This window comes from Pseudomonas sp. GW821-FHT09E12 (assembly GCF_059416085.1).
This window is the reverse complement of the sequence record NZ_JBWKOM010000008.1, coordinates 226,534-280,500: the sequence shown is the minus strand read 5'-3', so window position 1 is coordinate 280,500 and position 53,967 is coordinate 226,534. Positions and strand designations below refer to the sequence as shown.

The 53,967-nt window shown below is 62.1% G+C and carries 57 protein-coding genes, 1 tRNA gene and 1 pseudogene (2 of these 59 cut by a window edge); 41 read left to right on the top strand and 18 right to left on the bottom strand.

The features are described from left to right. The 4 genes from mltG to AC07PQ_RS23760 form a co-directional block, all read left to right on the top strand. A protein-coding gene (mltG, locus tag AC07PQ_RS23775) for an endolytic transglycosylase MltG (RefSeq protein WP_493185299.1) crosses the window boundary here: on the top strand, positions 1 to 908 show its 3' portion. It extends 313 nt beyond the left edge of the window; 908 of the gene's 1,221 nt are visible here — the last part of the coding sequence; its start codon lies beyond the left edge, outside the window; the stop codon is at positions 906 to 908. Positions 909 to 927: 19 nt separating this feature from the next. Then, positions 928 to 1,560, top strand: a complete 633-nt coding sequence (tmk, locus tag AC07PQ_RS23770) for a dTMP kinase (RefSeq protein WP_007928062.1) — start codon at positions 928 to 930, stop codon at positions 1,558 to 1,560. After that, entirely contained in the window at positions 1,553 to 2,539 is a 987-nt protein-coding gene (locus tag AC07PQ_RS23765) for a DNA polymerase III subunit delta' (RefSeq protein WP_493185298.1), read from the top strand. The genes tmk and AC07PQ_RS23765 overlap by 8 nt, the downstream gene beginning before the upstream one ends. An 82-nt stretch (positions 2,540 to 2,621) precedes the next feature. Next, a complete protein-coding gene (locus AC07PQ_RS23760; protein ID WP_493185297.1) occupies positions 2,622 to 3,407 on the top strand; it encodes a TatD family hydrolase in 786 nt (261 codons plus the stop codon). A 217-nt stretch (positions 3,408 to 3,624) separates the two neighbouring features. Here the strand turns inward: AC07PQ_RS23760 and AC07PQ_RS23755 are convergent, their stop codons facing one another. Beyond that, the gene (locus AC07PQ_RS23755; RefSeq protein WP_007928066.1) at positions 3,625 to 4,758 is read right to left on the bottom strand and encodes an aminotransferase class V-fold PLP-dependent enzyme; all 1,134 of its coding nucleotides are present in this window, start codon (positions 4,756 to 4,758) and stop codon (positions 3,625 to 3,627) included. 78 nt (positions 4,759 to 4,836) lie between these two features. Here AC07PQ_RS23755 and AC07PQ_RS23750 point away from each other — a divergent pair, with 78 nt between their 5' ends. The 8 genes from AC07PQ_RS23750 (at position 4,837) to AC07PQ_RS23715 (ending at position 12,332) form a co-directional block, all read left to right on the top strand. Next, positions 4,837 to 5,475, top strand: coding sequence for a TetR/AcrR family transcriptional regulator (locus AC07PQ_RS23750; protein WP_007928069.1), 639 nt, complete (start codon positions 4,837 to 4,839; stop codon positions 5,473 to 5,475). Positions 5,476 to 5,614: 139 nt separating this feature from the next. Next, positions 5,615 to 6,583, top strand: coding sequence for a GTP 3',8-cyclase MoaA (locus tag AC07PQ_RS23745; RefSeq protein ID WP_493185296.1), 969 nt, complete (start codon positions 5,615 to 5,617; stop codon positions 6,581 to 6,583). A 235-nt stretch (positions 6,584 to 6,818) separates the two neighbouring features. Beyond that, positions 6,819 to 7,421, top strand: coding sequence for a DUF4823 domain-containing protein (locus AC07PQ_RS23740; protein WP_007928079.1), 603 nt, complete (start codon positions 6,819 to 6,821; stop codon positions 7,419 to 7,421). Between the two features lie 21 nt (positions 7,422 to 7,442). Continuing rightward, complete coding sequence (locus tag AC07PQ_RS23735) at positions 7,443 to 8,006, top strand: DUF1285 domain-containing protein (RefSeq protein WP_493185295.1); 564 nt, start codon at positions 7,443 to 7,445, stop codon at positions 8,004 to 8,006. Between the two features lie 70 nt (positions 8,007 to 8,076). Next, entirely contained in the window at positions 8,077 to 8,790 is a 714-nt protein-coding gene (locus AC07PQ_RS23730) for a GntR family transcriptional regulator (protein ID WP_007928081.1), read from the top strand. Then, positions 8,787 to 9,785, top strand: coding sequence for an ADP-ribosylglycohydrolase family protein (locus tag AC07PQ_RS23725; protein WP_493185294.1), 999 nt, complete (start codon positions 8,787 to 8,789; stop codon positions 9,783 to 9,785). Before AC07PQ_RS23730 ends, AC07PQ_RS23725 begins: the two co-directional genes overlap by 4 nt. Positions 9,786 to 9,940: 155 nt before the next feature. Beyond that, positions 9,941 to 11,407, top strand: coding sequence for a purine-cytosine permease family protein (locus AC07PQ_RS23720; protein WP_101337235.1), 1,467 nt, complete (start codon positions 9,941 to 9,943; stop codon positions 11,405 to 11,407). Continuing rightward, the gene (locus AC07PQ_RS23715; protein ID WP_493185293.1) at positions 11,400 to 12,332 is read left to right on the top strand and encodes a PfkB family carbohydrate kinase; all 933 of its coding nucleotides are present in this window, start codon (positions 11,400 to 11,402) and stop codon (positions 12,330 to 12,332) included. The genes AC07PQ_RS23720 and AC07PQ_RS23715 overlap by 8 nt, the downstream gene beginning before the upstream one ends. A 76-nt stretch (positions 12,333 to 12,408) precedes the next feature. Here AC07PQ_RS23715 and AC07PQ_RS23710 read toward each other — a convergent pair whose 3' ends face one another. Next, entirely contained in the window at positions 12,409 to 12,789 is a 381-nt protein-coding gene (locus tag AC07PQ_RS23710; RefSeq protein WP_493185292.1) for a termination factor Rho, read from the bottom strand. A gap of 398 nt (positions 12,790 to 13,187) precedes the next feature. Between AC07PQ_RS23710 and AC07PQ_RS23705 the strand changes: the two genes are divergently transcribed. Continuing rightward, positions 13,188 to 14,168 carry a DUF3829 domain-containing protein gene (locus AC07PQ_RS23705; RefSeq protein ID WP_493185291.1) on the top strand — a complete coding sequence of 327 codons (981 nt, stop codon included), beginning with the start codon at positions 13,188 to 13,190 and terminating at the stop codon, positions 14,166 to 14,168. A gap of 47 nt (positions 14,169 to 14,215) precedes the next feature. Here the strand turns inward: AC07PQ_RS23705 and AC07PQ_RS23700 are convergent, their stop codons facing one another. Next, positions 14,216 to 14,866 carry an HD domain-containing protein gene (locus AC07PQ_RS23700; RefSeq protein ID WP_493185290.1) on the bottom strand — a complete coding sequence of 217 codons (651 nt, stop codon included), beginning with the start codon at positions 14,864 to 14,866 and terminating at the stop codon, positions 14,216 to 14,218. A 263-nt stretch (positions 14,867 to 15,129) separates the two neighbouring features. Here AC07PQ_RS23700 and AC07PQ_RS23695 point away from each other — a divergent pair, with 263 nt between their 5' ends. After that, a complete protein-coding gene (locus tag AC07PQ_RS23695; RefSeq protein WP_007928100.1) occupies positions 15,130 to 15,609 on the top strand; it encodes a GNAT family N-acetyltransferase in 480 nt (159 codons plus the stop codon). A gap of 115 nt (positions 15,610 to 15,724) precedes the next feature. On the opposite strand, the pseudogene AC07PQ_RS23690 reads toward AC07PQ_RS23695, so the two are convergent. Further along, a pseudogene (locus AC07PQ_RS23690) lies at positions 15,725 to 15,930 on the bottom strand (short-chain dehydrogenase). 123 nt (positions 15,931 to 16,053) lie between these two features. After that, complete coding sequence (locus AC07PQ_RS23685) at positions 16,054 to 17,106, bottom strand: NAD(P)-dependent alcohol dehydrogenase (protein WP_493185289.1); 1,053 nt, start codon at positions 17,104 to 17,106, stop codon at positions 16,054 to 16,056. A gap of 180 nt (positions 17,107 to 17,286) precedes the next feature. On the opposite strand from AC07PQ_RS23685, the gene AC07PQ_RS23680 reads away from it, so the two are divergent. Next, positions 17,287 to 18,177, top strand: coding sequence for an AraC family transcriptional regulator (locus AC07PQ_RS23680; RefSeq protein ID WP_007928122.1), 891 nt, complete (start codon positions 17,287 to 17,289; stop codon positions 18,175 to 18,177). Between the two features lie 177 nt (positions 18,178 to 18,354). Here the strand turns inward: AC07PQ_RS23680 and AC07PQ_RS23675 are convergent, their stop codons facing one another. Continuing rightward, the gene (locus AC07PQ_RS23675) at positions 18,355 to 20,019 is read right to left on the bottom strand and encodes an electron transfer flavoprotein-ubiquinone oxidoreductase (protein WP_037035167.1); all 1,665 of its coding nucleotides are present in this window, start codon (positions 20,017 to 20,019) and stop codon (positions 18,355 to 18,357) included. Positions 20,020 to 20,565: 546 nt separating this feature from the next. On the opposite strand from AC07PQ_RS23675, the gene AC07PQ_RS23670 reads away from it, so the two are divergent. The 11 genes from AC07PQ_RS23670 (at position 20,566) to AC07PQ_RS23620 (ending at position 28,572) form a co-directional block, all read left to right on the top strand. Further along, on the top strand, positions 20,566 to 21,315 hold the full coding sequence (locus AC07PQ_RS23670) for an electron transfer flavoprotein subunit beta/FixA family protein (protein WP_007928126.1): 750 nt from the start codon (positions 20,566 to 20,568) through the stop codon (positions 21,313 to 21,315). Between the two features lies 1 nt (position 21,316). Continuing rightward, positions 21,317 to 22,246, top strand: coding sequence for an electron transfer flavoprotein subunit alpha/FixB family protein (locus AC07PQ_RS23665; protein WP_493185288.1), 930 nt, complete (start codon positions 21,317 to 21,319; stop codon positions 22,244 to 22,246). Positions 22,247 to 22,328: 82 nt separating this feature from the next. Next, on the top strand, positions 22,329 to 23,153 hold the full coding sequence (locus AC07PQ_RS23660) for a substrate-binding periplasmic protein (protein WP_493185287.1): 825 nt from the start codon (positions 22,329 to 22,331) through the stop codon (positions 23,151 to 23,153). Positions 23,154 to 23,162: 9 nt separating this feature from the next. Beyond that, on the top strand, positions 23,163 to 23,519 hold the full coding sequence (locus AC07PQ_RS23655; protein WP_009042881.1) for a DUF4398 domain-containing protein: 357 nt from the start codon (positions 23,163 to 23,165) through the stop codon (positions 23,517 to 23,519). Further along, on the top strand, positions 23,516 to 24,328 hold the full coding sequence (locus tag AC07PQ_RS23650) for an OmpA family protein (protein WP_053260229.1): 813 nt from the start codon (positions 23,516 to 23,518) through the stop codon (positions 24,326 to 24,328). The genes AC07PQ_RS23655 and AC07PQ_RS23650 overlap by 4 nt, the downstream gene beginning before the upstream one ends. Positions 24,329 to 24,530: 202 nt before the next feature. Continuing rightward, positions 24,531 to 25,970, top strand: a complete 1,440-nt coding sequence (locus tag AC07PQ_RS23645) for an aminotransferase-like domain-containing protein (protein WP_007928140.1) — start codon at positions 24,531 to 24,533, stop codon at positions 25,968 to 25,970. A 79-nt stretch (positions 25,971 to 26,049) separates the two neighbouring features. After that, positions 26,050 to 26,562: a translation initiation factor 2 gene (locus tag AC07PQ_RS23640; protein ID WP_493185332.1), complete on the top strand. Its 513-nt coding sequence runs from the start codon at positions 26,050 to 26,052 to the stop codon at positions 26,560 to 26,562. Positions 26,563 to 26,730: 168 nt separating this feature from the next. Further along, positions 26,731 to 26,985: a YkgJ family cysteine cluster protein gene (locus AC07PQ_RS23635; protein ID WP_007928142.1), complete on the top strand. Its 255-nt coding sequence runs from the start codon at positions 26,731 to 26,733 to the stop codon at positions 26,983 to 26,985. 43 nt (positions 26,986 to 27,028) lie between these two features. Next, on the top strand, positions 27,029 to 27,637 hold the full coding sequence (locus AC07PQ_RS23630) for an START domain-containing protein (protein ID WP_007928143.1): 609 nt from the start codon (positions 27,029 to 27,031) through the stop codon (positions 27,635 to 27,637). A gap of 113 nt (positions 27,638 to 27,750) precedes the next feature. Beyond that, a complete protein-coding gene (locus AC07PQ_RS23625; protein WP_007928144.1) occupies positions 27,751 to 28,008 on the top strand; it encodes a hypothetical protein in 258 nt (85 codons plus the stop codon). A gap of 222 nt (positions 28,009 to 28,230) precedes the next feature. Then, positions 28,231 to 28,572 (top strand): ribonuclease E inhibitor RraB, encoded by a 342-nt coding sequence (locus tag AC07PQ_RS23620; RefSeq protein ID WP_007928145.1) that lies wholly within the window; start codon positions 28,231 to 28,233, stop codon positions 28,570 to 28,572. A 406-nt stretch (positions 28,573 to 28,978) separates the two neighbouring features. On the opposite strand, the gene AC07PQ_RS23615 is transcribed toward AC07PQ_RS23620, so the two are convergent. Beyond that, entirely contained in the window at positions 28,979 to 29,791 is an 813-nt protein-coding gene (locus tag AC07PQ_RS23615) for a c-type cytochrome (protein WP_493185286.1), read from the bottom strand. A gap of 687 nt (positions 29,792 to 30,478) precedes the next feature. Here AC07PQ_RS23615 and AC07PQ_RS23610 point away from each other — a divergent pair. The 3 genes from AC07PQ_RS23610 to AC07PQ_RS23600 all read left to right on the top strand — a co-directional run bounded on the left by AC07PQ_RS23610 (position 30,479) and on the right by AC07PQ_RS23600 (position 34,687). Beyond that, positions 30,479 to 31,684 (top strand): acetyl-CoA C-acetyltransferase, encoded by a 1,206-nt coding sequence (locus AC07PQ_RS23610; RefSeq protein ID WP_007928156.1) that lies wholly within the window; start codon positions 30,479 to 30,481, stop codon positions 31,682 to 31,684. 25 nt (positions 31,685 to 31,709) lie between these two features. Continuing rightward, the gene (locus AC07PQ_RS23605; RefSeq protein ID WP_493185285.1) at positions 31,710 to 33,854 is read left to right on the top strand and encodes a 3-hydroxyacyl-CoA dehydrogenase NAD-binding domain-containing protein; all 2,145 of its coding nucleotides are present in this window, start codon (positions 31,710 to 31,712) and stop codon (positions 33,852 to 33,854) included. A 104-nt stretch (positions 33,855 to 33,958) separates the two neighbouring features. Beyond that, positions 33,959 to 34,687 carry an amidotransferase gene (locus AC07PQ_RS23600; protein ID WP_007928158.1) on the top strand — a complete coding sequence of 243 codons (729 nt, stop codon included), beginning with the start codon at positions 33,959 to 33,961 and terminating at the stop codon, positions 34,685 to 34,687. Between the two features lie 79 nt (positions 34,688 to 34,766). Here the strand turns inward: AC07PQ_RS23600 and AC07PQ_RS23595 are convergent, their stop codons facing one another. From AC07PQ_RS23595 to AC07PQ_RS23585, 3 genes are all read right to left on the bottom strand, one after another. Further along, a complete protein-coding gene (locus AC07PQ_RS23595) occupies positions 34,767 to 35,738 on the bottom strand; it encodes a magnesium and cobalt transport protein CorA (RefSeq protein WP_007928159.1) in 972 nt (323 codons plus the stop codon). 131 nt (positions 35,739 to 35,869) lie between these two features. Next, on the bottom strand, positions 35,870 to 36,592 hold the full coding sequence (locus AC07PQ_RS23590; RefSeq protein ID WP_007928160.1) for a lysophospholipid acyltransferase family protein: 723 nt from the start codon (positions 36,590 to 36,592) through the stop codon (positions 35,870 to 35,872). Positions 36,593 to 36,820: 228 nt separating this feature from the next. Next, a complete protein-coding gene (locus tag AC07PQ_RS23585) occupies positions 36,821 to 37,510 on the bottom strand; it encodes a crotonase/enoyl-CoA hydratase family protein (protein ID WP_007928161.1) in 690 nt (229 codons plus the stop codon). A 318-nt stretch (positions 37,511 to 37,828) separates the two neighbouring features. On the opposite strand from AC07PQ_RS23585, the gene AC07PQ_RS23580 reads away from it, so the two are divergent. The 9 genes from AC07PQ_RS23580 (at position 37,829) to AC07PQ_RS23540 (ending at position 41,963) form a co-directional block, all read left to right on the top strand. Then, positions 37,829 to 37,918: transfer RNA gene (locus AC07PQ_RS23580), tRNA-Ser, on the top strand. A 323-nt stretch (positions 37,919 to 38,241) separates the two neighbouring features. Continuing rightward, positions 38,242 to 38,526 (top strand): hypothetical protein, encoded by a 285-nt coding sequence (locus tag AC07PQ_RS23575; RefSeq protein WP_007922992.1) that lies wholly within the window; start codon positions 38,242 to 38,244, stop codon positions 38,524 to 38,526. A gap of 42 nt (positions 38,527 to 38,568) precedes the next feature. Next, positions 38,569 to 39,036, top strand: coding sequence for a cupin domain-containing protein (locus tag AC07PQ_RS23570; RefSeq protein ID WP_238543407.1), 468 nt, complete (start codon positions 38,569 to 38,571; stop codon positions 39,034 to 39,036). A gap of 227 nt (positions 39,037 to 39,263) precedes the next feature. Further along, positions 39,264 to 39,452, top strand: a complete 189-nt coding sequence (locus tag AC07PQ_RS23565) for a hypothetical protein (protein WP_007922997.1) — start codon at positions 39,264 to 39,266, stop codon at positions 39,450 to 39,452. Between the two features lie 351 nt (positions 39,453 to 39,803). Then, positions 39,804 to 40,214, top strand: a complete 411-nt coding sequence (locus tag AC07PQ_RS23560) for a hypothetical protein (RefSeq protein ID WP_007922998.1) — start codon at positions 39,804 to 39,806, stop codon at positions 40,212 to 40,214. A gap of 114 nt (positions 40,215 to 40,328) precedes the next feature. Further along, positions 40,329 to 40,487, top strand: a complete 159-nt coding sequence (locus tag AC07PQ_RS23555; protein WP_493185284.1) for a hypothetical protein — start codon at positions 40,329 to 40,331, stop codon at positions 40,485 to 40,487. Between the two features lie 42 nt (positions 40,488 to 40,529). After that, positions 40,530 to 40,718 carry a hypothetical protein gene (locus AC07PQ_RS23550; RefSeq protein ID WP_493185331.1) on the top strand — a complete coding sequence of 63 codons (189 nt, stop codon included), beginning with the start codon at positions 40,530 to 40,532 and terminating at the stop codon, positions 40,716 to 40,718. Then, the gene (locus tag AC07PQ_RS23545) at positions 40,715 to 41,077 is read left to right on the top strand and encodes a hypothetical protein (protein ID WP_493185283.1); all 363 of its coding nucleotides are present in this window, start codon (positions 40,715 to 40,717) and stop codon (positions 41,075 to 41,077) included. The genes AC07PQ_RS23550 and AC07PQ_RS23545 overlap by 4 nt, the downstream gene beginning before the upstream one ends. Before the next feature lie 190 nt (positions 41,078 to 41,267). Further along, a complete protein-coding gene (locus tag AC07PQ_RS23540) occupies positions 41,268 to 41,963 on the top strand; it encodes an HAD-IA family hydrolase (RefSeq protein WP_007923013.1) in 696 nt (231 codons plus the stop codon). Between the two features lie 158 nt (positions 41,964 to 42,121). On the opposite strand, the gene AC07PQ_RS23535 is transcribed toward AC07PQ_RS23540, so the two are convergent. Continuing rightward, the gene (locus AC07PQ_RS23535) at positions 42,122 to 42,868 is read right to left on the bottom strand and encodes a 3-oxoacyl-ACP reductase family protein (RefSeq protein ID WP_492571647.1); all 747 of its coding nucleotides are present in this window, start codon (positions 42,866 to 42,868) and stop codon (positions 42,122 to 42,124) included. A 127-nt stretch (positions 42,869 to 42,995) separates the two neighbouring features. Between AC07PQ_RS23535 and AC07PQ_RS23530 the strand changes: the two genes are divergently transcribed. After that, positions 42,996 to 43,919, top strand: coding sequence for a LysR family transcriptional regulator (locus AC07PQ_RS23530; protein ID WP_493185282.1), 924 nt, complete (start codon positions 42,996 to 42,998; stop codon positions 43,917 to 43,919). A gap of 58 nt (positions 43,920 to 43,977) precedes the next feature. Here AC07PQ_RS23530 and AC07PQ_RS23525 read toward each other — a convergent pair whose 3' ends face one another. The 3 genes from AC07PQ_RS23525 to AC07PQ_RS23515 form a co-directional block, all read right to left on the bottom strand. After that, a complete protein-coding gene (locus tag AC07PQ_RS23525) occupies positions 43,978 to 44,706 on the bottom strand; it encodes an aspartate/glutamate racemase family protein (RefSeq protein WP_007930633.1) in 729 nt (242 codons plus the stop codon). A 55-nt stretch (positions 44,707 to 44,761) separates the two neighbouring features. After that, complete coding sequence (locus tag AC07PQ_RS23520; RefSeq protein ID WP_493185281.1) at positions 44,762 to 46,309, bottom strand: NCS1 family nucleobase:cation symporter-1; 1,548 nt, start codon at positions 46,307 to 46,309, stop codon at positions 44,762 to 44,764. 531 nt (positions 46,310 to 46,840) lie between these two features. Continuing rightward, positions 46,841 to 47,575, bottom strand: coding sequence for a phosphoadenylyl-sulfate reductase (locus tag AC07PQ_RS23515; RefSeq protein ID WP_007930635.1), 735 nt, complete (start codon positions 47,573 to 47,575; stop codon positions 46,841 to 46,843). Between the two features lie 169 nt (positions 47,576 to 47,744). Between AC07PQ_RS23515 and thrH the strand changes: the two genes are divergently transcribed. Next, on the top strand, positions 47,745 to 48,362 hold the full coding sequence (gene thrH / locus AC07PQ_RS23510; protein ID WP_493185280.1) for a bifunctional phosphoserine phosphatase/homoserine phosphotransferase ThrH: 618 nt from the start codon (positions 47,745 to 47,747) through the stop codon (positions 48,360 to 48,362). Between the two features lie 110 nt (positions 48,363 to 48,472). Here the strand turns inward: thrH and pabB are convergent, their stop codons facing one another. The 4 genes from pabB to rloA form a co-directional block, all read right to left on the bottom strand. Further along, on the bottom strand, positions 48,473 to 49,816 hold the full coding sequence (gene pabB, locus AC07PQ_RS23505) for an aminodeoxychorismate synthase component I (RefSeq protein WP_493185279.1): 1,344 nt from the start codon (positions 49,814 to 49,816) through the stop codon (positions 48,473 to 48,475). 243 nt (positions 49,817 to 50,059) lie between these two features. Beyond that, positions 50,060 to 51,046, bottom strand: a complete 987-nt coding sequence (locus tag AC07PQ_RS23500) for an alpha-L-glutamate ligase-like protein (RefSeq protein WP_007930638.1) — start codon at positions 51,044 to 51,046, stop codon at positions 50,060 to 50,062. Further along, positions 51,046 to 52,578, bottom strand: coding sequence for an osmotic stress tolerance membrane protein RloB (gene rloB / locus AC07PQ_RS23495; RefSeq protein WP_493185278.1), 1,533 nt, complete (start codon positions 52,576 to 52,578; stop codon positions 51,046 to 51,048). The genes AC07PQ_RS23500 and rloB overlap by 1 nt, the downstream gene beginning before the upstream one ends. Positions 52,579 to 52,583: 5 nt before the next feature. Continuing rightward, complete coding sequence (rloA, locus tag AC07PQ_RS23490; RefSeq protein ID WP_007930640.1) at positions 52,584 to 53,126, bottom strand: retropepsin-like aspartic peptidase RloA; 543 nt, start codon at positions 53,124 to 53,126, stop codon at positions 52,584 to 52,586. 269 nt (positions 53,127 to 53,395) lie between these two features. Here rloA and AC07PQ_RS23485 point away from each other — a divergent pair, with 269 nt between their 5' ends. Further along, positions 53,396 to 53,967 carry the 5' portion of a GntR family transcriptional regulator gene (locus AC07PQ_RS23485; protein ID WP_101337259.1) on the top strand. The gene runs 151 nt beyond the window's last position, so 572 of the gene's 723 nt are visible here — the first part of the coding sequence; the start codon lies at positions 53,396 to 53,398; the stop codon falls past the right edge of the window.

Here is a 53,967-nt window from a genome sequence, read left to right as displayed (position 1 = left end):
GTGGTGAAGTAGTGCAGTACAGCCTGACCCTGGTGGAAGGCTGGACCTTCCGTCAAGTGCGCGCGGCGTTGGCCAAGCATGACAAGCTCGAGCAGACCCTGAATGGGTTGAGTGACAGTGAAGTCATGGAAAAACTCGGTCATGGTGGCGTTTTCCCCGAAGGCCGGTTCTTTCCCGATACCTACCGTTTCGTACGTGGGATGACCGATGCCGAGCTACTGGAAAAAGCCTACAGCCGCCTGGACGAGGTGCTGGCCAAGGAATGGAACAAGCGCTCGGCCGATGTGCCTTATACCGAGCCCTATCAGGCGCTGATCATGGCCTCGCTGGTGGAGAAGGAAACCGGCGTGCCCCAGGAGCGCGGGCAGATTGCCGGGGTATTCGTGCGCCGCATGCAGGTGGGTATGTTGCTGCAAACCGATCCGACGGTGATCTATGGTCTGGGCGAGCGTTACAACGGTAAGTTGACCCGCGCCCTGCTGAAGGAAGCGACCCCCTACAACACCTACGTGATCAGTGGCTTGCCGCCGACGCCGATCGCCATGGTCGGTCGCGAGGCGATCCATGCCGCGCTCAACCCGGTGCCGGGCAGCAGTCTGTATTTCGTGGCGCGTGGCGATGGCAGCCATGTGTTCTCCGACGATCTGGATGCGCATAACAATGCCGTGCGCGAGTTCCAGCTCAAGCGTCGCGCCGATTATCGTTCCAGCCCGGCACCGGCGGGCAGCCCGGCGGCTTCCGAAACTCCGGAGTCGACTCCGGCGGCGTCACCCGATACGGCGCCCGAGGCGGTTCCGCAGGCGTCCCCTGAAGAGCCTTCTCAGGAGGATCCCCAAGTGAGCCCGGAAGTACCGCCGCAAGCACCGCTCGAAACTCCCGTCGAGCCCGAGCCGAAAAGCCCGCAATGACTTTGATTAAGGACTGCCTGTGACTGGCTTGTTTATTACTCTGGAAGGCCCGGAAGGCGCGGGTAAGAGCACCAACCGCGAATACCTGGCCGAGCGCCTGCGCGCCGCTGGCATCGAGGTGTTGCTGACTCGCGAGCCGGGCGGTACGCCCTTGGCCGAGCGGATCCGCGAGGTGCTGCTGACCCCCGGCGACGAGGTCATGAATCCCGATACCGAGCTGTTGCTGGTGTTCGCCGCGCGCGCCCAGCATCTGGCCGAGGTGATTCGTCCGGCGCTGGCCCGTGGCGCGGTGGTGTTGTGCGACCGTTTTACCGATTCCACCTACGCCTATCAGGGCGGTGGTCGTGGTTTGTCCGTGGAGCGCATCGCGACCCTGGAGCAGTTCGTTCAGGGTGAGCTGCGACCCGACCTGACCCTGGTGTTCGACCTGCCGGTCGAAGTGGGTCTGGCCCGCGCCAGTGCCCGTGGCCGTCTGGACCGTTTCGAGCTGGAAGGCCGGGTATTCTTCGATGCGGTACGCCAGGCATACCTGAAGCGCGCGGCAGCCGATCCGGCGCGTTACCTGTTGGTGGATGCGGCGCAGCCGCTGTCCCAGGTCCAGCAAGCACTGGACGCCCTGTTGCCGAAATTGCTGGAGCTGCACCGTGGCTGAGGCCTTTCCCTGGCAGGACGAACTCTGGCAGCAGTTGGCGGGCCGAGCGCAGCATGCCCACGCCTATCTGCTCCATGGCCCGGCGGGCATCGGCAAGCGTGCACTGGCCGAGCGCCTGATGGCGCGCCTGCTGTGCCAGCGTCCGGCCGGACTGGATGCCTGCGGGCAATGCAAGTCGTGCTTGCTGCTGCAGGCCGGCAGCCATCCGGACAACTACGTGCTGGAGCCGGAGGAGGCGGACAAGGCGATCAAGGTCGACCAGGTGCGCGAGCTGGTCAGCTTCGTGGTGCAGACCGCGCAACTGGGCGGGCGCAAGGTGGTGCTGATCGAGCCGGTGGAGTCGATGAACATCAACGCTTCCAACGCGCTGCTGAAAAGCCTCGAAGAGCCGTCCGGCGATACGGTGTTGCTGCTGGTCAGCCACCAGCCGAGCCGTTTGTTGCCGACCATCAAGAGTCGCTGCGTGCAGCAGGCCTGTCCTCTGCCCAGTGAGGCCATGAGCCTGCAATGGCTGAGCAAAGCCCTGCCGGACTGCTCGGAAGAGGAGCGGGTCGAGCTGTTGACCCTGGCGGCCGGTTCGCCCCTGGCGGCTGTCAGCCTGCAAGCCCAGGGCGCGCGCGCGCAGCGGGCGCAGGTGGTCGACGGGGTGAAGAAGTTGCTCAAGCAGCAGCAATCGCCGACCCAGCTGGCTGAAGGCTGGAATGCAATACCCTTATTGCTGCTGTTCGACTGGTTTTGCGACTGGTCGAGCCTGATCCTGCGCTATCAGCTGACGCAGGACGAGGAGGGGCTGGGATTGGCCGATATGCGCAAAGTGGTGCAGTACCTCGCGCAGAAGTCCTCCCAGGCCAAGGTTCTGGAGATCCAGGACTGGATCCTTGCGCAGCGCCAGAAGGTGTTGAACAAGGCCAACCTCAATCGGGTGCTGTTGCTCGAAGCCTTGCTGGTGCAGTGGGCCGCACTGCCCGCGCGCAACTGACGGCGGCGCCTGGAAACAAACCGAATCGCCGGCTGCTGCTCGGGCCGGCCTGTTCATTGACCGAATGTGGTTGTCGCTTCTTATGCTTGTAGATTCCCATTGTCACCTTGATCGCCTCGATCTCGCCGCCCATGACGGCTCCCTGGATGCCGCCCTGGACACGGCCCGTCAGCGCGGTGTCGGGCATTTCCTGTGCATTGGCGTCAGTGCCGACAATGCGGCCGACGTCAAGGCGTTGGCTGAGCGTTATGACGACGTCGATTGCTCGGTGGGTGTCCATCCCCTGGATGTCCAGCCTGGTGCGGCGCCAGCCCTCGACTGGCTGCTGCAGGAACTGAACCATCCGCGGGTGGTGGCCATTGGCGAGACTGGTCTGGATTACCACTACGAGCCGGAAGCCGCGCAGTTGCAGCAGGAATCCTTCCGCCTGCACCTGCAAGCCGCCCAGCAGACCGGCAAGCCGGTGATCGTCCACACCCGTGGCGCGCGCGCCGATACCCTGACTCTGCTGCGCGAAGCGGCGTTGCCGCAAGCCGGGGTCCTGCACTGCTTCACCGAAGACTGGGATATGGCCAAGGCCGCGCTGGACCTGGGTTTCTACATTTCCCTGTCCGGGATTGTCACTTTCCGCAATGCCGATGCACTGCGGGACGTGGCGCGCCAGGTGCCGGCCGACCGTTTGCTGGTGGAAACCGATTCGCCGTACCTGGCGCCGATTCCTTATCGCGGCAAGCCCAACCTGCCGCAGTACGTGCGTGAAGTCGCCGAGTTCCTGGCCATGCTGCGTGGGGAGCCCTACGAGCGTTTTGCCGAACAGACCACCGAGAACTTCAAGCGTCTGTTCCCGCTGGCGCACGTCAAGGGCTGAATCGCAGGCAAAAAAAACCCGGGTTCTGGGGGGTGAATCCGGGTTAAGACCATTAGGAGTAAAACAAAGGCACGCCATCCCTTGGTACCTTCATCGGCGCTTCACTTGGGGGAGATGTCACGCCGACATTTCAAGTATTGATCACTATTGAATTCAGTCCAGTTGGCCTTGCTCGTTTTTTAAACAAATTTGGAATACGAGCGCTTCGCTTGAGTTCTCATTGCCGGGCGATATCAGCCACGATGGCAAGAGTTTCGTCGATTACGCGCTTTTCAGTATAGAAATGCGGTGAAAATCTAACCCCTGGGCCACGGGGAATACACACCACCTGCTGCTGTTGCAGCGCCTCATGAACTGCCTGATTATCGATGCCATCGATACTGAACGAGAAAATTCCGCCGCGTCGGGCAGGGTTGAGCGGGGTGTGCAGGCGTACGCCGGGGATAGCATTCAGGCCATCCTGGAGCCACTGGACCCGTTCGGCGATCAAGGTCGCCACGTGCTCCATGCCCACTTCTTCCAATAACGACAGGCTTGCTTCCAGGGCCATGGCGCCGAGCATGTTCGGGCTGCCGCACTCGAAGCGCCGCGCGCTCTTGGCCGGTTCCCATTCGCTGCGGCTGTAATCGCCCATGTGTTCCAGCATGTGCCAGCCGAACTCATGGAGCTTGAGCTGCGCGCGCAGCTCGCTGCGGCAATAGAACACGCCGAGGCCTTCAGGCCCGAGCATCCATTTGTGGCCGTCGGCCATGGCGAAGTCGCATTGATAGGCCTGGACATCGAAGGGTTGGGCGCCCAGTTGCTGGATGGCGTCGATGCAGAACAGCACGTTCTGTTGTTTGCAGCCTGCGCCCAGGCGCTGCAGGTCCAGGCGCAGGCCGCTGGCGAACTGCACCGCGCTGATCGCCATCAGCCGGGTGCGCGGCCCGCAGGCGGCCAGCAGAGCGCCTTCCGGATCGTCGCCCTTGAGGCCGACCTGCAGCACTTCCACACCCTGGCTGGCCAGGGCTTCCCAGACGACGCGGTTGGAGGGGAATTCCTCGTCGCTGATGACGATCTGGTCACCTTGTTCCCAAGGCAGACCAAAGGCGACGAATGACAGCGCCTCCGAAGTATTTTTGACCAGCGCGATGTCATCCGTTGACGGTGCATTTAGCAGGCGCATCAGGCGTTCGCGCAGGCGTTGCTCAAGGGCCATCCAGTCCGGATAATCCCGGGCGCCCAGCAAAACGTTCTCTTTGGCGAAGCGCGCCACGGCTTCGGCGGCCCGATTCGGCCAGGGGGCGACAGCTGCGTGATTCAAATAACGCAGGCCCGGGGCCTGTACAAATTCATCAAGAAACATAGTCATGGTCGGATGATCCGTGCATTTTGGCGCAATTTAGGCATAATACGCGGCTTCGATTTTGACCCCGACAGACCTTTTCTTATGCAGAAAGAACCTCGTAAGGTCCGTGAGTTTCGTCGCCGTGAGCAAGAAATTCTCGATACCGCGCTCAAGCTGTTCCTCGATCAAGGTGAAGACAGCGTCACCGTCGAGATGATCGCTGATGCCGTTGGTATCGGCAAAGGGACCATCTACAAGCACTTCAAGTCCAAGGCGGAGATTTATCTGCGCCTGATGCTCGATTATGAGCGCGACCTGAACGAGCTGCTGCACTCTGCCGATGTCGACAAGGATAAGGAAGCCCTGTCCCGGGCCTACTTCGAATTCCGCATGCGTGATCCACAGCGTTACCGGCTGTTCGATCGCCTGGAAGAGAAGGTGGTCAAGGGCAACCAGGTGCCGGAAATGGTCGAGGAACTGCACAAGATCCGTGCTTCCAACTTCGAACGCCTGACCTTGTTGATCAAGGGCCGCATCAGCGAAGGCAAGCTCGAAGACGTGCCGCCTTACTTCCACTACTGCGCAGCCTGGGCGCTGGTGCACGGCGCGGTGGCGCTGTATCACTCGCCGTTCTGGAGCAACGTGCTGGAAGACCAGGAAGGCTTCTTCCAGTTCCTGATGGACATCGGCGTGCGCATGGGCAACAAGCGCAAGCGCGACCCCGATAGCTCCGGCAGCTGATTCATTCAATGGCCTTATGGCGCCATGATTTCTCTATATGGCGCAGTGTCCCAGGAATATACTCAGGCATGGGACTTGCCAAAACCTGATTTTTGAGTCAGGTTTTGGTCGGTTCACTCTTCCTTCGCCGGAGTCATCCATGATCGTTGATCGTCAAGGCAGGCGTTTTCGCAATCTGCGTATCAGCCTGACTTCTGCCTGCAACTACGCCTGTACCTACTGCGTGCCCAACGGCAAGCGGCTGGTGGCTGCCCAGGACGAGTTGTCGGCCGAGGCCATGGCGCGCGGCGTGGCCTATCTGATCGAGGCCGCAGGCATCGAACGCCTGCGGATCACTGGCGGCGAGCCCCTGGTCAGTTCGAAACTCGAAGCCTTCATGGCGGCGGTGGGGCAAATGGGGCTGGAAGACATCAGCCTGACCACCAATGGCCAATTGCTCGCACGCAAGCTGCCGTTGCTGGTGGATGCCGGTATCCGGCGCATCAACGTTTCCCTCGATACCCTGGATGCCTCGGCTTTCCGCGGCATTGCGCGTGGCGGCGATCTGGCGACCGTGCTCGACGGCATGGACCAGGCTCGTGCGGCGGGCATGAAAATCAAGGTCAATATGGTGCCGCTGCGCGGGCAGAACCTGGACCAGGTAATGCCGCTGCTCGACTACTGCCTGGAGCGTGGCTATGAACTGCGCTTTATCGAGCTGATGCGCATGGGCCACCTGGCCAGCGATTCCAACGCTTTCCTGCAGCAGTTCGTCAGTCTGCAGCAGCTGCTGAGCCTGATCGGCGAGCGCTACGAATACCTGCAGGCCGATGCGCCGGTGGACGCCACCGCAGTACGCTATGAAATTCCGGGTCAGGGCCATTTCGGCGTGATCGCCAACGAAAGCGTACCGTTCTGCCGGACCTGCTCGCGCCTGCGGCTGTCGTCCACCGGCTGGCTGCACGGTTGCCTGTCGTCGAGTAACCGGCATTACGTCGGCGATCTGCTGGACAAGCCGCGCCACCAAGCCTTGCCGGCCTTGCAGCGCTTGCTGGTCAAAGCCTTGGGCGACAAGCAGGACGTGGCATTCTCCGGTGGTGCGACGGTGATGAAAATCATCGGCGGCTAAACCCCATCTCCCTGATCCCCGTCCTCTGTAGCCGCTGCCGCAGGCTGCGATCGAGGGTGTAGCCCTCGCCAATCCAGGCGACCTATTTCTCTCCAGCCAATAGCCTTCACCAGGTTTGTGGCTGCTGCGCAGCCATTCGCAGCCTGCGGCAGCGGCTACAGGCGCCCGAGCTGGCGCGGAAGCTGCATCTCGTGGCCATTCGCCGGTTTTCCGTCACCGGCTTCTGGAGGGAAGGATGCGTAGCCTGGTTTTGCTGCTGGCTTTTTTGGGGCTCGGCGGCTGCATGAATGTCAGCGATATGGGCGAGGGCGTTCGCTATCACATGAGTGATGCGGGTTTTCTCGATCACAGTAATACCCAGCGCTCCAACTCGTTCCGCGTTCAACCGGACTCGTTCATTTTCATCGCCCAGGGCGCCTTTGCGCCGCCGGGTAGCGCTTACCCGCGCCCCAACGTGGTGGCCGAGGAAGCCTTCAAGGGCTTTATCGAATACTTCCCCATGGTCCGCCGCGCCCGGGCGCCGGAAGGCCTGGACCAGGCCATGGCCGAGGCCCGTGAGGTGGGTGCGCATTACCTGCTGTACACCCGTTTCGCCAAGGCCGACGACCGCATTGGCAACTCCGATGAATGGTTCGACCAGGAAGCCGTGGATCGCCTGGGGATCGACAACGGTGTGATTCAGATCATGCTGATCGAGACCAGTACCCAGTATCTGATCGACACCGCGCGGATTCGCAGTCGTGGCGGTTTACTGACGTTCCACGACAAAAAGCCCGAAGACCTGCTTGGCCCGCCGCTCGAACAATACGCCCGCAGCCTGTTAGGCTTGAGCGATTAAGCCAAGCACGAGGAGAGCAGCATGAGTGGTCCGGGCAAAGCCAACGATCTGTTGGCGCAGATTCCCAAGGCGCAGAAGGGCTTGCCGCCGGTCCACCTGTGGAACCCCGACTTCTGTGGCGATATTGACATGCGTATCGCCCGCGACGGCACCTGGTACTACCTGGGCACCCCCATTGGCCGCAAACCGATGGTCAAGCTGTTCTCCACCATCATTCGCCGCGACGGCGACGACTACTTCCTGATCACCCCGGTGGAAAAGGTCGGCATCAAGGTCGATGACGCGCCTTTTGTCGCCGTCACCCTGGAGGTCGAAGGGGAAGGCGAGGCCCAGGTCCTGCGCTTTACCACCAACGTCGACGAGCAGGTCAGCGCCGGCAGCGAGCATCCGCTGCGAGTGGTGATCGACCTGCAGACCCAGGAGCCGGCGCCTTACGTTCATGTACGCAGCAATCTGGAGGCGCTGGTGCACCGCAATGTGTTCTATCAACTGGTGGAGCTGGCGGTGAGCCGTCCGATCGACGGTCAGAACTGGCTGGGCGTCTGGAGCGGCGGGGTGTTCTTCCCGATCGGCCTGGAGCCCTGAGCTGCGAAACCTCTTGTTGATCGAATAAATATCTTGCGACGAAGATCCCCTTTCGGGTATCAATTTGTACATGATTAGACATGTTCGATTTGACAAGAAAAAACGCGTGGTCGATGAACTGATCCGACGCATCGAAAGCGGCCTCATGGAGGACGGTTTCCTGCTGCCGGGCGAGCATCAGTTGGCCCAGGAATTCTCGGTGAGTCGTGGCACCTTGCGTGAGGCCCTGGCCGAACTCAAACGCCGCAACTACATCGCCACCCAGAGCGGGGTCGGCTCCATCGTCACCTTTGACGGTGTGGTGCTGGACCAGCAAAACGGCTGGGCCCAGGCCCTGGCGGACAGCGGGGCGCTGATCAACACCGAGCTGCTGCGCCTGGAAGCGGTGCAGCGTCCCGACCTGCTCAGTCGCTTCGGCACTGACCAGTTCATCGCTCTGGACCGGCGCCGACGCTCTACCGACGGCACCGTGGTTTCCCTTGAACGTTCCCTGATGCCTGCCACCGGAGGCCTGGAAAGCCTGCCGCGAGTAGGGCTGATCGATGATTCCCTGACCATTACCCTGGCCGCTTACGGCTATATCGGCGAGCGCGGCGATCAATGGATTGGCGCCGAGCCACTGGGTGAAGAAGAGGCACGACTGCTGGGACGTCCAGCCGGCAGTGTGTTTCTCAAGGCCCTGCGGACCACCTATGACCGCCGCGGGCGTTTCATGGAACAGGTGGAGAGTTTTCTCGACCCGCTGCACTTTCGCCTGCACCTGGAATTCGGAGCGCAGAAATGATCCCGCTGAATCGCGCTCTGGGCGCTTTTTACGGGCTGGCCCTGGGCGATGCCCTGGGCATGCCGACCCAATCCTTGAGCCGGCAGCAGATCAAGCAGCGCTACGGTGCCATTCGCAGCCTGGAAGACGCCGGTCCCGATCAACCGATCGCCGCCAACATGCCCAAGGGCTCGATCACCGACGACACCGAGCAGGCGATCCTGGTCGGCGATCTGCTGGTCGCGGGCAAGGGCCGGATCGAACCGGCGGCGTTGGCTCACAGCCTGATCGAGTGGGAAGCGGCGATGCAGGCCAAGGGCTCCCAGGACCTTTTGGGCCCCTCGACCAAGCGCGCTATCGAGATGATCCTCGCCGGCCATACCGCGGAAGAAGCCGGGCGCTACGGCACCACCAACGGTGCGGCGATGCGCATCACCCCGGTGGGCATCGCGGCGAACGTCGACGATGTCCAGGGCTTCATCCGCGCGGTGGTGGAAGCTTGCCAGGTCACCCATAACACTACGCTGGGTATCTCCAGCGCGGCGGCGGTGGCGGCGGTAGTGTCCGCCGGGATCAATGGCGTGCCGCTGGGCGACGCCTTGCAGGTCGGCGTGCAGATCGCCCTGGAAGCGGAGCGGCATGGTCACTGGGTGGCTGGCGGCCGTATTGCCACGCGCATCAGTTGGGCGCGCACCCTCAGCGTCGAAAGCGACAAGGCGCTGCTGGCCGATCTGCTGTACGACGTGATCGGCACCTCCGTCGCGTCCCAGGAATCGGTGGTGGTGTCCTTCGCCCTGGCGCATCAGGTGGCCATCGGCGAGCTGCAGGCGTTCGAGGCGCTGTGCATGGCCGCGAGCCTTGGGGGCGACACCGATACCATTGCCGCCATCCTCGGCGCGATGCTCGGTGCCTGCCAGGGGATGGAGTGCTGGCCGGCCGCCTTGATCGAGCAGATCAAGCTGGTCAACGACCTGGACCTCGAACCGCTGGTGCAGGGGCTGCTGGCCCTGCGTTAAAGACTGGCTGCATGGCCAAGGTTCCCACCACCTGTGCGCGAGCCGTCGCTGAAGCATTTTTGCCATGGATAGCAGGAAACGGCGAGGAGTGCCGGGATGTCTGATCGACTTCCGAAATTGCCGACAATCACAACAAGGGCAACAGGAGCTTTTTCATGAGTGCATCGAACCCCGGGCAAAGCGCCGGGCAACTGGAAACCCGCGGCATCGAGCCGGTGCCGGAAGGCGAGTGCAACGGCCATCCGCTGCAACTGTTCTGGGTCTGGTTCGCCGCCAATATCAGCATCCTCGGCTTGCCGCTGGGGGCGACCCTGGTGGCCTTTCGTGGCCTGTCGATCTGGCAGGCGATCATCGTTGCCATCCTCGGCGCCGCCGGTTCGTTCGCGGTGGTGGGGATCATCTCCATCGCCGGGCGTCGCGGGCGGGCGCCGAGCCTGACGCTGTCGCGGGCGATCTTCGGCGTGCGCGGCAATATCGGCCCGACCCTGGTGTCGCTGATGTCGCGAGTGGGCTGGGAAACCGTCAACACCACTACCGCGGCCTTCGTCCTGCTGTCGCTGTGTTCGATCCTGTTCGGCTCGCCGGTGGAAGCCAAGAGTGCGCCGCTGCTGACCCTGCTGTTCATCGGCATTTTCGTGCTGCTGACCCTGGCCGTCTCCGGCCTCGGCCACGCCACCTTGCTGGTGATCCAGAAGTGGGCCACCTATGTGTTCGGTGCGCTGAACCTGCTGGTGGGCGGCTTCCTCTGCGCCACCATCGACTGGAGCGCGGTGTTCAACGCCACCCCGGCGCCGTTGAGCGCGATGATCATCGGTATCGGCACCATGGCCGCGGGCACCGGTATCGGCTGGGCCAATACCGGTGCCGACATGTCGCGTTACCAGCACAGCAGCGTCAAGGCCTCGCGCTTGGTGGCATCGGCGGCCTTCGGCGCCGGCATTCCGCTGGTGCTGCTGATTACCCTGGGTGGCCTGCTGTCGGTGGGCAACGATGACCTGGCCTCGGCCACCGACCCGATCGTGGCGATTCGCGACATGCTGCCGACCTGGATGGCGGTGCCGTACCTGATCACCGCTTTCGGCGGCCTGCTGCTGTCGAACAACCTGTCGGTGTACTCGGCCGGCCTGACCACCCTGACCCTGGGGCTCAAGGTCAAGCGGGTGTACGCGGTGGTGGTGGACATCGTGGCGATCTTCGCCGGCTCCATCTACTTCATGCTGATCGCCGAGAGTTTCTATGGGCCGTTCATTACCTTCATTTCCTTGCTGGCGGTGCCTCTAACCGCCTGGGTCGGGATCTTCGTGGTCGACCTGATCCACCGTCACTACTACAGCCCCAAGGATCTGCTGGACGTCAGCCCGAGCAGCGCCTACTGGTATCGCGGCGGTGTCGAATGGCGGGCCTTCGGTGCCTGGGCACTGGCTATAGTGCTGGGTTTCAGCTTCACCACCATCGGCACCAGCGCCGAGAACGTCTGGTTCGCCGGGCCGCTGGCCGATTCCTGGCTGGGCCATAACGGCCTGGGCTGGATCGTCACCTTCCTGGTAGCCGGCGGCGTGTATGCCGTGCTGGGCGGGGCCAGGGATCGCCGCGGTGCTTTTGTCGAGAATGCCAATGCCTAGAATGCTGCACACCGGCCAGGTTATCGTCGATCTGGTGATGTCCGTGGAGCGCCTGCCGAGCTCCGGCGGCGATGTGCTGGCGCAGTCCGCCAGCTTCGAGGCCGGCGGCGGCTTCAACGTGATGGCTGCCGCCCAGCGAAACGGCTTGCCGGTGCTGTACCTGGGGCGACACGGCAACGGCCGCTTCGGGGATCTGGCACGTGAGGCGATGCGCGCCGAGGGCATCCGGATCGCTCTCGAGGCCAGCCGTACCGAGGACACCGGTCTGTGCGTGGCGCTGACCGAAGCTACGGCCGAACGCAGCTTCATTTCCTATATCGGGGTGGAAGGCCAGCTGTCGGCCGAGGACCTGGACGGTGTCGCGGTGCAGGCCGATGACTTTGTCTATGTCAGCGGCTACAGCCTGCTGCATGTCGGCAAGGCCGAGGCTTTGCTGGACTGGCTGCTGGCCTTGCCGCAGGGGATCCAGGTGGTGTTCGATCCGGGCCCGCTGGTGGAATCGCCGGACTCCGCGGCCATGCGCCGGCTGCTGCCGCGTATCGATATCTGGACCAGCAACAGCGTCGAGTCCTTGCGCTTCACCGGGACCTCGACCATCGCCGAAGCCCTGCGACACCTGCATGACGAACTGTCGCAGGAGGTGTTGCTGGTGGTCAGGGACGGGCCGCAGGGCTGCTGGGTCAGCCAGCATGGCCATAGCGCCCATGTGCCGGGCTTCAAGGTCCGGGCGGTGGACAGCAACGGCGCTGGCGATGCCCATGCCGGAGTCTTCGTCGCAGCGCTGGCGCAGGGGCTGGAACCAGTGCAGGCGGCGCGCCGGGCCAACGCCGCGGCGGCCCTGGCGGTGACCCGCTGGGGGCCGGCCACCGCGCCGGGTGCTGCGGAGGTGGATGCGCTGGTCAATGGGGATAGCGTCCGAGCCTAGGCGTTTGCCGACTGAACGAGAGTGATCGCGAGCAAGCTCGTTCCCGCCGGGAGTAGGCCTGCTCGCGATCCGTGGTTTATCCCGCCTTGCGCAATGCCTCGATCAGTTCCTGCTTGCTCATGGTCGAGCGGCCACGAATGTTCTTCGTTCGGGCCTCCTTCAGCAGGCTGTCCTTCGTCTGGGTGCTCAGCGACATCGTGCTGTTGCGGGCATGTCCTTCACGGCTGGCGACGGCACGCCTGGCCGAGGACTGGCGCGCGGCGGTTTTTTCCGAGGCCGGTGTGCGTTGCCCGGAACCGCCAGCCCGTTCCCCTCCACCGGACTGCTTGTTCACCGTGGCCCAGGCGCGCGCTTCGGCCTCGTCCTTGGGCACGCCCTTGGCTTCGTAGCCGGCTTCGATATGCGCGGCCTTGCGCTTCTGTTCGGCGGTGTATTTGGCTTTGCTTCCACGAGGCATGAGGGCTCTCCTTTGGCAATGGGTACCTGAAGTTGGGGCGGGAAAAAGGCCGATAAGTGCCCGGGAATCGACGGATGGGCTCTGGATACCCTGCCAGAGGGTGTGATCGCTATCACAGAAGCGCGGCATTTCGCGCAAGAGGGGCAGGCCTGGGCGGCCCGAGGTTTGCCAGGGCGGGGGGAAGTCTCGCACAATGCCTGCCCCGGAAATGGATGCGTCTGACGAATTATCAGGCCTTTTCGCGAGATGCTCATGGATGATTCTTACGCCCCAGATCAGGGGCGGCTGATCGACACGGCACGCCTGCCGTCAATCCCCTGTTGTGCCCATCCAACCCCGTCACCGGTCTGCCCGCTGCCGTGCGGTTGGTCGTGGCCTGTTTTTAAAGGAATGAACCAATGAATACCCGGATGTTTTTGGCTGCGGCGCTATTGGGCGGCAGCGTGCTGCTGGCCGGTTGTGGCGACAAGAGTGAAAAGGTCAGCCAGCCCGTCGCGCAGGTCGATACCCGGCAACAGGAAATAGAGAAATACAACCAGTACGTCGGTGCGGCAAACAGCATCAGCGAATCCTTCCAGACCTTCCTCCAGCGTTACCAGCAGTACGAGGTGCCGGCCCTGGCGGGCAAGGCGCCGATCACTGCCTTCAGCATTGGCAACGATATCCTCATCGATCGCCTGAGCCAGGCCCTGGATGGCGCCCTGGCCATCGATACGCCGATCCCGGAAGTGGATCAGGCGGCCCAGTCCTTTTCCACGGCCCTGAAAACCCTCTCGCCCTTGAGCCATGAACTGCAGAACTACGCCACTTCCAAGGGTTACCTGAGCGACAACGGCGACCTGGCCCGTCGCCAGGGCCAGGCCTACCTGGCCGCCCTGACCGCAGTCAGCGAGAAGGAGCAGGACTTCTACGCCGGTCTTGGCGCGCGTGACCTGGCGCTGACCAAGCAGGCATTCGATGAGGCGCCGAAAGACACCGCGGCCTACTACCGTGCCGGGCTGATCTACTACGGCAAACTCAACACCGCGGATGCCGAGACGCTGTTCGCCGAACCGAACGATCCGCAGGCCCTGGCAGCCTTCGAGAAGTCCCTGGCACTGGTGGCCGACGCGGCCGCGGGTTGGAATGGCAAGGTCAGCGCCCAGGCTGCACAGAGCGGCAAGTCGTGCGGTGGCGGCATGTTGGAAATCAATGAGTTCATCGGCCAGTCGCGTTCGATCGTCCGCGACGTCAAGGACGGGGTGTACAAGCGTGCTCCCGAGGGCGCGATGAAGAACCTGCCGGCACACATGCAGAGTTCGAGCATCGTCCGCTCGGCCAACCGCTACAACCGCACCTACGGCAACATGATCAATCGCTTCAACCATCCGACCTGCTGAGTCGTGGTGGTCTTGCAGGCTTCAGGATTAGCCCGCAGCGGAGTAAGTCAGCCACCGATCTCATCGATGAATTCGTCCATGAAGCGCTTCAGGCGGGCATGGCGCACCTGCGCCAGGCGCGCTCCGGTCACGGTCTGGAAACCCTCGGCCAGGTGCAGCAGCTTGGTGTGGAAGTGGTCGAGGGTGAAGTTCAGGTCGTCGTAGCCGCGGTGCTCGGCGTGCGGGTCGTGGGGATCGTAGAAGGCTCGGTTCAACCGGCCGCCGACATAGAAGGTGCGGGCCACGCCGAGAGCGCCCAGGGCGTCGAGACGGTCGGCGTCCTGCAGGATCTTCGCCTCCAGGGTGCGAGCCTCGATGGCGGCGGAAAAACTGTGGGCTTCGATGGCGTGGGCCACCTCGGCGATCTTCGCTTCGGGCCAGCCCAGTCGGTGCAGCAGGGCCGAGGCCTTTTCCGCCGACAGGCGCGAGGCCTGGGCGCGCAGCGGCGAGCTCTTTTCCACGGCGACGCAATCGTGCAGCAGGGTGGCGGCCAGCAGCACTTGCAGATCGCCGCCGTCTTCCCGGGCGATGCGCTGCACATTGGCCCACACCCGCTGCAGGTGCGACAGGTCGTGGGCGCCGTCGTCGACGGGCTCCAGCGCGTGGGGCAGCAGGGTGTTGGCGAGATCGGGCAGGGGAGCAAAAGCGTCGGAAGTCATTTCAGCCAGGCAGTAAACATACAGGCGCACACTGTAGCCGCTGCCGCAGGCTGCGATAAGGCCCGCGGGACCTTCGGGCTTCGATAAAAGTGCCGTGCGCTTCGCGACCGATCGCAACCAGCGGCAGCGGCTACAGGTATCGGGCAATTCCGACATGGACAATCACCCGTCACGACCTCCAGGCATATCCCTGTGAAATACCCGTGCATGTCCTTCCCCTGTCGATCTAATATGGCCGCCTGCCTTCCAACCGAGACCCGCCGATGTCCGTCGAAATCCGTCCAGCCGTGCCCAGCGATGCACCGCAAATCCTTGCCTTCATCAGGGAGTTGGCCGATTACGAACGTGCTCGCCATGAGGTCATCGCCAGCGTCGCCGACATCGAGCGCAGCCTGTTCAGCGAGGGCGCCACGGCCCACGGCCTGATCTGCCTGCGCGATGGCGTGCCGATCGGCTTCGCGGTGTTTTTCTTCAGCTATTCCACCTGGCTGGGCAGCAATTGCCTGTACCTGGAAGACCTCTACATCACCCCCGCACAACGCGGCGGCGGCGCTGGCAAACAGCTGCTGCGGCACCTGGCGCGGATCGCCTGCGACAACGGTTGCGGGCGCTTCGAGTGGAGCGTGCTGGAGTGGAACGAACCGGCGATCCAGTTCTACAAATCCCTGGGCGCCCAGCCCCAGGAAGAGTGGGTGAGGTACCGCATGGATGGCGATGTGCTGCGCGCGTTTGCCCAGGGCTGATTTACTCGGCGCTTCTTTCGTGCAGGAGCGAGCTTGCTCGCGATAGCAATCCTGACAGCCCACTCCATTCTCAAGGCAGCCCTCAAGTTCAGGGCTACCGTTGTTCGACCAGGGCTCAGGCCTGCAGGTGCCAGCCCATCACATCCAGCAGATCGCAGCTGTCGCGCAACAGGATGGCGCTGGCCAGGTGTTGCAGTCGGTGTTGTCGGCGGCTTTCATGTCTAGCCGCGACAGGCTTTCCAGCAGTTGGTTGATGGCCAGCAGACGGACGGCGCTGTTGGCGTGGAGGACATCGAGTGGGGTGGTTTTGTCGATCAGCAGGCCGCCGCTGGCATCTCCGCCGAACTCGGCGGCTGACTCAGGCTTCCATAGGCGCGAAGCTTGCCCGCGATGGCATTTTTCCAGGTCCATCGCCATCGCGGGCAGCTTCCTACGGGACTGCGTTTATTGCTTGAGGGTCGCCATGTCGATGACGAAGCGGTATTTCACATCGCCGGCGATCATCCGCGCGTAAACCTCGTTGATCTGGCGGATGTCGAGCATTTCGATGTCGCAGGTGATGTTGTGCTCGGCGCAGAAATCCAGCACTTCCTGGGTTTCGGCGATGCCGCCGATCAGCGAGCCGGCCAGCACGCGACGGCCCAGTACCAGCTTGGCCGCGTGCACGGGCGGGTCCACCGGCTCGATCAGGCCGACCAGGATGTGTACGCCGTCAAAACGCAGGGTATCCAGGTAGGGGTTGAGGTCGTGTTGCACCGGGATAGTGTCCAGCAGGAAGTCGAAGCGGCCGGCCGCGGCCTTCATCTGCTCGGCATCGGTGGAGACGATCACATGATCGGCACCCTGGCGGCGGGCTTCCTCGGCCTTGCTCGCCGAACGGGTGAACAGGGTCACTTGCGCGCCCAGGGCCTTGGCGAACTTGATGCCCATGTGGCCCAGGCCACCCATGCCGAGAATGCCCACCTTGTCGCCGGCCTTCACCCCGTAATGCTTGAGCGGCGAGTAGGTGGTGATGCCCGCGCAGAGGATCGGCGCGGCGCTGGCCAGGTCGAGTTTCTCGGGAATGCGCACGACAAAGTGCTCGCTGACCACGATGCTGTCGGAGTACCCGCCCATGGTGTTGCTGCCGTCGACCCGGTCCGGGGTGGCGTAGGTCATGGTCGGGCCTTCCAGGCAGTATTGCTCCAGGTTGGCGGCGCAGGCTTCGCAATGCCGGCAGGAGTCGACCATACAGCCGACGCCGACCAGGTCGCCCACCTTGTGCCTGGTCACTTGGGCGCCGACGGCGGTGACCTTGCCGACGATTTCGTGGCCCGGCATCAGCGGGTACACGGCGATGCCCCATTCATTGCGGGCCTGGTGGATATCGGAGTGGCAGACGCCGCAGTAGAGAATCTCGATGGCCACGTCGTCGGGGCGCGGGCTGCGGCGCTGAAAGCTCATGGGGGCGAGGGGCGTGGTGGCGGACTGGGCGGCGTAACCGATAGCTGTGTACATGATGAACCTCGCAAAAGCACTGACAGATGAGGCGGGCCATTCTCGGCGCCGCTCCCTGGCGCGAACATGGCGATTCCTCGGCATGTCATGCCTATTCCTCCGCCATCGGCCATTTGCGCGCGGCATTGGCGTGCAGACCTGCGATGATGTTTTCATCCCTTTTTCCGTGAAGTTTTCCCCATGTTGTTGACCCGCCATCTCGATGCCAATGCCACCCTGGTATCCCTGATCCAGCCTCTTGCGACCCGCGACGGTTTCGTTCCCACGGGGCTGCCCGGGGTTCAGGTGTTACGGGCCAGTTGCGACGTAGCCCGCGGCCCGCATATCTATGAGCCGAGCCTGATGATCATCGCCCAGGGCAGCAAGCTGGCGTATCTGGGCCCGCGGACCCTGGAGTACGGCGCTGGGCATTACCTGATCCAGGCGCTGTCGGTGCCCTTCGAGTGCGAGACCTTCGCCATGCCCAATGCGCCGTTGCTGGGGGTGTCCATCGCCATCGACCGGGCGCTGTTGGGCGAGCTGGTGCTGGCGATGGGCGTTGCCGCGGGGCGCAGCGCCCAGGCGCAGACCCCTGAGTCGATGACTTCGGTGGTGCTCGACGACACGATGCGTGGTTGCGTGGAGCGCCTGCTGCGCTGCCTGCACGATCCTCTGGAGTGCAAGGTGATGGGCCAGGCGCGCTTGCGCGAATTGATGTTCACCGTCTTGCGCGGGCCGCAGGCCGATGTGCTGCGCGCGCTGGTGGAGCAGCACGGGCAGTTCGCGCGGATTTCCGCCTCGCTGAATCACTTGCACGAGCATTACACCGAGCCGCTGAACGTCGAGACCCTGGCCCGTTGCGCGAACATGAGCACCTCGACCTTTCATGAGCACTTCAAGCGCAGCACGCTGCTGTCGCCGGTGCAGTACCTCAAGCGCCTGCGCTTGCTCAGGGCGCAGCAGTTGCTGCTGGGAGAAGGGCTGGGCGTGGCCCAGGTGGCGCATCGGGTGGGCTACCAGAGCACCTCGCAGTTCAGCCGTGAATACAAGCGCTACTTCGAGCGCAATCCGGGGGATGAGCGAGCAGCGTGATGGGGTGGAGCGCTCGTCTGTAGGAGCGAGGCTTGCCCGCGATGCAGGGTGAGACGGTCTGACAGATACATCGCCAAGGCCTTATCGCACGCAAGCTGTGCTCCTACAGAAGCAGGGCAGTGGCGCCGGCAATAAAAAAGGCCCCCATTCGGGAGCCTTTTTCTTCAAGCGTACGCCTTACATGTTCGGGTAAGTCGGACCGCCTGCGCCTTCCGGCGCAACCCAGGTGATGTTCTGCGCAGGGTCCTTGATGTCGCAGGTCTTGCAGTGCACACAGTTCTGGGCGTTGATCTGGAAGCGCTTCTCGCCGTCTTCCTTGGTGATCACTTCATACACCCCGGCCGGGCAGTAGCGTTGAGCAGGTTCATCGTACAGCGGCAGGTTCTTGCCGATCGGGATGCTCGGATCGGTCAGCTTCAGGTGGCAAGGCTGTTCTTCTTCATGGTTGGTGCCCGAGATGAACACCGAACTGAGTTTGTCGAAGCTGAGCTTGCCGTCCGGTTTCGGGTAGTCGATCTTCTTGCAGTCCGCGGCCAGCTTCAGGCAGGCGTAGTCCGGCTTGGTGTCGTGCAGGGTAAACGGCAGCTTGCCACCGAAGAGGTTCTGGTCGACCCAGTTGAAACCGCCGCCGACGATGGCGCCGTACTTGTGGATCGCCGGGCCGAAGTTGCGGCTGGCGAACAGTTCTTCGTACAGCCAGCTGGACTTGAACGCTTCTACATAGGTGTTCAGCTCGTCGGCGCCTTCGGAACCGGCGAACAGCGCATCGGCCACGGCGTCAGCGGCGAGCATGCCGGACTTCATGGCGGTGTGGCTGCCCTTGATCTTGGCGAAGTTCAGGGTGCCCAGGTCGCAACCGATCAGCGCGCCGCCCTTGAACACCATCTTCGGCAGCGAGTTCAGGCCGCCTTTACAGATGGCGCGCGCGCCGTAGCTGACGCGCTTGCCGCCTTCGAGGTACTGCTTGAACACCGGGTGATGCTTGAGGCGCTGGAATTCGTCGAACGGCGACAGGTAGGTGTTGCTGTAGGACAGGTCGACGATCAGGCCGACCACCACCTGGTTGTTTTCCAGGTGATAAAGGAAGGATCCGCCGGTGTTCTCGGTGCCCATGATGTCCAGCGGCCAGCCGGCGGTGTGGACCACCAGGCCTGGCTGATGCTTGGCCGGATCGATTTCCCAGATTTCCTTGAGGCCGATGCCGTAGTGCTGGGCGTCGGCGTCGCTGTCCAGGTTGAAGCGCTTGATCAGTTGTTTGCCGATGTGGCCACGGCAGCCTTCGGCGAACAGGGTGTACTTGCCACGCAGTTCCATGCCAGGGGTGTACAGGCCTTCCTTCGGATTGCCTTCGCGGTCGACACCCAGGTCGCCGGTGATGATCCCGCGGACCACGCCGTTCTCGTCGAACAGCGCTTCCTGGGCGGCGAAGCCCGGGTAGATTTCCACGCCCAGGTTCTCGGCCTGCTGGGCCAGCCAGCGGCACAGGTTGCCCAGGGAGATGATGTAGTTGCCTTCGTTGTGCATGGTCTTGGGCACAAAGAAGTCGGGAACTTTGGTCGCGCTGTCGGCGTTTTTCAGGACATAGATGTCATCGCGCTTGACCGGGGTGTTCAGCGGGGCGCCGAGCTCTTTCCAGTCCGGAAACAGCTCGTTCAGGGCGCGTGGTTCGAACACGGCGCCGGAAAGAATGTGAGCACCGACTTCGGAGCCTTTCTCGACCACGCAGACGCTGATTTCCTTACCGGCTTCGGCGGCCTTCTGCTTCAGTCGGCAGGCGGCGGACAAGCCAGCGGGGCCGGCACCGACGATGACCACGTCGAATTCCATGTATTCGCGTTCCACTAGGCTATCTCCTACTCAAGGCTCAACGGTTTTTTTCTAATTGGAGGTTGGGTGTCGCATCGATGGTTTTCTCCGCCAAACAGGGGAGGGGACAATGAACGACCCGCCTTTCTCTCTAGGCGGCGCATTATATCTACACCACTCTTAGCGTCCAATACAAACGTTTGTTTGAATTTGCTGCAGCCCATATAAATCAAAGAAGCACGGCTTATGACTGGCCATTTTGGCGTATTGACCAGAATAGGCGTTCCGGTCAAGATACGGTCGGTTTTGCGCTCGCCGTAGGCTGACTGTTGGTTTCAAGAGCACCTCTAAAGACAGGGCGAAGGCAGTACAAGGTGACGCAACGTGCAGTTTACACGCCGCGATAAAGAATGACCGGCCAGTCGCTACTGACGAACGGTCATCATCCCGTGAGCAAGGTCATCTGTCTGCTGTTGCAAGAGTCCATGCCAGCGTTTTTAGAGGTGCCCTTGTGCCCGATGAGCATCAACCGCCAGGTTCGCCTAGGCGACTTTCTTTTCACCGGAGAGTAACGAGGAATCCATGAAGGTTCTTGTAGCTGTCAAACGCGTTGTCGATTACAACGTCAAGGTTCGCGTCAAGGCGGACAATTCCGGCGTCGACCTCGCCAACGTCAAGATGTCGATGAACCCTTTCTGCGAAATCGCAGTGGAAGAAGCCGTACGCCTGAAAGAAAAAGGCGTAGCGACTGAAATCGTCGTCGTCTCCATCGGTCCCGCTACTGCTCAAGAGCAACTGCGTACCGCCCTGGCGCTGGGTGCCGATCGTGCCATCCTCGTCGAGTCCGCTGATGAACTGAACTCCCTGGCCGTGGCCAAGCTGCTCAAGGCCGTGGTCGACAAGGAACAGCCTCAGCTGGTGATCCTTGGCAAGCAAGCCATCGACAGCGACAACAACCAGACCGGCCAGATGCTGGCAGCCCTGAGCGGTTACGCTCAAGGCACCTTCGCCTCCAAGGTCGAAGTGTCGGGCGACAAGGTTGCCGTGACCCGTGAAATCGACGGTGGCTTGCAAACCGTTTCGCTGAACCTGCCAGCGATCGTCACCACCGACCTGCGTTTGAACGAGCCGCGCTACGCGTCTCTGCCAAACATCATGAAAGCCAAGAAGAAGCCGCTTGAAGTGCTGACTCCTGATGCTTTGGGCGTTTCCACCGCCTCTACCAACAAGACCCTGAAAGTCGAAGCGCCGGCTGCACGCAGCGCGGGCATCAAGGTCAAGTCGGTCGCTGAACTGGTCGAGAAACTGAAAAACGAAGCGAAGGTAATCTGACATGACTATCTTGGTAATCGCTGAACACGACAACAAGGTGCTGGCTCCGGCCACCCTTAACACCGTTGCCGCCGCTGCCAAAATCGGTGGCGACATCCACGTCCTGGTCGCCGGCCAGGGCGCTGGCACCGTGGCTGAAGCCGCGGCGAAAATCGCTGGCGTGAGCAAAGTCCTGTCGGCCGACAACGCCGCTTACGCTCACCAACTGCCGGAAAACGTTGCCCCTCTGGTAGCAGAGCTTGGCAAGGGCTACAGCCACATCCTGGCCGCCGCCACTTCCAACGGCAAAAACATCCTGCCGCGCGTGGCCGCGCAGCTGGACGTCGACCAGATTTCCGAGATCATCTCGGTAGAAAGCGCCGACACCTTCAAGCGTCCGATCTATGCCGGTAACGCCATCGCTACCGTGCAATCGAACGCCGCCGTGAAGGTCATCACCGTGCGCGCCACCGGTTTCGATCCGGTTGCTTCCGAAGGCGGTTCGGCCGCTGTCGAAGCGGTTGCTGCCGCTCACGACGCAGGCAAATCGAGCTTCGTCGGCGAAGAGCTGGCCAAGTCCGACCGTCCTGAACTGACTGCTGCCAAGATCGTCATTTCCGGCGGCCGTGGCATGCAGAACGGCGACAACTTCAAACACCTGTACGCCCTGGCCGACAAGCTGGGCGCTGCCGTGGGTGCTTCGCGCGCCGCGGTCGATGCAGGTTTCGTACCCAACGACATGCAGGTCGGCCAGACCGGCAAGATCGTTGCGCCACAGCTGTACATCGCCGTCGGTATCTCCGGCGCGATCCAGCACCTGGCCGGTATGAAAGACTCCAAGGTGATCGTTGCGATCAACAAGGACGAAGAAGCGCCGATCTTCCAGGTGGCCGATTACGGCCTGGTGGCGGACTTGTTCGAAGCCGTACCAGAGCTGGAGAAGCTGGTCTAATCCAGCGGCTTCACTTATAAGAGAGCCCGGTCTTTTGGCCGGGCTTTTTTATTGTCTGGGATTTGAGTGGGAGAATTTCGCCATGGATCTGCGCCGCCTGGGTGGCCTGTCAGTGCTGCTGGGACTGACATTGATGCCGTTGCCGTCGATGGCCGCCGGTAAATGCGAGCGCCTGGTGGTGACCGGCAGTCCGGATGCCCCGCCGTATCTGTGGCGCGACCCGCAGGACCCCAGCCACCTGATTGGCGCCAGCGCCGAATTGCTGCAACACGTGGCGCAGGAACTGGGGATCAAGGTCGAGTTGTTGTATGCCGGCAAACGCTCCGCCGCCCTGGATGAAGTGCGCAGCGGGCGCATAGACATGCTGGCCGACGCGCCGCTGACGGTGAGTGAGCTGGAAGCGCTGGACTACATTCATCCGCCGCTGCTGGAGAACGATTTCCTGGTCTGGACCCGCAAGGGCTCGACGCTGAGCTACAGCCAGCCCTCGGACCTGCATGGGCATACCGGCGCATTGTCGGAAAGGGCGCGCCTGACGCCGCCCTTCGATGCCTTCGCCAAGGAGCAATTGAGCCTGACCCGCATGCCGAATCTGACCCAGGCATTCCAGAAACTGTTGCTGGGGGAGGTGGAGTACGTACTGGCCGGACGCTACGCCGGCATGGCCCTGGCCCAGTCGTTGGGCATGGCCAACGATCTGCTGGCATTCCCGCAGCCTGCCGACAAACCTGGCCTGTTCCTGGCCATCTCGCACAACTCCGCCTGCAACGACCCATGGTTGCGCGGACAGTTGGCAAAAAAGATGACAGAATTGCCCGCGTCCGGTCTGACGGAAGCCGTGCTGCAGCGCAATCTCGAGCGTTGGAAGGCACAGTTGCAGCAACCTGTCAGCACCCCCAAACAGTAGGGATTTCTAGTGAGTATTCGACCTCTTTTCGCTGCCCTGGCCGTCCTGGCTCTGGCGGGTTGCGCAGCCGATCCGGCGCCGAATGAACAAATGCGCCTGACCGAACAAACCCTGGCCCAGGCCAAGGCCGTGGGAGCCACGGCAGAGGATGTGCCGGAAATGAAACTGGCCGAGGACAAATTCGCCCGCGCCCAACGCAACATGCAGGAAGAGTCGTTCAAGCACGCGCGCATGCGTGCCGAGCAGGCGGAACTGGATGCGCGCCTGGCCGAGGCGCGGGTCCTGACCCTGAAAAGCCAGGAACAGCTGAACCTCGTCCAGACTCGCATCACTCGTCTACGCAAGCAGTTGGGAGATGCCCAATGATTCGTCTGACCCAGGTATTGAGTGGCGTGCTGCTGATCGCCTGCACCGGCCTCTACGGCTGTGCCGGGCAACGCAGCGAAGCAGCGCTGGAACAGGCCGGCGAGGACTTCCAGAAGGTCAAGGAAGATTCCAATGTGCTGCGCATCGCGCCCAAGGATGTGATCCGCGCCGGTGAGTCCCTGGCCCGGGCCGATCGCCTGTCCAGCTACTGGGGCAGCGGTTCGGATGTGGTGCACTACGCCTACCTCAGCCAGCGCTACAGCGAAATCGCCCGCGAGCACACCAACCAGGCGCTGAACCAGGAGCAGGCGGCCAAGCTCGAACTCGAACGCCAGCGCCTGCAACTGGCCCTGCGCGAGGCCAAATTGCTGAGCGTGCAGCAGCAGGGCAAGTGGCTGGAAGAGCAGATCATCAACCTGGCCACGACCCAGACCGATCGCGGGCTGGTGATGACCCTGGGCGATGTGTTGTTCGACACCGGCGAAGCGGAGCTGAAGAGCTCGGCCAATCGTACCGTGCTCAAAGTCGTGCAGTTTCTCCAGCTGAACCCCAAGCGTGTGGTGCGGATCGAGGGCTACACGGACAACACCGGCGACAAGCAGAGCAATCTGAAACTGTCCCGCGACCGGGCGCAGGCGGTGGCCGATATCCTGGTGGACCTGGGTGTCGAGGAGAAACGGGTCCAGGTCGAAGGTTATGGCGATGAGTACCCGGTCGAGGCCAACGCCTCGGAACGTGGGCGGGCGCAGAACCGTCGGGTGGAAATCGTCTTCTCCGACGAGAAAGGCCAGTTGGGCGCCGCGCGCTAAGACGCGGCGGCTCAAGACAGCCCGGTTTCCCCCGCGGAGCCGGGTTTTTTTGTGCCTGACGATTGGCACACAAAACAGTACAGTTTTTGCTGACACTGCCCTGTACGGTCGACTATTGTGGCAACTGTCCCAGTACACTTATGAACTGTTCCGGTATCGTCATCCACAAGAATAAAATGCCGGTGAAATCGAGTGCAGCGTCATGACCAATCTCTTGCTTTATCAACGTATCGCTCAGCAGCTGGCTGAAGATATCCGTCGTGGTGTGTACCAGCCCGGGGAACGCGTACCTTCGGTACGCAAGATGAGTTCCCAGCTCAACGTCAGCCATGCCACGGTGCTCCAGGCCTACGCCAATCTCGAGGACCAGGGGCTGATCCGTGCCCGTCCACAGTCGGGCTATTACGTGCACCAGACCCCGGCGCTGACCGCGCCGACCCCGGACATCGCCCGGGTCGAGCGGCCTGGCCTGGTGACGCGCAGCAGCATCATTCATCAGGTGTTGGTGGAGTCGCGCCGTGAAGGCGTGTTTCCGCTGGGCGCCGCGGTGCCGAGCGTCGATTACCTGCCAGTGCGGGCGCTGCACCAGCAACTGGCCAAGGTCACCCGTTTCCATAGCCCGCGCGCTTTCAGCTACATGTTCAGCCCCGGCTTCGAGCCGTTGCGCCGACAGGTGGCGATTCGCATGCGCGACGCTGGCGTGGTGGTCGACCCCTCCGAAGTGGTGATCACCCACGGCTGCGTGGATGCCCTGCAGATGTCGTTGCGCGTGCTGACCCGCCCGGGCGACCTGATCGCCGCGGAGTCGCCGACTTACTACGGCCTGTTGCAACTGGCCGACCTGTTGGGGCTCAAGGTCATCGAGATTCCCAGCGACCCTTCCACCGGCATGAGCCTGGAAGCGCTGCAACTGGCGGCCAACCAGTGGTCGATCAAGGCCCTGGTGTTGACCACGCGCTTGAGCAATCCACTGGGCGGCACCATGCCGGAAGAGCGGCAGAAACAATTGCTGCGCCTGGCCTCGGATTTCGATATCCAGGTGGTCGAAGATGACATCTACGGCGAACTGATGTTCGAGGTCGGTCGTACCAAGGCGCTGAAAGCCTATGACCGTCTGGATCGGGTGATCTATTGCTCGAGCTTTTCCAAGACCCTGTCACCCGGCGTGCGCATCGGCTGGATGATTGCCGGCAAGTTTCAGCAGGAAATCCAGCGTTTGCAAACCTTCAGCACCCACTCGGCCTGCAGCGTCACCCAGATGGGCGTCGCGGCCTACCTGGAGAACGGCGGTTACGACCGGCATCTGCGCTTTATCCGCCAGGAGTACCGCAAGAACCTCAGCGCCTTTCAGTTGGCGGTGCAGCAGTACTTCCCAGAGGGCACGCAGATTACCCGTCCGAACGGCGGTTTCATTCTCTGGGTCAGCCTGCCGGGGCGGGTCAATACCCAGGAATTGCATGTCCGGGCATTGCAGCAGGGCATCAGTATCGCGCCGGGGCTGATCTTCAGTAATACCGAGCAGTTCAACCACTGCATTCGCCTCAACTGCGGTACCCCCTGGAATCGTGAGGCCGAACGGGCACTGATGACCCTGGGCATGCTGGCCAGCCAGTTGTGCCAGGAGGCCGCGGGAGGTTTTTGAAGGATCGGTTACCGTGCTTGTTTTCGCGCGGTCAACAGGCGAGCATATGGCTCTTTGCCGCCGATCCTGTTGTCTCTCTATGAAAGCGATTTTTCCTGTTGCCTGGGTATTGGTCAGCGTATTGAGTGCTTTCGGCACGGCCAGCGTTCTGGCGGCTCCGGCCCAGGAAAAGGTCTCGGCAAGCGCCACCGAGAATAAATCGCAGAAAACCGCGGCAGCCAAGAAAGCCGCGCCGGTAAAGAAGGCGGCAGTGACCAGCAAGGCCAAACCCAAGGCCAAGGCACAGAAAAGGCGCGCGCCGATCGCTTCCAAGTCCAAGCCTGCCAGTGAGATCGTGAGGACGCGTTTGCCTTCGGCCAATGTCGATCTGAGCCTGCCGCCGGAAATGGTCAAGCAATTGCAGCCGATCGGCTCGGTCAACCAGCCCAAGCGCCCCCCGTTGCTGCCGCCGATGTTCGGCGAGAAACCCAAGGACGACAGTCCGTTCCAGCTCAACGGCCGCTTGCTGAGCAACGAAATGCAGTTGCAGCTGCGCAATGACGAACGGCGTGATGTGGAAGGCGCGGCGTTGGATTTCGAGTTCAAGCAGTAAACCTTCATCCTGACTGTGACCCGCAGCCCTGACGCTTTGTCGGAGACTGGTCAGTCACGCGAGCCTTAGCGTAAAAACCCGTGGGCGGCCAATTTCAAACGGCTGTTTTAGCGGTTACTCTAGTCCGCGTCATTTCAATACTTTGCCCGCCGCGAGGAGCTTGTCGTCATGAACTGCCGTGAAGGCTGTGGCGCCTGTTGCATTGCCCCTTCCATCAGTACCCCGATTCCCGGAATGCCCAATGGCAAACCGGCCGGAGAACGTTGCATTCATCTTTCTGTCGAACTGCTGTGCGGTTTGTTCGGCCAACCCGAACGGCCCGCCGTCTGTGGTGCGTTCCAGGCCGATGTCGAAGTCTGCGGCGGCAGTCGGGAAGAGGCTATCCGCTTGTTGGGCTGGTGGGAGCAAGTGACGGCGGCGTGAAGTGTTTTCAATGAACGGAACTTCAACAATAAGGAATAAGACAATGGGTTCGCTGCATCGAATTGCTGTGCTCTGTGGGTTGACCGTTCTGCTCTCGGCAACCGCCCACGCCGAAGATTGGCAAACGGCCAAGGATGAAGACGGCATCAAGGTCTCCTTGAGTGAAGTGGCCGGTTCCAAATACAAGGCCTACCGGGGCGTGACCACCATGAAAACCAGCGTGGCCAAGCTGCGCGCTTTGCAGGACGACGTGACGGGCGCCTGCGCCTGGATTCACGAATGCAAGTCGCAGAAGTTGCTCAAGCACGAAGGTGAGCAGAGCTGGACCTACACCCAGTTCAATACCCCATGGCCGGTCACGCCGCGTGATTCGGTGCTGCACGTCACCACCAGCGAAGCGGCCGACGGCAGCCTGACCCGCAAGCTCGAAGGCGTACCGACCTACCTTCCCGAGGAGAAAGGTTTCGTGCGTGTCGCCCAGGTCGAAGGCTTCTGGAAGTTCGTGCCCAAGGGCGCGGACCAGGTCGAAGTGACCTATCAGGTGCACACCGAACCGGGCGGCAGCGTGCCGTCCTGGCTGGCCAACAAGTTTGTCGTGGATGCGCCGTTCAACACCCTCAAAGCATTGAAGGCGCGCGCCGAGAAACCGTAAGCGCCGATCGTTGCGAAAAGGCTGCCCCAGGGCAGCCTTTTTTAATGGCACCGCCGGGCCTTTGGTTTGAACGATCCTTGGTTCTTCAGGGTCGACATCTTGTGAGTCCATCCATGGGCTTCATCAAGGAGGCACTGATGCAAAAGTGGCAAGTCACTTTCGTTGACGATCATGGTGTCCAGTCAGTCGAGCAGTTCGACTGTGAGCAGCAGCCCAGCATGGAGGAGGCGGCACAATTGATTCGCGCAAAGCTTCTGCCGGTTCCGGCCGAGCTTGACCTCAACGATCTGGAAGGGCGCACCGACGACCCTACGCTCAAGAGCCTGAAAGATCAGAACAGCATTCAAATCCTCAGCATTACGCCGATTTAATCTTTAATGCGCAAAGCTCCACCGAGCTTTAACCCAGACCTTGGCAGCGCCTGCGTCTTGGCGCTACTCTGCATTCGAGATCAGCGAATGAATCGCTAAGGTCTGGTCTTGTCAGCTACATGCTTGTTTCCTGGCGGCGATCTTCTCGCCGCAAGCCTGCACCGTGCGGTGACAGGCAAGGGAGTACGGAAAGTCTATCCATCGGTTTGAGGAGGACGTTTCATGAGCACAGCCTATCAAGAAGACATCAGCAGCAGCGTGCTGCGCCGCATGAAAGAAGGCGGTTTCGACTTTTCACGATTCCATCCCATCGAGTTCTACGCCATTTTCCCGGACGAGGAGCGGGCACGCAGGGCGGCAGGGCAGTTCCGCGGTGAATCCTTGAATGCCCAGGTCAGCGTGCGCGATGACGGCGTCTGGTACCTGGAGTTGAGCAAGGTGATGTACGCCACCTACGGCGGCATCGGCGATTTCGAGCAGGACTTTGAAGCGGTGGTCGCGCCCCTGGGCGGGATCATTGAAGGTTGGGGCGTGAAGCAGGAGGTTCGAGGGCGACTCGTTTAGGGCATATGAATAGCGTCAAGACTCAGCATCGGCTGACCTTCGGGTCGGCCGATTTCGTTTCTGCCCCCGGGATCCTACAAAAAAAGCGGGTAAAAAAAGGCCACCCGCTGAGGGTGGCCAAAAGGGAAGACCGGTAGGAGAGGAAACCGGTCGGGGGACATTCCGGGTCCGGCTGCCATTGGCGCCATGAAGGGTGGGGCGTCGACTGCGCACCGTGGTGGTACTGAAGTCATCTGCGCTGCTGCAGCGAATTTTGCGCAGTTTTGCCCAAGCGGTGAAATCAAGTCTGGCTATGCCGTCGATAGCCACTGCATTGCAATGGAGCGCTTGCCGGGGAGCACGCCCGACTGTAAGGAGCGAGGCTTGCCTGCGATGGCATTCTGGACAGCACCTCCCCAAGCCAGCTTTATTGCCCAGGCTGCTTGCGTCCCGCCATATGCTTCAGATACCCCACCAGCAACTCCAGCTCGGCATCCGGCAATACGCTGCTTGCGAAGGCCGGCATCTTCGCCTGTGGCCAGCGGCGCAGGCTCTGTGGGTCACGGATATAACGCTTGAGGAAGTCCGCACCGAAATACTCGGTGGGGCTGTAGGGGATATTCAGATCCGGGCCGAACTGCGAGTCGCCGGCGCCGTTGAGGCGATGGCAAGCCAGGCAATTCTTCTGGAACAGGGCGAAGCCCTGGTTCACCGGGTCGCCGGCCGCCAGTTTGGGGTCCGGGCGCAGGGCCGGGAAACGCTCGGCCACCGGCGCCAGGCGCTTGATGCTCGCCACTTCGAACGGCCATTGCTCGGGGTTGATATGACCGGCCTGCGGGTTGGTCCACACCAGGTAGAAAGGCCCGGCGCTGTGCTTGCCTTCAGCCAGGGGCGGCCAGGGCTTGGCTGGGTCTTCGATGGCCAGCCAGGCCTGGGCGCCGTGCTGGTTGAGCAGGGGGGCGGCGGGCAATTCGGCGGCGAAACCGTCCAGGGCGACAGCCTGCAGATGGTCATCAGCCTTGATGCCGGTGAGCAGGGCCGAGATCGGCACCGCGTGGTAACTCATGTCGCGTTTGTACGACACGTCATCCTTGACGGTGATCGTCCGGGCCTGAGGGTGCTTGAGCAGTTCTTCGGTCTGCCAGGTGCGACTGCCGGCCCCCAGTTCCAGGGTCAGCTGCGCGGCATGCACGGGTGTGATGAGCAGCAGGGCGCTGCACAGGAGGATAAGAGATTTCAATTGATCGCTGTTCCGTCGCTGGGGTGGAGAGCAGCGCGTACGGCCTGTCTCCAGTTTTCTGATAAGCGCGACGACGCCCTGATTCAGCGTGGCCGCGGCGTCAGAAAGAGTGGCACACAAGCGCCTGCCTCGGTAGCGAACCGGAGCACAAAGATGCAATTGCGTGACGGGATGGCCACGCCTCTAGCCGATCACTTTGGTGAGATTCGGCAAAATCAGAAGCAAGGTGGTTGCGAACAGAATGAGCCCCGCTTGACGGACTTTCGAATGCTTGAACATGGCTGAATGCCTTTTGTTGTTATTCCTGAACATCAAATGCATGCCTGCCGCTTCACTCTGGTCAGGCGATGTGTCCCTTTTCTTACACGTGCACCGGCAAGACCCGGCTGCAACGATTCACTGCCTACAGTTCCTACCTTAGGGGCCTTGTAACCCTGGGCTTAGATCCATTTCATATCAGCTAATAGACGAATGCTTTAAAAAACGCATGAGGCTTATTGCCATCTTCTTGCCCGGCCTTTGTCTAGACGGTTCCGTTATGCGGCGGGCGGAATCCATTAGCTCACTACCGTTCGTCTGAGCGTGACCGTCAAGGTCAGTGAGCGCATCGGTCATTGAATCCGGGCCCCTCGGGGCCAAGAGTGGGAGCCCTGTCATCATTCATCTGCACAGCGGTTCGAGGACGTCATGACCCAGGCTTTGATATTCGATGCATTACGCACCCCCCGTGGCAAAGGCAAGGCCGACGGCGCCTTGCACAGCGTCAAGCCGGTGAACCTGCTGGCCGGGCTGCTCGAGGCCCTGCAGCGGCGTACCGGACTCGACACCAGCCAGGTCGACGACATCGTGCTCGGCTGCGTGACGCCGATCGGCGACCAGGGGGCCGACATCGCCAAGACCGCGGCGCTGGTCGCCGACTGGGACGTCAGCGTAGCCGGAGTGCAGATCAACCGTTTTTGCGCCTCGGGCCTCGAAGCGGTGAACCTGGGCGCGATGAAAGTGCGCTCCGGTTTCGAGGACCTGGTGGTGGTCGGCGGTGTCGAGTCGATGTCGCGGGTGCCCATGGGCAGCGACGGCGGTGCCTGGGTGCTTGACCCGCAAACCAATATGCACAGCCATTTCACCCCGCAAGGCATAGGCGCGGACCTGATCGCCACCCTGGAAGGCCTCAGCCGTGAGGATGTCGATACCTTTGCCCTGCAGTCCCAGCAAAAGGCCGCTCGGGCCAGGGCGGCGGGGGCTTTCAGCAAGTCCCTGGTGCCGGTGCAAGACCAGAACGGCATCGTCCTGCTGGATCATGATGAGTTCATACGCGCCGATTCCACCCTCGAAGGTCTGGGCAAGCTCAAGCCCAGCTTCGAGATGATCGGCCAGATGGGCTTCGACGCCACCGCCTTGCGGGTCTACAGCCATGTCGAGCGCATCCACCACGTGCACACCCCGGGCAACAGCTCAGGGATAGTCGATGGCGCGGCGCTGATGCTGATCGGTTCCGAGGCCAAGGGCCAGGCGCTGGGCCTCAAGCCGCGGGCGCGGATCGTCGCCACGGCGGTCACCAGCACCGATCCGACCATCATGCTCACCGGGCCTGCGCCGGCCACGCGCAAGGCGCTGGCTAAGGCCGGGCTGCGGGTCGAGGACATCGACCTGTTCGAGGTCAACGAGGCCTTCGCTTCGGTGGTGCTGAAGTTCATCAAGGACATGGCCATCGACCCGGGCAAGGTCAACGTCAATGGCGGCTCCATCGCCATGGGCCACCCGCTGGGCGCCACCGGCTGCGCGATCCTCGGCACCTTGCTCGACGAGCTGGAAGCGCGGCGCCAGCGTTACGGCCTGGCGACCCTCTGCGTCGGCGGCGGCATGGGTATCGCCACCATCATCGAACGCCTCTGAGCCCTGACTTCAAGGAAGCACTTTCATGACCCAAGCCATCCGTTACGAAAAGGGCCAGGACCAGATCGTCGTTCTGACCATCGACATGCCGGGCCAGAGCGCCAACACCATGAATGCGGTGTACCGCGAGGCCATGGCCGCCTGTGTGGCCCGCCTGCAAGCCGAGCAGGAATCGATTGCCGGGGTGATCGTCACTTCGGCGAAAAAGACCTTCTTCGCCGGCGGCGACCTCAATGAATTGATCAAGGTCGGCAAGCCCGAAGCCCAGGCCTTCTATGACATGGTGCTGACTCTCAAGGGCCAGCTGCGGGCCCTGGAGACCCTGGGCAAGCCCGTGGTAGCGGCGATCAACGGCGCGGCCCTGGGCGGTGGCTGGGAGATCTGCCTGGCCTGCCATCACCGGGTGGCGCTGGACGATTCGTCGCTGCAGGTCGGCCTGCCGGAAGTGACCCTCGGCCTGCTGCCGGGCGGTGGCGGGGTGGTGCGCATGGTGCGTTTGCTGGGGCTGGAAAAAGCCCTGCCGTATCTGCTGGAAGGCAAGAAGGTCCGACCGCAGCAGGCGCTGCAGGCCGGCCTGATCGACCAACTGGCCAGCGACCGCGACGATCTGCTGGCCAAGGCCAGGGCGTGGATTGTCGCCAACCCGGCGGTCAAGCAGCGCTGGGACGTGGCCGGCTACCAGATCCCAGGGGGCACGCCGGCGCACCCGAAAGTCGCGCAGATGCTGGCCATCGCACCATCGATCCTGCGCAGCAAGACCCAGGGCTGCCTGCCGGCGCCGGAGAAAATTCTCTGTGCGGCCGTGGAGGGCGCCCAGGTCGATTTCGATACCGCGCAGTTGATCGAAGCCCGCTATTTCACCGAGCTGACCACCGGCCAGGTGGCGAAAAACATGATCGGCACCTTCTGGTTCCAACTCAATGAGATCAATGCCGGTGGCTCCCGTCCCCAAGGCTTTGCGCCCTATGTGACCAGGAAGGTCGGGGTGCTCGGTGCCGGGATGATGGGCGCCGGGATTGCCTATGTCAGTGCGGTGGCCGGCATCGAGGTGGTGCTCAAGGACATCAGCCTGGCGGCGGCCGAGAAGGGCAAGGCCTATTCGGCGGCGTTGCTGGAGAAGAAGATCGCCCGTGGCCAATTGAGCGCCGAACAGCGTGACGCCACGCTGGCGCAGATCACCACCACCGAGCAGGACGCCGACCTGGCCGGGTGCGACCTGATCATCGAGGCGGTGTTCGAGGATCGCGAACTCAAGGCCAGGGTCTCGGCGGCGGCGCAGCAGGTGGTGGGGGCACAGGCGGTGATCGCGTCCAACACCTCGACCTTGCCCATCAGTGGCCTGGCCAAGGCGGTGCCGGATCAAGGCAAGTTCATCGGCCTGCATTTTTTCAGCCCGGTGGAAAAAATGCCCCTGGTGGAAATCATCAAGGGCGAGCAGACCAGCGACGAAACCCTGGCGCGCGGCTTCGACTTCGTCCAGCAGATCAAGAAGACCCCGATCGTGGTCAACGACAGCCGCGGCTTTTTCACTTCGCGGGTGTTCGGCACCTTCACCAACGAAGGCATTGCCATGCTCGGCGAGGGTGTGGCCGCGCCGATGATCGAGACCGAGGCGCGCAAGGCGGGCATGCCGATCGGCCCGCTGGCGATCTGCGACGAGGTTTCCCTGAGCCTGCTGAGCCATATCCGCCAACAGACTGCCAAGGACCTGCAGGCCGAAGGCAAGCCGTTGCCGGAGCATCCGGCCTTTGCCGTGATCGACCTGCTGCTCAATGAGTACAAGCGCCCAGGCAAGGCGGCGGGCGGTGGTTTCTACGATTACCCGGCCGGGGGGCAGAAGCATTTGTGGCCGCAACTGAAAACCCGCTTCGAGAAAGCCGACGGGCAGATTTCGCCGCAGGACGTGCGCGACCGATTGTTGTTCGTGCAGGCCATCGAAACCGTGCGTTGTGTGGAGGAGGGCGTGTTGTGCTCGACGGCCGATGCCAATATCGGTTCGATCTTCGGTATCGGCTTCGCGGCCTGGACCGGTGGGGCCTTGCAGTTCATCAACCAGTACGGTTTGAAGGACTTTATCGCCCGGGCCCAGTACCTGGCCGAGCAATATGGCGAGCGTTTCGCGCCGCCGGCGCTGCTGCTGGAGAAGGCCGCCAAGGGCCAGTTGTTCTGAGGCTGAAGGGATTGAAGTGATGCATCGCAGGGCTTGCCTTGATCGGGCGTTTCAAGGCAGGCTCTGGGGTGTTCATTATTCCCATCACGTGTCAGGTATTTTTTATGTCGCTACGCATCTGCATTCTGGAAACCGACATCCTGCGTCCAGAATTGGTCGATCAATATCAGGGTTACGGGCAGATGTTTCAGCGCCTGTTTTCACAGCAGCCGCTCGCTGCCGAATTTACCGTCTACAACGTGATGCAGGGCCACTACCCGAGCGACGACCAAAGCTTCGACGCTTACCTGGTCACGGGGAGCAAGGCCGACTCCTTCGGTACCGACCCCTGGATTCAAACCCTCAAGACCTACCTGCTGGAGCGTTATAAGCGCGGCGACAAACTGCTGGGCATCTGCTTTGGCCATCAGTTGCTGGCGTTGCTGCTGGGCGGCAAGAGCGAACGCGCGACCCAGGGCTGGGGCGTGGGTACCCACAACTACAAGCTGGCGGCCAGGGCGCCGTGGATGAGCCCGGTGGTGGAAGAGTTGACGCTGTTGATCAGCCATCAGGACCAGGTGACTGCCTTGCCGGAAAACGCCACGGTCATCGCTTCCAGCGATTTCTGCCCGTTCGCGGCCTATCACATCAATGATCAGGTGCTGTGCTTCCAGGGCCACCCGGAGTTTATCCACGACTATTCGCGGGCCTTGCTGGACCTGCGCCAGCAGCACCTGGGCGAACAGGTCTATCAAAAGGGCATCGCCAGTCTGGACCGGGATCATCACGGCAGCACCGTTGCCGAGTGGATGATGCGTTTTGTGGCGCACAAGCCGCAGGCCGGATCGGTTTGAATCCATAGCCGATCGCCAGCCGGTTCGCTTCTACAACGGTCTCAAGGCCCTTGCAGGAGCGTCCAGCCCGGCTCTGCTGTCAGAGCCACCCCGAGCGCTTGAAGCTCGCCCACAACCCCGTACAGCCCAGCACCAGAAACGCCAGCACACCGAAGTAGCCGTAGTGCATCTTCAGCTCGGGCATGTTGTCGAAGTTCATTCCGTAGATCCCCGCCACTGCGGTCGGGAACGCCAGGATCGCCGCCCAGGCGGCGAACTTGCGTTGCACCACGCTTTGTCGCGAGGCCTCCAGCAGGACGCCGATCTCGATGGTCTGGCTGGCGATGTCGCGCAAGGTCGCCAGGTCTTCCATCTGCCGGGTGACATGGATCTGCACGTCGCGAAAGTACGGGCGCATGTTCTTGTCGATAAAGGGGAAGCTGAGCTTCTGCAGCTCTTCGCTGATCTCAACCATGGGCGCTACATAGCGGCGCAGGCGCAGCACGTCGCGGCGCAGGCTGTGGAGGTGCTGGATATCCCGCTCGTTGAGCGAACTGCACAGCACGCTGCGTTCCAGTTCGTCGATCTCGGCATGGATCGCTTCGCTGACCGGCTGGTAGTTCTCGGTGACGAAATCCAGTAGCGCGTAGAGCACGAAGTCTTCGCCGTGCTCCAGCAGCAGCGGTCGTGCCTCGCAACGCTGGCGCACGAACCCATAGGATTTGGAGTGGCCATTGCGGGCAGTGATGATATAGCCCTTGCCGGCAAAGATATGGGTCTCGATGAACTCCAGCTTTCCGGCTTCGCGCACCGGGGAGTAGGTGACGATAAACAGCGCGTCGCCGAAGGTTTCGAGTTTCGGCCGGCTGTGTTTTTCCAGGGCGTCCTCGATGGCCAGTTCGTGCAGGTTGAACTGGCGTTGCAGATTGGCCAGTTCCTGGGCGTTGGGTTCTTCGAGGCCGATCCAGACAAAGTGCCCGGGTTTGGCGGCCCAGGCCGCCCCTTCGTCGAGGGTGATGTCCGTGACTCTTTTACCCGCGCTGTAGACTGCGGCGGCAACAACTCTACCCATGGTTCCTGTTCGCTTCTTCTTATCGAAATGAGGAGTGAGACTTCGTGCAGCTTAGCCCCATGACTGATCAGAGTCAGCCTGTTGGGCGGAGTTCGCCGGCAATAAAAAAGCCCGCTCGCGGCGGGCTGTTTTCAGGCGGTCTGTAGCTGGCGGTCCATCGACTCGATGCACTCGCGCATCTGTTCGCGACACTGTTCGATCAGCCTCGGCATGTCGTCCAGGCTCAGCCCGGCGGTGGGGATCGCCGGCAGCGAGCGGATCAGGATCCTGCCACTGCGCCAGCGGTTGAGACGCATGTGGCGGATGTAGCTGCTGGCGCACACCGGGACGATCGGCACGCCGGCGGCGATGGCCATCTGGAAGGCGCCTTTCTTGAACGGCAGCAGGTCCTCGCCGAGGTTGCGGGTGCCTTCCGGGAAGACCCAGATCGAGGTGTCCTTGTGTTGCAGGGTGTGGGTGGTAGTCAGCATCGAGCGGCGCGCCTTGTGCGCGTTGCCACGGTCGATCAACACATTGCCCGCCAGCCAGAACAACTGGCCGAACAGCGGCACCCATTTCAGGCTCTTTTTACCGATGCACACGGTGCGCCGGGGCACCACGTTGCCGAACACGAACAGGTCGTAGTTGGACTGGTGGTTGGCGATGATCACGCAGCTCTTGGGCTTGTCCATCAGCGGCCCGACTTCGGCCTTGACCCGCAGGCGCAGAATGCACATGGCCGGCAAGGCATACAGGCGCGCGCACAGGCGGCTGTTGTCCGGGTTGAACGGGCGGCATAGCCCCAGCACCACGCCGAGAATCCCCGCTGCAACAAAATGCAGGCCCATCAATAACATACGAAACAGATACAGCATCTACAGGCCCACCGGGGACAAAAGGTGGCGCAGTGTACGGATGTGCACTGTTTTCGGCAATTACCTGTATAGAAGGAGAAGATGGCCGATGTTTAAGCGCATGTTTCCGACTCTTTGCTCAGCGGCGAACTAGAGCGTCGCACAGTCTTTCTCGCGGTGCAGGCATAAAGGTGCAGGCATAAAAAAGCCCGACGCGCAGGTCGGGCTTGTGGGCGGCGGGCCCAGGCTTCAGCCCAGGTGTTCCTGATCGAGGATGATCGCGTTGTCCAGGGCTTCCAGCAGCGCCTTGCGCACTTTCAGCTTGGTGTTCTTGTGGGCGGTCATGTTGATCTTCTTCAACTGACGCGCGGCGGCCAGGGCGGCGCCTTGCAGCTCCTCGACGCTCACCACCTTATCGAGGAAACCGGCATCCACCGCGCCTTGCGGGTCGAACATCTCGCCATTGATCACCGACCGGTGCAGCGCGGATTTGCGCAGGCGGTCACGGGCCAGCTCGATGCCGGCGTGGTGCATGGTCATGCCGATCTGCACTTCGTTCAGGCCGATGCTGAACGGGCCTTCGACGCCGATGCGGTAGTCCGCGGACAGCAGCAGGAACGCGCCCTTGGCCACGGCGTGCCCAGGGCAGGCGACGATGACGGGGAAGGGGTGCGACAGTAGGCGACGGGCCAGGGTCGAACCCGAGGTCACCAGGCTTACGGCTTCTTTAGGGCCGGCGGTCATCACTTTCAGGTCGTAGCCGCCCGACAGAATACCGGGCTGCCCGGTGATGATCACCACCGCGCGATCGGTGACGGCCTGGTCCAGCGCGGCATTGAAGGCGGCAATCACGTCCGGGGAAATGGCATTGACCTTGCCATTGCTCAAGGTCAGGGTCGCGATACCGTCTTCGAGGTGGTAAGAAATCAACTCACTCATGACGCAATTCCTTGTATTGAAGTGGGGCAGACGTTACCCACGGTCACAGGTCAGGTAAAGCGCTGTGACTGACTGGTGAGTCAGCCCTTTCTGGCCTGACAAGCGTAGCCGGCCACCTGGGGCGCGGATCGGCCCTCCTATATAGCTGCCAGCCAGGCCAGAGATTGGCCGGTTTGCCATGGCGCTGATGCCAGCGCAGTACCTCAATCCGAAGAAATGTCTTAAGCGCATGAAAATTCTGAAAAAAACCTTTGCCATCAGAAAAGCTTTCGACTACATTAGCGCGCCTCGACAGACTGAATCGGTTTGACGAGACACGGTTGGGTGTCCGAGTGGCTTAAGGAGCACGCCTGGAAAGTGTGTATACAGGAAACTGTATCGAGGGTTCGAATCCCTCCTCAACCGCCATATTCGATCTACGCAAAACCCCTGATTTCCTCGAGAAATCAGGGGTTTTGTGCTTTCTGGGGCTGCTTAATCGCGGCAGTGGGCGAGCGGCTTCTTTGCTGAACGCCGTTTCCCCGTGATGGTCAAAATCATTACGAGTTCGCAACAGCCAAAGTTGCTCCAGCAAGGTATCGATCACGCTGGATACTTGAGTGGTCTTTGGCTTTGTTACCCCTGCGAAGCCTGGCGGTCAGGTCACCTTGAAGGTGAGGTTTTCCGCCGATATCAGGCGGGCATCAGCGTGGGGTTTTCTGTGCCCCGTACTGGCTACGAGGAGACGCGCAATGGTCATTCACTTCAAGGTCGCCGGGCATCTGGCCTGCGGCCACAAGGGTTCCAATCTCATATCCAGCACCGAGCCGGCGCGGGTCAAATGCCGCAGTTGCCGCAACACCGAGGTGTTCAAGGATGCCCGTAAGAATCAGCGCAATGCGGCACGTCGAGCGGCGCGCAAAGCCAAGGCAGAGCACGCGGCAAGCGACTGGCGTGCAGCCTGGACCCAGCGGCTGACGGCCATGGCCGGGTTGCAGCGCCTGCCTCGGGGGTTTGGCGGGCAACCTTACGTTTAGCGTTTGTCGCAGGCGCTCCACGCTTTCAGGTCTAGAATGGTCATGCGCATCGAGTGGGGCGATGCTGGTTGTCTGCGGGCGTGGGGTGATGTTGCCGGCGTCGGCAGGCTTTGCAGCTACTCAATCGAGAACACCATCATGTCCACGCACGAACAGGTCACCGAGCATAAATCCTTCTCCGAACCGGATGAGACCCGCGAGTTTTCCAATGGCAAGGCAGAGATCCTGAAGATCGGTCAGTGTGAAGTGGGACGCTTCACGTTCAAGCCGGGCTGGCGCTGGTCGAACGACATTAAACCGCTGGCGCAGACACCGAGTTGCCAGGCACCGCACTTTCAGTATCACGTGGCCGGCAGGCTGGCGATCCTGATGGATGACGGCACTGAAATCATCGCCGGGCCGGGTGATATCACCTCCCTGCCTAAGGGGCATGACGCCTGGGTGGTGGGGGATGAAACCGTGGTGGTGGTCGACTGGTTCGGAGCCAGCAACTACGCTCGTAAGGTCTAGGCGAAATGCAGCCGGAAAAAAGGAGCTGATGCAAGCCATCAGCTTCTTTTTAAGCGACGATCCACACCCTTGGACGAAGAGCTCCAGCTTGGGCCATTCGTCGGTCTTTTCTCTTGTGAACTACAAGTCCTTAAATGACCGGCTAGTCTGAAACGCCGTGACGGTCGATATTTTCTAGGCAGTCAGGTGCTTGCCGGTATCGACCGGTTGTTGGAGGGAGCAGGGAGATGAGCGATCCTTATATCGAGGACAACGGGGATGAGTTCCCAATCAACAACCTGGTGCGCTGCGGTCAGGCAGCGTTTGACAGTGAGCCACCGGCCAAGGCGTCGGTAGGCAAGACCAGGGCCAGTGCATTACCCAGGGTGACCCAGACAAAGTTTTTCCCGAAAGCGGCGCTTCCTAAGAGAAGGTAGCCTTCATACATACCGAACAACCCCGCTTCCGGGCGGGGTTTTTGTTACCTGAACAATGGGCCGCCGCGATTGATTTGAATGAAGTTGGACCTTTCGTCTTATCCGTTGCACAGGGTAGCGGGGTTTTCACAATTTATTCACAAACGACTGCGTAGGCTCGACTCATCCGTTAAAGCAAATCCTATTAGCCCGTCTCCCCAGCGGGCTTTTTTTTGCCTGGCTGAAAACTCTTTGCGCAAAAACGGTCCAACACTGTGACTAAAAGGATCACAGCGTTCTGCTGTCGCTGCTCAGCTTTAGTCAGACACCGCTATAGAATGACTCTCCAGCATCTTTTTTGAGGTTTACATCATGCGTTTAACACTGCCTGCTCTGGTTTTGGGGCTTCTGGCTGCTCAAGGTGCGATGGCCGCCGGTGATGGCACTGCTGCAGTCGGCGGCGGTTTGGGTGGCGCGCTGGGCAATGTGGTGGGACAACAGATTGGCGGCAGCACGGGCGCCGCGGTGGGTGCGGGTCTTGGCGGCGCTGCCGGCAGCGCGGTCGGTGCCCGTAAAGGCAGCCGTACCGAGGCGGCCATTGGTGGCGGGCTGGGTTCGGCCGGTGGCTCGGTGATCGGCAACAAGCTGGGCGGCAGCACTGGCTCGACCATCGGCGCAGGCCTGGGCGGCGCGGCCGGTGGCGCTTTGGGCAGCAGCATGGGTGACGATGGCCATCACTCCGGCGGCGGCAAAAAGCACAAGAATAAACACAAGCACGATTGATTCTGCAGCAGTGTGTAAAAAAGCCCGGCCTTGTGCCGGGCTTTTTTATGGGAACGAATATCGCTCCAGCCCCTCGAATTCAATGATGGACACATTGTGTCGACGAGGTTTGCCATGACTCCGGAAACTGCTGGCAAGAAAGAAGACGACTCCTCGGGCGTGCCCCTGGTCAACGATCCGGGCAATGAAGACCCAGGCTCGCTGATGGATGACGCCCTGGTCCCGCTGAGCTATGACGATGAGGCAGACGAGTCGGAGGAAAAGGGCCCGTGAAGTCTGCTTCCAGCACGCCGGCATGACCGGTGTGAGGTGTCTATGAAGCATGATCCGAAACCTATCGACCGGGATGACACGCCCGAATATCCGCTGCCTTCCCCCACGGATGCGCTGAGCCCCGAGCAGATCCTCCCGGATGCCAACGCCGAGCAGGAGCTGTCTCGACCCGGGCCGCAGCGCAAGGCGGCCAGGGGCAAGCGGCGCACCGCTCCGGGAGGCTCGTCGTGAGCCGCGCAAAACTGCTGAGCCTGGTGTTGGTCGCCCTGGTGTCGATTTTCTGTTTCTCCAGCCTGGCAGAATCCGCTGACGGACGAGCCCCGGCCAATCCTCCGCTGCGGTCGTTCGAGGGCGGTTCCGGCAACGGTCTCATGCTGCGACCAGGAGCCCTGGGCGGGAATGGTGTAGGTGTCATGGACAGCCGTTCGCGGGTCGACAAGTCGCGCGGCTCTTCCGGCCAGGGTGGCGGCATGGGCTCCACTGGCGTCAATGGTTCCATCATGGGTGGTGGCGGTGCCGGTGGTGGAACCGGCAGCGCGGGCGGTGGCACCGGGGGGCCAGGAGGCGGTAGCGGACGGGCGGGACGCTAGCGTGCTTTGTTCACTCATGATGTCGAGACCTGCGAGCCCGGCCTGTCCGGGCTTTTGTCTGCCTGCACGCTGACCCGCGGTTGCTCCCCGTCATCTGCCGCGGCTATGCTGCTGAACCCTTTAATCGGGCAAGAAACTGGCCGTACCTGAGCCGCTCCCCGGGATGTTTTTTGTTAACGGATCAGATGCGATGAATGCACAGTTGAATGATGTGGGCCCGATCAAGGCCGTGATTTTCGATATGGACGGTTTGCTGCTGGACACCGAAGGCATCTACACCGAGGTGACCCAGCTGATCGCCGATCGTTATGGCCGCACCTTTGATTGGACAATCAAGCAGAACATCATTGGCCGTGGCGCCGCGGACCTGGCCCGCTATGTGGTGCAAGCCCTGGACCTGCCGATCACTCCGGAGGAGTTCCTGGTAATTCGGGAGCCACTGATGCGCGAACGCTTTCCCCGGGCGCTGGCGATGCCGGGCGCGCAGGAACTGGTGCAGCACCTCAAGGCCAATAATGTGCCGATTGCCGTGGGCACCAGTTCTTCGCGCCAGTCTTTCGCCCAGAAAACCACCTTGCACGGCGACTGGTTCGCGCTGTTCGACACCATAGTCACCGCCGACGACCCGGAAGTGGGCGCGGCCAAGCCGGCGCCGGATATCTTCCTGACCGCCGCGCGGCGCCTGGGCGTTGCCCCCGAGGATTGCCTGGTGTTCGAGGATTCGCCTTTCGGTGTCACCGCGGCGAAGGCGGCGGGAATGACCGCGATCGCCATTCCCGATCCGGCGATGGCGGACGCCAAGTACGCCCATGCCGATGCCATTCTGCGTTCGCTGAAGGGGTTCCAGCCGGCGGCCTGTGGTTTGCCGCTGCTGCAATGGAGCTGAACCTGTAGCCGCTGCCGCAGGCTGCGATAAGCCCGCCAGAGCTTCAGCGGTCTCAAGTGCGGCGCCTTCTGTGGAGTCGATCGCAGCCTGCGGCAGCGGCTACAAAAACGCCGGGCCACCTGATGAGGGTGGCCCGGCGTTTTTCATGGGCGCAGGAATCAGGCGCTGAAGCCACCGTCGATCGTCAGACTGGCGCCGGTGATGTAACCCGCTTCCGGGCCTGCCAGGTAAGCCACGAAGCTGGCGATTTCTTCCGCGTGGCCATAGCGCCCGATGGCCATCAGCGGGATCAGGCTTTCGGCGAAATCGCCGTGGGCCGGGTTCATGTCGGTGTCGACCGGGCCGGGTTGCACATTGTTGATGGTGATGCCCCGTGGGCCGAGGTCGCGGGACAGGCCTTTGGTCAGGCCGACCAGGGCCGATTTGCTCATGGCATAGGTACCGCCACCGGCAAAAGGCATGCGTTCGGCGTTGGTGCTGCCGATGTTGATGATGCGCGAGCCTTCGCCCATATGCCGGGCCGCTTCCTGGGTGGCGACGAACACGCTGCGGATGTTGATGGCCAGGGTCCGGTCGAAGTCTTCCAGCTTGAAGTCTTCCAGCGGGCCGATGGCCAGGACGCCGGCGTTGTTGACCAGGATGTCCAGGCGACCAAAGGTTTCGACCGTGCTCTCGACCGCCTGGCGGATGGCCGCGGCATCGGCGCTGTCGGCGAGGATCGCCAGGGCCTTGCCGCCAGCGGCGGTGATGCTGTCCTGCAAGGCTTCGGCCTTGGCGGTGGAGCTGACATAGGTGAAGGCGACAGCGGCGCCTTCGGCCGCCAGGCGTTGCACGATGGCCGCGCCAATGCCGCGGGAACCGCCTTGAACCAGGGCTACTTTGCCGCTGAAGGATTGAGTGGTCATGTCGTTCTCCAAAAAAGTCCAAGGCGGGCTGCCTTGTGGTTGGAGTCGAGTATCGACCTCGAATTAGGTGCTGTGTAGATAGGAATCGCTCTAGTCTGTGTAAACCAGAAGTTTATAGTGAGGCGCCATGGAAACCTTCAGCAGCATCGAATGCTTTGTGCGCAGCGCCGAAGTCGGCAGCTTTGCCGAAGCCGCGCGACGCTTGAGCCTGACCCCCGCCGCGGTGGGTAAAAGCGTGGCCAAGCTCGAGGCCCGGCTCGGGGTCCGGCTGTTTCAGCGCAGCACCCGCAGCCTGACCCTGACCGAGGCCGGCAAACTGTTTCTTGGCGAGGTCAGCGCCAGCCTGTACACCATCCAGAACGCTGTGGCCAACCTGGCCAGCGCCGAAGGGCGCCCGGCGGGCACCCTGAAAGTCAGCATGGGCACGGTGTTTGGACGGCTGTACATCGTGCCCATGCTCGGCGAATTCCTGCGGCGTTTCCCAGAGATCAGCCCGGACTGGCATTTCGATAACCGTCAGGTGGACCTGATCGGCCAGGGTTTCGACGCGGCGATCGGCGGCGGCTTTGAGCTGCCCCAGGGGGTGGTGGCGCGACGGCTGACCCCGGCTCACCGCATCCTGGTGGCCTCGCCGGACTATCTGGTGCGCTGCGCGGCGGTCGAGCAGCCCGAGGACTTGCAATATTGCGAAGGCATCCTGATCCGCTCGCCACAGACCGGGCGGGTGCGCTCCTGGGCCCTGACCAGCCGCACCCGGCAGCAAAGCCCGCTGAACCTGAAGGCGCGGATGACCATGAGCGATTCGGAAGCGGCCTGCGCCGCTGCCGCCCAGGGCCTGGGGGTGGCCCTGGTGAGCATGCCGTTCGCCGTCGGTTACTTGAGCACCGGCACCCTGGTGCGGGTATTGCCGGACTGGTACGTCGACGACGGCAACATCTCGATCTACTACGCCGAGCACAAACTGTTGCCGGGCAAGACCCGGGCCTTCGTCGACTTCGTGATCGAGCAGTTCGCCGAGCAGGGCCTGGAGCAACGCTTCAGCGCGGTTTGAAGAGGCGCGCAAACCCGCTTCCCTAATAGAGGCGGGCTTGCTCGCGACAAGCGAAGGCTCAGCGCCCGAAGCGCCCTGGCCAGCCGATGATGGTTTTTGGCCGTGGCGTGGCGTAGGTGCGCACCTTGGAGGTGGACAGCCCCAGCCGCACCAGGGATTCGGCGATGGTCACCGCTGCGGTCACGCCGTCCACCACCGGCACGCCGGTGCGCTGGCGGATCTGTTCGTCCAGGCCGGCCATGCCGCCACAGCCCAGGCAGATCACCTCGGCCTTGTCTTCACTGACCGCCAGTTCGGCCTGGCGCACGATGGCTTCCACGGCGCGCGCCGGGTCCTCTTCCAGCTCCAGCACCGCCAGCCCGCTGGCCCGAACCGAGGCGCAACGGTCGTACAGGCCGGAGAGTTTCAGGCGGTCCTCGATCAGCGGCACGGTGCGATCCAGGGTCGTCACCACCGAATAGGCGTGGCCGAGGAACATCGCGGTGCTGGCGCCGGCGTCAGTGATGTCCACCACCGGCACGTTGAGCAGCTCCTGCAGGCCTTCGCGGCCGTGCTCGCCATAACCGGCCTGGATCACCGCGTCGTAGGGCTGGTCGTAGGACAACACGCGGTCCATGACGGCGATGGCGGCCAGGTAGCTTTCGAAGTTGCCTTCGATGGAGTCGGCGCCGAAGTGTGGGGTCAGGCCGATGATTTCGGTGCCGGGCGCGGCCACGGCCTGGGCCTGGCGGGCGATGGCCTGGGTGATGGAGTCGGTGGTGTTGACGTTGACCACGAGAATTCGCATGGGCTGTCCTTATCGTTGAGGCATTCGGGGCCCGCCGCAGACGGGCCGTTCAAGGTTAGTGGCTGACGTTATCGACGGCGATGGATTCACCGCTGACATCCGCATAGTAGGGCTGGCGTTTGGCGACGATCAGGTACAGCAGGCCGGCAATGCCGGCGCCGATCAGCCAGGAGAAGGGCGAGACGCTGGCAAACCCCGGCACCAGGGCCAGGACGATGGCGATCAGCGCCGAGGGAACGAATGCCGCCACCGCCCGCAGGTTGACCCCATGGCTGTAGAAATACGCGCCTTGCGGGTGCTCGCTGTACAGTTCGGGCACGTTGATCCGGCCTTTGCGCAGCAGCCAGTAGTCGACCATGATCACCCCGTACAGCGGCCCCAGCAGGGCACCGAGCCCGGACAGGAAGTACACGATCACCAGCGGGCTGTTGTAGAGGTTCCACGGCAGGATCAGCACCGCGAGGGTCGCGCTGATCAGCCCGGCGCGGCGGAAGGTCAGGTATTTCGGCGCCAGGTTGCTGAGCACGAAGGCCGGGGCGACGAAGTTGGCCATGATGTTCACCGCCACGGTGACGATCAGGAATGCCAGGCAACCGAGCACCAGAAAGAAGGTGTTGGGGATCGAGGCGATGATTTCGGTCGGGCTTTCGATGATCTTGCCGTTGATCTGGAACTGCGCGCCGCAGAGCAATACGGTGATGGCTGCGAACACCAGGATGTTCACCGGCAGCCCCCAGAAATTGCCAATCTTGATGGTCCGGCGGCAGGGCGAGGAGCGGGCGAAGTCGCAGAAGTTGAGCACCAGTGTGCCGTAGATCGCCAGCCACAGCGCACCGCCGGCGAAGATCTGGCGCCACATCTCGCCACCGCTCAGCGGCTCCTGGATCGACCAGGCGATGCTGGCGTTGGCCTGGGTGTACATCCAGGCGGCGAGGGCGGCAACGGTCACCAGGATCACCGGGCCGGCAAAGGCCTCATAGCGCCGGACCATTTCCATGCCGTAGGCGAGGATCGCCAGCTGCACCAGCCAGATCGCCACGAAACACACCCAGCCCAGGCTCGACAGGCCGAGGATCGAGTTGTGGTCGTAGTCGGCGAAGCCGGGGTGGATGGCTGTGAGCAATACCCGGAACACCACCGAGGCCAGGTAGGTCTGGATACCGAACCAGGCGATGGCGATCACCGCGCGGATCAGCGCCGGAATCTGCGCGCCATGGATGCCGAAGCTGATACGGCTGATCACCGGGAAGGGCACGCCGGTCTTCTGGCCCATGTAGCCGGACAGGTTCATGAAGAAGTACACCAGCGCCGCGCCGATCCCCAGGGACAGGAGGATCTGCCAGCCGCCCAGGCCCAGGGCGTACAGGCCGATGGCGAAGGAGTAATTGGCGATGTTGTGCACGTCATTGGTCCACAGGGCAAAGATGCTGTAGCCACCCCAGCGCCGGCCTTCGACCTTGGTCGGCGCCAGGTCGCGGTTGTGCAGGCGCGGGCTGAGGTCGACTGGCGAAGCGGTGTCGTGGGCGATGCTGGGGTCGAGGTTGGCGTGGGTATGGGAGGAGGGCAAATCCAGTGCGATGTTATTGGAAGGACTGGTACGCATTCCGGCAGGCTCCTGATCGCGAATCCGCGCTGACTGTGCTTGAGCGCAAGGCTCGGCAGTCTTCGGCGCAGTCCGGGAATCACTGGGTTCTGGGCATCTGCAGGCGGATTCGGGAACCCGGCTTGCGGATATAAAGTGTATGTATTTTTTATTTAAGTTGTATACAAGATGCGAAACGACTTAAGCCACTTCCGTGCCAGATCCCAATCTAAGCAAGCGACCGATAATTTCGCTTTGTTCTTAATAATTTCTAAATGACTGAAATTACGAAGTTATAAATTGACCGTTCGAACAGGTATTTATTTTTCGAGGGGGTAGGGGGGGAGCGCGGTGGAGAATGGCCCAGGGAGGAGGGTGTAACTTTTTGGGGCGTAGAGGCATAAAGTGCACACAAAAATGGCACCTGTGGTGACACTTGTGTGTACAAGATTTTTACCGGGAGGAGGGGTTTCTGTAGGAGCGAAGCGGTGTGTCAGATACACCGTCTCGCGAGCAAGCTTCGCTCCTACAGAAGAAAGAGGAATTGGGGCTTTAGCCCTTGCTGATGATATTGCCGGCGTGCAGGCCACATTCCTTCTGCGTGGCTTCTTCCCACCACCAGCGGCCTTCGCGCTCATGCTGGTTTGGCAGCACAGGGCGGGTGCAAGGCTCGCAGCCGATGCTGATGAAGCCGCGTTCGTGCAGGCTGTTGTACGGCAGCTCGAGCATGCGGATGTACCCCCAGATCTCTTCGCTGGTCATCTGCGCCAGCGGGTTGAACTTGTACAGGGTGCGTTCCGGGGTGGAGAAGGCGCTGTCGATCTCCAGTACCGCCACCTGGCTGCGGGTACCCGGGCTCTGGTCGCGGCGCTGGCCGGTGGCCCAGGCGCTGACGGTGGACAGCTTGCGGCGCAGCGGCTCGATCTTGCGGATGCCGCAGCACTCGCCGTGGCCATCCTTGTAGAAGCTGAACAGGCCTTTCTCCTTGACGAAGGGCTCGAGCTTGGCGTGGTCCGGCGAAACCACTTCGATGTCGATCTTGTAGTGCTCGCGTACCTGCTCGATGAAGCGGTAGGTTTCCGGGTGCAGGCGCCCGGTGTCGAGGCTGAACACCTTGACGTTCTTGTTCAGCTTCCAGGCCATGTCCACCAGCACCACATCCTCGGCACCACTGAAAGAGATCCACAGGTCATCGCCGAACTCGGCGAACGCCAGTTTGAGAATGTCCTGGGCGGATTTTTGGGCATAGGTCGCGGCGAGTTCAGCGACATTGAACGATGGGCTCATCAGGGCGGTTTCCTACAGGTCGGTGGCGCTGAGCGCTCTAGATACTGGCGATGGTAACAAAATCCGCCCCCGGCTGGCGCGCTCCTCGCGTTGCGTGGGCCAGGTCGAATCGCTAGAGTTCGGCAGTCCTTTTGCTCGCTCGAATAACCAATACAAATGGGAGTGTCCTGTGGAAATTGCCTGTCTCGACCTGGAAGGTGTACTGGTCCCGGAAATCTGGATCGCCTTTGCCGAAAAAGCCGGGATTGAATCCCTCAAGGCGACCACCCGGGATATTCCCGATTACGACGTGCTGATGAAGCAGCGCCTGCGGATTCTCGACGAGCACGGCCTGAAGCTGTCGGACATTCAGGAAGTGATCGCCACCCTCAAGCCGCTGGACGGCGCCATCGAGTTCGTCGACTGGCTGCGCGAGCGTTTCCAGGTGGTGATTCTGTCCGACACCTTCTATGAGTTTTCCCAGCCGCTGATGCGCCAACTGGGCTTTCCCACGCTGTTGTGCCACCGCCTGGTCACCGACGACAGCGGCCGGGTGACCGGTTACCAGCTGCGCCAGAAAGACCCCAAGCGCCAGTCGGTGCTGGCCTTCAAGAGCCTGTATTACCGGGTGATCGCGGCGGGGGATTCGTACAACGACACCAGCATGCTCGGCGAGGCCGATGCCGGCATTCTGTTCCATGCCCCGGACAACGTGATTCGCGAGTTCCCGCAATTCCCGGCGGTGCACTGCTTTGCCGAGCTGAAGCAGGAGTTCCTCAAGGCGTCGAACCGTGAGTTGAGCCTGTAGGTTCGCGGCGCAGCCATCGCGGGCAAGCCTCGCTCCTACAGGTCTGCGTCGTACCACATTGCGGTGAACGACATCGACCCGGACGGCGATCCGACTTGCCCGCGATGCTTTTAAAGGCTCTGCAAGGTCTCCAGCAGCACCTTCACCTTGGTGATGGACTCCTGATACTCGGCCTGCCAGTCCGAGTCCGCGACAATCCCGCCACCGCCCCAGCAGCAGATTTGCCCATTCTTGACCAGCAGGCTGCGGATGGCGATCGAGCTGTCCATCTCGCCACGCACGTCCAGGTACAGCAACGAACCGCAATACAGCCCGCGCCGGGTCGGTTCCAGCTCGTCGATGATCTGCATCGCGCGAATCTTCGGTGCGCCGGTGATCGAGCCGCCGGGGAAGCTGCCGGCGATCAGGTCCAGGGCGTCCTTGTCGTCCGCCAGTTCGCCGGTGACGCTGCTCACCAGGTGGTGCACGTTGGGGTAACTCTCCAGGCTGAACAGCTCCGGTACCCGCACCGAGCCGATGCGGCAGGTGCGGCCCAGGTCGTTGCGCAGCAGGTCGACGATCATCAGGTTTTCCGCGCGGTCCTTGGGGCTGGCCAGCAGTTCGGCGGCGTTCGCCGCGTCTTCGGCGGCATCCTGGCCGCGCGGGCGGGTGCCCTTGATCGGCCGGGTTTCCACCTGTCGCTCACTGATCCGCACGAAGCGCTCCGGCGACAGGCTCAGCACCGCGCCACCTTCCGGCAGGCTCTGGAACCCGGAAAAAGGCGTCGGGCAGGCCGCCCGCAGCGCGCAGTAGGCAACCCACGGATCGCCAGCGCAGGGCGCGCGAAAGCGTTGGGCGAAGTTGACCTGATAGCAGTCGCCGGCCTGGATGTACGCCTGGATGCGCTCGAACGCCTGTTGGTACTGCGCGGCGCTGAGGTCAGGCAGCATCGGCCCGCTGAGTTTGAAGCTGTCGTTGGCGCTGACTGGCGCCTGGCCGAACAGGGCGATCAGGCGCTGGCGTTCGCTGGCGGCAAGCGCGGGGTGGAACACCAGTTGGCTGGTGCACTGCTGATGGTCGCTGATCAGCGCCCAGTTGTAGAGGCCGAAGCGCGCATCGGGCAGTTGCAGGTCATCCAGGGCCTGGCTGGGCAGGCGTTCCAGATGGCGTCCGAAGTCGTAGCTCAGGTAGCCGATCAGTCCGCCGGCGAAAGGCAACTGGTAAGGCGCCGGGATCGCTGCCTGGCCCAATTGATCCAGGTTGAGTCGCAGGCGTTGCAGGAAATCTTCGCCGCTTTCGTCCTTGAGGACGGCCAACTGCGTCCGTGGCCAGGCGCTGAGCAGGTCATAGCGGCCGCGTTCGGCACTGGGCCAGCCGCTGTCGAGCAGGACGGCGCCAGGGGCATGGCGGATCGCCGCGAAATACTCGGCGGGGTTGGTGCGATAGGGCAGCGGGTGTACGGAGCAGGTCGACATGCGGGGCGGATCAGCCATCGGAGGAGCGCGGCTGGCGATTGTAGTCCCCTCAGGGATTTGCTCCTAGTGGGGATGTCGGGGATTGCCCTGTTTACGACGCATTGCCCGCCTCGCCGCATACCCTGTAGCCGCTGCCGAAGGCTGCGAAAGGACCGAAGGTCCTCGGTGATGTCGAAAGCGGCGCCCGCTTCGCGGTCGGGCGCAGCCTGCGGCAGCGGTTACAGGGTTTTCCGTTGCTGTGGTTCAGCCTTCCACCGCCGGGATATGGCCGAACAGGTCCTGGGCAAACTGCACGCGCTGCTCGACGGTTTCGCTGATGCCGCGGGCTTTCAGTTCTGCCAGGTGCGCTTCGACCGCGTGGGTGCGCTGGGTCAGGCCGCAGTCGTTGGCGATCTGGATGTTCAGGCCGGGGCGGGCGTTGAGCTCGAGGATCAACGGGCCCTTTTCCTGGTCCAGCACCATGTCGACCCCGATGTAGCCCAGGCCGCACAGCTCGTAACAGCCGGCCGCCAGCTTCATGAAGCCGTCCCAGTAGGGCAGTTGCACGCCGTCCACCGCGTTGGTGGTGTCCGGGTGCTTGGCGATGATGTTGTTCAGCCAGGTGCCGCGCAGGGTCAGGCCGGTAGCCAGGTCGACACCGACGCCGATGGCGCCCTGGTGCAGGTTGGCCTTGCCGCCGGACTGGCGGGTCGGCAGGCGCAGCATGGCCATCACCGGGTAGCCCATGAGCACGATGATGCGGATGTCCGGTACGCCTTCGTAGCTGATGCTCTTGAAGATCTGGTCCGGGGTCACCCGGTATTCGATCAGCGCCCGGTCACGGTGGCCGCCCAGGGAATAGAGGCCGGTGAGGATGCTGGAGATGTGGTGCTCGATTTCTTCATGACTGATGATCTTGCCCGATACCGTGCGGTAGCGACCCTCGAAACGGTCGGCGATCACGATGATGCCGTCGCCGCCGGCGCCTTGCGCCGGCTTGATCACGAAGTCGTTGCGCCCGCCGATGATCTCGTCGAGCTTGTCGATTTCCTTCTCGGTGGAGATCACGCCGTACAGTTCCGGCACATGGATGCCGGCCTTGATCGCGCGCTCCTTGGTGATGATCTTGTCGTCGACGATCGGGTACAGGCTGCGCTTGTTGTACTTGAGCACGTAGTCCGCGTTACGCCGATTGATCCCCATGATGCCCCGGGCTTCCAGGGCCTTCCAGGTCTTCCACAGGCCGAACATTACGAATCAGCCTTGACGAAGGCTTTGAAACGGATCAGCTCGGTCAGGCGGTAGCCGCGGTAGCGACCCATCGCCAGCATGAAGCCCACCAGGATCAGCAGCATCGCCGGGAAGGTGAAGACGAAGTAGACCAGCTCCGGCACGCTCATGATCAGGTGCGCCAGGGAGGCGGCGAACAGCGTGCCGATGGCGACTTTCATCGCATGGCCGGCGCCCCGTTCTTCCCAGGTGATCGACAGGCGTTCGATGGTCATGGTCAGGATCACCATCGGGAACAGGGCCACCGACAGGCCGCGTTCCAGGCCGAGCTTGTGGCTGAACAGGCTGATGGCGGCGATCAGCACCACGACGAAGGTCAGCACCACCGACAGCCGCGGCAGCATCTGCAGCTTCAGGTGTTCCAGGTAGGACCTGAGCGACAGCCCGAGCGCGGTGATCACCGTGAACAGCACGATACCGAAGCCCAGCTGGGTTTCGCGGAAGGCCAGGGCGATCAGCACCGGGGTGAAGGTACCCAGGGTCTGCAGGCCGATCAGGTTGCGCAGCACCAGGATCACCAGCACGCCGATCGGGATCATCACCATGATCATGAAGGTCTGCTGGGTCTGCAGCGGCAGGCCGTACAGCGAGTATTCGAGGAAATTGGCGTCAGTGTTCTCGTCGGTCAGCTTGGCCAGGCGAATGGCGTTCATTTCGCTGTTGTTCAGGCTGAAGGTGACGGTGGCTTTCTTGCCGCCATCGACGGTGATCAGGCTGTCGTCACCGATCCACCACAACAGGCGGTCGCTGGGCAGGCCTTGTTCGCCGGTTTCCGGGTTGAAGTACAGCCAGTCGGTACCGTTGAAGCTGCGCAGCCACAGTTCCGGGGCCTGCGGCTGGTCGGCCACCAGGCGAATGGTGTGGACCTTTTCCATCGGCACGTGGGCGATGGACAGCAGCAGGTCGACGATCTTGGCTTTGTTCGCCGGCGACGGATCGCCCGCCAGGAGCATCTTGGCGTTGTCGTCGCTGCTGTTGTTGACCCGCTTGATGGCTTCGCTGATGAAGGTCTCGACGTCGGCCGAGTGCTGGCGGATCGGCGCGAGCAGGGCTTCGGCGGCGATCTTTTCCGGGCCTTCGACGGCGATGCTGTCGCGGAAGGTCGGGCCCTTGATCTTGGCTTTTTCCGCGGTGTAGTGCTTGGTCAGCACCAGGCGGTAGTAGAGGGTCTGGTTGCCCTTGGCGCGGCGGGCCGACCAGGTCACCTTGCGGTTGCCGTCGACGCGGTTCACCGCCACCCCGTAGTTATTGGAGATGAAGCTCTCGTTCAGGCTGACATAGTCGCGGCTCAACGGCGGCACGAACATCTGGATCTTGATCGGGTCCTTGGCGTTGGCGACGAACTCGACCTTGGCGTCGATGTTCCACAGGTCGTCGGTGGCGTCTTCGGTCACCGGGATGCCGAGCACGAAAATCTGATAGGCCGTGATCGAAATGCCCAGCACCACCAGGATGGCGATCAGGATTTTCAGATGGAGGGTAAGAGAGCGCATTGGAATTACTCTGCGGTATGAGCGTCGGTGGCGCAGGCAGGTTTGCCAGCAGCGTATTTAAGACTGGGGTCGACCAGTGCATCGAAGCGTTTGAGCGCTTCGGAACCGATCAAGAGCGGGTATTGGAATGCACTGCGGTCGGTCAAGTTCACTTCTATGCTGCGCAGGGCACCGCCCATGCAGATATCCAGCTCGATGACCGGGCGCGCGGTGTACTTCTTGTTGTTTTCCTCATCGGGGTCGTAGTCGCCGGCGCGGCGCTTGATCTTGCTGACGCGGGCCAGCGGACGTTCGATGGGGTGGGAATGGGCGGCGTCGATGGCCAGGTAAAAACGTACCCAGGACTCGCCATTGCGCTTGAAGCGCTTGATATCGCGGGCGCTGAGGGAGGCGGTCTTGGCGCCGGTGTCGAGCTTGGCGGCGACTTCCAGGTCGATCCCGGACAGTCTGGCGTATTCATTCAGACCGTAAACGGTCTTGCCGGCGGCGGCACTCAGGCCCGGCAGGCCGAGCAGGCAGAACAGTATGGAGAAGGCCTTGAGTCTCATAGATCCTGGTGCGTTGCATGGGTTCTTCAGTTCAAGGCGACTGGCATTGCTGCGCAAGCTCCCTCGTGTGCTGCCTTATTAATGTGACAGGCAAATGCGGGCGGCATTCTAGCATGCTGGTTTTATGGCGCCAGCGGCGGGGCGGGGGCTTTTGTGCCGGTTTGGTGTAAAGGGTTATTAGACGATTGTCGACAATATCTATTTTTCCTTTGACTGTTTGAGCTGTATTAGCTAATTTTTGTCGCATTGATTTTCAAGGTGTCGACAATATGCTGGATCAGCTCGATCCCCCCGCCGTGACCCAGGACGATTCGGAAACCTTGTCCGAAAACGTCTTCAGACGCATTCAGGCGGCCATCGTCAAGGGCGAGATCGCCCCGGGCAGCAAGATTTCCGAGCCGGAACTGGCGCGCACCTACGGCATCAGCCGTGGCCCGTTGCGCGAGGCGATCCACCGCCTGGAAGGCCAGCGCCTGCTGGTGCGGGTGCCCCATGTCGGGGCGCGGGTGGTGTCCCTGAGCCATGCCGAACTGATCGAACTCTATGAAATCCGCGAATCCCTGGAAGGCATGGCCTGCCGCCTGGCCGCCGAGCGCATGACCAACGAGGAAATCGACGAGCTGCGCCGGGTCCTCGATACCCACGAGCGCGACGCGGCGTTCCAGGCCGGGCTCGGCTACTACCAGCAGGAAGGCGATTTCGACTTCCATTACCGGATCATCCAGGGCGCGGGCAACCGCACCCTCACGCAGATGCTCTGCGGCGAGCTGTACCAGCTGGTGCGCATGTACCGCATCCAGTTTTCCGCCACGCCCAACCGCCCGCACCAGGCGTTCGCCGA

What these genes read in the sequence shown, in the direction of transcription:
- AC07PQ_RS23710 (WP_493185292.1), bottom strand. Translation starts at nt 12,789, where the DNA reads ATGCCTCGTGGAAGCAAAGCCAAATACACCGCCGAACAGAAGCGCAAG.
- AC07PQ_RS23520 (WP_493185281.1), bottom strand. Translation starts at nt 46,309, where the DNA reads ATGCGTACCAGTCCTTCCAATAACATCGCACTGGATTTGCCCTCCTCC.
- AC07PQ_RS23715 (WP_493185293.1), top strand. Translation starts at nt 11,400, where the DNA reads ATGCCTAGAATGCTGCACACCGGCCAGGTTATCGTCGATCTGGTGATG.
- AC07PQ_RS23700 (WP_493185290.1), bottom strand. Translation starts at nt 14,866, where the DNA reads ATGACTTCCGACGCTTTTGCTCCCCTGCCCGATCTCGCCAACACCCTG.
- AC07PQ_RS23740 (WP_007928079.1), top strand. Translation starts at nt 6,819, where the DNA reads ATGCGTAGCCTGGTTTTGCTGCTGGCTTTTTTGGGGCTCGGCGGCTGC.
- AC07PQ_RS23575 (WP_007922992.1), top strand. Translation starts at nt 38,242, where the DNA reads ATGGTCATTCACTTCAAGGTCGCCGGGCATCTGGCCTGCGGCCACAAG.
- AC07PQ_RS23570 (WP_238543407.1), top strand. Translation starts at nt 38,569, where the DNA reads ATGCGCATCGAGTGGGGCGATGCTGGTTGTCTGCGGGCGTGGGGTGAT.
- AC07PQ_RS23630 (WP_007928143.1), top strand. Translation starts at nt 27,029, where the DNA reads ATGGGTTCGCTGCATCGAATTGCTGTGCTCTGTGGGTTGACCGTTCTG.
- AC07PQ_RS23735 (WP_493185295.1), top strand. Translation starts at nt 7,443, where the DNA reads ATGAGTGGTCCGGGCAAAGCCAACGATCTGTTGGCGCAGATTCCCAAG.
- AC07PQ_RS23745 (WP_493185296.1), top strand. Translation starts at nt 5,615, where the DNA reads ATGATCGTTGATCGTCAAGGCAGGCGTTTTCGCAATCTGCGTATCAGC.
- AC07PQ_RS23670 (WP_007928126.1), top strand. Translation starts at nt 20,566, where the DNA reads ATGAAGGTTCTTGTAGCTGTCAAACGCGTTGTCGATTACAACGTCAAG.
- AC07PQ_RS23730 (WP_007928081.1), top strand. Translation starts at nt 8,077, where the DNA reads ATGATTAGACATGTTCGATTTGACAAGAAAAAACGCGTGGTCGATGAA.
- AC07PQ_RS23550 (WP_493185331.1), top strand. Translation starts at nt 40,530, where the DNA reads ATGAAGCATGATCCGAAACCTATCGACCGGGATGACACGCCCGAATAT.
- AC07PQ_RS23720 (WP_101337235.1), top strand. Translation starts at nt 9,941, where the DNA reads ATGAGTGCATCGAACCCCGGGCAAAGCGCCGGGCAACTGGAAACCCGC.
- AC07PQ_RS23660 (WP_493185287.1), top strand. Translation starts at nt 22,329, where the DNA reads ATGGATCTGCGCCGCCTGGGTGGCCTGTCAGTGCTGCTGGGACTGACA.
- AC07PQ_RS23555 (WP_493185284.1), top strand. Translation starts at nt 40,329, where the DNA reads ATGACTCCGGAAACTGCTGGCAAGAAAGAAGACGACTCCTCGGGCGTG.
- AC07PQ_RS23525 (WP_007930633.1), bottom strand. Translation starts at nt 44,706, where the DNA reads ATGCGAATTCTCGTGGTCAACGTCAACACCACCGACTCCATCACCCAG.
- AC07PQ_RS23645 (WP_007928140.1), top strand. Translation starts at nt 24,531, where the DNA reads ATGACCAATCTCTTGCTTTATCAACGTATCGCTCAGCAGCTGGCTGAA.
- AC07PQ_RS23750 (WP_007928069.1), top strand. Translation starts at nt 4,837, where the DNA reads ATGCAGAAAGAACCTCGTAAGGTCCGTGAGTTTCGTCGCCGTGAGCAA.
- AC07PQ_RS23725 (WP_493185294.1), top strand. Translation starts at nt 8,787, where the DNA reads ATGATCCCGCTGAATCGCGCTCTGGGCGCTTTTTACGGGCTGGCCCTG.
- AC07PQ_RS23585 (WP_007928161.1), bottom strand. Translation starts at nt 37,510, where the DNA reads ATGAGTGAGTTGATTTCTTACCACCTCGAAGACGGTATCGCGACCCTG.
- AC07PQ_RS23665 (WP_493185288.1), top strand. Translation starts at nt 21,317, where the DNA reads ATGACTATCTTGGTAATCGCTGAACACGACAACAAGGTGCTGGCTCCG.
- AC07PQ_RS23705 (WP_493185291.1), top strand. Translation starts at nt 13,188, where the DNA reads ATGAATACCCGGATGTTTTTGGCTGCGGCGCTATTGGGCGGCAGCGTG.
- AC07PQ_RS23560 (WP_007922998.1), top strand. Translation starts at nt 39,804, where the DNA reads ATGCGTTTAACACTGCCTGCTCTGGTTTTGGGGCTTCTGGCTGCTCAA.
- AC07PQ_RS23755 (WP_007928066.1), bottom strand. Translation starts at nt 4,758, where the DNA reads ATGACTATGTTTCTTGATGAATTTGTACAGGCCCCGGGCCTGCGTTAT.
- AC07PQ_RS23695 (WP_007928100.1), top strand. Translation starts at nt 15,130, where the DNA reads ATGTCCGTCGAAATCCGTCCAGCCGTGCCCAGCGATGCACCGCAAATC.
- AC07PQ_RS23515 (WP_007930635.1), bottom strand. Translation starts at nt 47,575, where the DNA reads ATGAGCCCATCGTTCAATGTCGCTGAACTCGCCGCGACCTATGCCCAA.
- AC07PQ_RS23680 (WP_007928122.1), top strand. Translation starts at nt 17,287, where the DNA reads ATGTTGTTGACCCGCCATCTCGATGCCAATGCCACCCTGGTATCCCTG.
- AC07PQ_RS23620 (WP_007928145.1), top strand. Translation starts at nt 28,231, where the DNA reads ATGAGCACAGCCTATCAAGAAGACATCAGCAGCAGCGTGCTGCGCCGC.
- AC07PQ_RS23610 (WP_007928156.1), top strand. Translation starts at nt 30,479, where the DNA reads ATGACCCAGGCTTTGATATTCGATGCATTACGCACCCCCCGTGGCAAA.
- AC07PQ_RS23565 (WP_007922997.1), top strand. Translation starts at nt 39,264, where the DNA reads ATGAGCGATCCTTATATCGAGGACAACGGGGATGAGTTCCCAATCAAC.
- rloA (WP_007930640.1), bottom strand. Translation starts at nt 53,126, where the DNA reads ATGAGACTCAAGGCCTTCTCCATACTGTTCTGCCTGCTCGGCCTGCCG.
- AC07PQ_RS23635 (WP_007928142.1), top strand. Translation starts at nt 26,731, where the DNA reads ATGAACTGCCGTGAAGGCTGTGGCGCCTGTTGCATTGCCCCTTCCATC.
- AC07PQ_RS23500 (WP_007930638.1), bottom strand. Translation starts at nt 51,046, where the DNA reads ATGTTCGGCCTGTGGAAGACCTGGAAGGCCCTGGAAGCCCGGGGCATC.
- AC07PQ_RS23640 (WP_493185332.1), top strand. Translation starts at nt 26,050, where the DNA reads ATGAAAGCGATTTTTCCTGTTGCCTGGGTATTGGTCAGCGTATTGAGT.
- AC07PQ_RS23535 (WP_492571647.1), bottom strand. Translation starts at nt 42,868, where the DNA reads ATGACCACTCAATCCTTCAGCGGCAAAGTAGCCCTGGTTCAAGGCGGT.
- AC07PQ_RS23530 (WP_493185282.1), top strand. Translation starts at nt 42,996, where the DNA reads ATGGAAACCTTCAGCAGCATCGAATGCTTTGTGCGCAGCGCCGAAGTC.
- AC07PQ_RS23540 (WP_007923013.1), top strand. Translation starts at nt 41,268, where the DNA reads ATGAATGCACAGTTGAATGATGTGGGCCCGATCAAGGCCGTGATTTTC.
- AC07PQ_RS23605 (WP_493185285.1), top strand. Translation starts at nt 31,710, where the DNA reads ATGACCCAAGCCATCCGTTACGAAAAGGGCCAGGACCAGATCGTCGTT.
- AC07PQ_RS23685 (WP_493185289.1), bottom strand. Translation starts at nt 17,106, where the DNA reads ATGTACACAGCTATCGGTTACGCCGCCCAGTCCGCCACCACGCCCCTC.
- AC07PQ_RS23650 (WP_053260229.1), top strand. Translation starts at nt 23,516, where the DNA reads ATGATTCGTCTGACCCAGGTATTGAGTGGCGTGCTGCTGATCGCCTGC.
- AC07PQ_RS23590 (WP_007928160.1), bottom strand. Translation starts at nt 36,592, where the DNA reads ATGCTGTATCTGTTTCGTATGTTATTGATGGGCCTGCATTTTGTTGCA.
- AC07PQ_RS23760 (WP_493185297.1), top strand. Translation starts at nt 2,622, where the DNA reads ATGCTTGTAGATTCCCATTGTCACCTTGATCGCCTCGATCTCGCCGCC.
- pabB (WP_493185279.1), bottom strand. Translation starts at nt 49,816, where the DNA reads ATGTCGACCTGCTCCGTACACCCGCTGCCCTATCGCACCAACCCCGCC.
- AC07PQ_RS23600 (WP_007928158.1), top strand. Translation starts at nt 33,959, where the DNA reads ATGTCGCTACGCATCTGCATTCTGGAAACCGACATCCTGCGTCCAGAA.
- AC07PQ_RS23595 (WP_007928159.1), bottom strand. Translation starts at nt 35,738, where the DNA reads ATGGGTAGAGTTGTTGCCGCCGCAGTCTACAGCGCGGGTAAAAGAGTC.
- AC07PQ_RS23625 (WP_007928144.1), top strand. Translation starts at nt 27,751, where the DNA reads ATGGGCTTCATCAAGGAGGCACTGATGCAAAAGTGGCAAGTCACTTTC.
- rloB (WP_493185278.1), bottom strand. Translation starts at nt 52,578, where the DNA reads ATGCGCTCTCTTACCCTCCATCTGAAAATCCTGATCGCCATCCTGGTG.